Below are 56,077 nucleotides of genomic sequence, written 5' to 3' on the forward strand. Positions count from 1 at the left end.
CCAGCGCCGGCACCGGGTCCATCCTCGGCGCATAGCCGTTGGGCATGCCGGGCGGCAGCAGCGCCGGCACCGGGCCGGCCGGGGTGGCCACTTCGGTCCAGCGATGGCGAGCCTTCAGCTGCGCATGCTCCCACAGGTCGTGCATGGTGTTCATGTGGGCATTGGCGATCTGCGCCTCTTCCAGCCGCTCGATCACCTGCTCGGCAGTCAGGCCGGCAAACACGCCGACGATCAGCGCATACAGTTCCTTGCGGGATGCGCTGCGCAATGCATTGGTCCTGAAGCGCGCATCGGTGGCGAGCCCGGGCTGCTGCAGCACTTTGCTGCAGAACACCGTCCATTCGCGCTCGTTCTGCAGGCCCAGCATCACCACCTTGCCGTCGCCCGCCGGGAACGGGCCGTACGGATAGATGGTCGCATGCGAGGCGGCGGCGCGCGGCGGCGGCTCGGCGCCATCCATCGCGTAGTACAGCGGATAGCTCATCCATTCGGCCATGCTCTCCAGCATCGACACGTCGATGTTGCAGCCCTGCCCGGTCTTGCCGCGCTGGATCAGCGCGGCAAGGATATTGGTATAGGCATACATGCCGGCGGCGATGTCGGCCACCGAGCAGCCGGCCTTGGCCGGCTCGTCCGGCGAACCGGTGATGGACAAAAAGCCCGATTCGCTCTGGATCAGCAGGTCATAGGCCTTCTTGTCGCGATACGGGCCATCGGCGCCATAGCCGGAGATGTCGCAGACGATCAGGCCCGGATACTCTGCCTTCAGCGCCTCGTACGACAGGCCCAGCCGCGCGGCGGCGCCGGGCGCCAGGTTCTGCACCAGCACATCGGCCTTCTCCAGCAGCTGGCGCAGGATGGGCACAGCCTCCTCGTGCTTCACATCCAGCGTCAGGCTTTCCTTGGAGCGGTTGGTCCAGACGAAATGCGAGGCCAGGCCGCGCACCCGCTCGTCGTAGGCGCGCGCGAAGTCGCCCACGCCGGGGCGCTCGATCTTGATCACGCGAGCGCCGAGGTCGGCCAGCTGGCGGGTGCAGAACGGCGCGGCGATCGCGTGTTCCAGGGTAATGACGGTGATGCCATCAAGGGGTCGCATGGCGCTTCCTCAGAACGAGCGTGGCAGTCCGAGCATGTGCTCGGCCACGTAGGACAGGATCAGGTTGGTCGAGATCGGCGCGACCTGGTACAGCCGGGTCTCGCGGAACTTGCGCTCGACATCGTATTCGGCGGCGAAGCCGAAGCCGCCATGGAACTGCAGGCAGGCATTGGCCGCTTCCCACGAGGCATCGGCCGCCAGCATCTTGGCCATGTTGGCTTCGGCGCCGCAGGGCTGGTGCGCATCGAACAGCTCGCAGGCCTTGTAGCGCATCAGGTTGGCCGCCTCGATGTTGACGAAGGCCTTGGCGATCGGGAACTGCACGCCCTGGTTCTGGCCGATCGGGCGGCCGAACACCTCGCGCTCGGAAACATATTTGGTGACCTTGTCGATGAACCAGTAGCCGTCGCCTATGCATTCGGCGGCGATCAGGGTGCGCTCGGCATTGAGGCCATCGAGGATGTACTTGAAGCCCTTGCCCTCCTCGCCGATCAGGTTTTCCGCCGGAATCTCCAGGTTCTCGAAGAACAGCTCATTGGTCTCGTGGTTGACCATGTTGGGAATCGGCCGCACGGTCAGCCCCTTTCCCACCGCCTCGCGCAGGTCCACCACGAAGATCGACATGCCTTCGGACTTCTTCTTCACCTCGGCCAGCGGCGTGGTGCGCGCCAGCAGGATCATCAGGTCGGAATGCTGCACCCGCGAGATCCAGACCTTCTGGCCGTTGACCACGTATTTGTCGCCCTTCCTGACCGCGGTGGTCTTGAGCTTGGTGGTGTCGGTGCCGGTGGAGGGCTCGGTCACGGCCATCGACTGCAGCCGCAGCTCGCCGCTGGCGATCTTTGGAAGGTAGAACTGTTTCTGCTCCGCCGAGCCATGGCGCAGCAGCGTGCCCATGTTGTACATCTGGCCGTGGCAGGCGCCGGAATTGCCGCCGGAGCGGTTGATCTCTTCCATGATCACCGAGGCTTCGGTCAAGCCCAGGCCGGAGCCGCCGTATTCCTGCGGTATCAGCGCGGCCAGCCAGCCGGCCTTGGTCAGCGCATTGACGAAGGCTTCCGGATAGCCGCGCTCCTCGTCGATCTTGCGGAAATACTCGGCAGGGAATTCCGCGCACAGCGCGCGCACCGCGTCTCGGATGTCCTGGTAGGGGTCGTTATGTTTGTGCATGGTGAATTCCTGTTGTCGTTATCGGTGCCGATGGCGATGGGCAATGGGGCTGCGGCGGAGGCGGTGCATTGCGCTGCGCGTAATGCACCCTACGGTCCTACGATGCTTGCTGGGCTTATGCGCTGATTACCGCTTCGGCCTGCATGGCCAGTTCGCCGCGCTGGTTCTTTGCCCATAGCTTTACCCTGCCGTCCGCGCCGGGCTGGCCGCATACCGTGAAAGGCTCGATGTCAAACAGCGGGCCCACTGCCCTGAAACTGAACTCCTTTACCACCGCTTCCGGCATATTGCGGCGCAGCAGGTCCAGCAGCAGCGTGGCAATCAGCGGGCCATGCACGATCAGGCCCGGGTAGCCTTCGACGCCGGTCACATAGCTGCGGTCGTAGTGGATGCGGTGGCCGTTGAAGGTCAGCGCGGAATAGCGGAACAGCAGCACCGGGTCGGGTACGATCTCGCGCGTCCAGGCGGCCTCCTGCGGCGCGGGCTTGCCGGCCGGCGCGGCGGCGCCGGGCTGCGGCAGGTCGCGGTAGACGATGTCATGCTCCTCCGTGACCGCAATGCGCCCGTCCTGCGCGATCTCATGGCGCACCGTGACGAAGGCCAGCTGTCCGCTGGCGCCGGCCTTGGCCTGCACGTCGAGGATGCGCGAGGTGCGGGTCGCCGCCTCGCCGATGGCCAGCGGCGCGGTAAAGGTCAGGCGGCCGCCGGCCCACATGCGGCGCGGCAGCGGCACCGGCGGCAGGAAGCCGCCGCGCCGAGGATGGCCGTCGGCGCCGACTTCGGAGGCCGGCGCCACGGTCCAGAAATAGATCCAGTGCCACAGCGGCGGCAGCTCGGCGGCCGGCGCGGCCTGGTCCAGCGTGGCGGCCAGCGCCGCGGCCATGGCCGGCTGGATCAGGTCTTCCTTCACCTCGGTCCTGCCCACCCATTGCTGCAGCAGGGGCAGGTCGAATGCATGGTCTGTCATCGCGTTTCCTGTCATGTCGGAATGGCGGCCAGTGTGCTGTCTGATGCCGTCTTGCGCAATCTGCAATTTTCTAAGGGGGGCTATCATTTTCGTGAAGCATCGCCGCGCGCCGTACAATACCGGCCTGCCTCACCTGGAAGCCATCATGCTGTTCGACCTGACCGACCTGCGTTTGTTCATCCACATTGCCGAACACAAGAGCCTGACCCGCGCGGCCGAACGCAGCCACATGTCGCTGGCCGCGGCCAGCAACCGCATCAAGGAACTGGAATCGCGCTTCGGCATGCGCCTGCTCTACCGCGAGAACAAGGGCGTGCAGCTGTCGCCGGCCGGCGAGACGCTGCTGGCCCATGCGCAGCAGTTCATGCAGCAGGTGGAGCGGTTGAAGAGCGACATGCAGCAGTACAACAATGGCATCAAGGGCCACATCCGCATCTTCGCCAACACCACCGCCGTCACCGAGTTCATGCCGGAAGTGCTGGGCGCCTTCCTCGCCCGCCATCCGCAGGTCAACGTGGCGCTTGAGGAAAGGCTGAACCAGGACATCGTGCGCGGCATACAGGAGGGCACGGCAGACATCGGCATCGCCGCCGGACCGGTGCAGGGCCAGGGCCTGGAGATCATCAATTTCTCCACCGACAGGCTGGTGCTGGCAACCGCGCCCGACCATCCGCTTGCCGATGCCGGCAGCGTGGCTTTTGCCGACACCCTGGCCTATCCCCACATCGGCCTGCATGAAGGCAGCACGCTATGGCATTTCCTGAACCGCATCGTGTCCGAGGCTGGCCAGCGGCTGGAACTGCGCATCCAGGTGCGCGGCTTCGAGGCGATGTGCCGCATGGTCGAAGCCCGGGTCGGCATCGGCATCCTGCCGCAGTCGGCGGCGCTGAGGCACAGCCGCACCATGAAGCTGTCGCTGCTGGAGTTGACAGAGCCGTGGGCGCTGCGCGAGCGCAGCGTGGTGGTGCAGACGCTGGAACGCCTGCCGCACTATGCCCGTGAACTGGTGGACGTGATCCGCGGCATCGGCCCGGACGGGAAGGAGTGACCATGCTGCATGCGCCGCCGATACCGGAAGGCGAAGTCGAGATCACCGCGGTGCGGGCACAGGGCGCCGGCGGACAGAACGTCAACAAGGTGTCGAGCGCAATCCACCTGCGCTTCGACATCCGCGCCTCGTCGCTGCCGGAAGCCATCAAGGAAAGGCTGCTGGCATCGAACGACCAGCGCATCACCCGCGACGGCGTGCTGGTGCTCAAGGCGCAGGCCTATCGCAGCCAGGAACAGAACCGCGAGGATGCGCTGCGGCGGCTGCAGGAGATCGTCGAGGCGGTGGCGGTGCCGCAGCGGGTGCGGCGGCCAACCCGGCCGACCCGCAGCTCGCAAAGGAAACGGCTGGAAACCAAGTCCAGCCGCAGCCAGGTCAAGGCGCTGCGCAGCAAGGTGCTGGACTAGCCGCCGTAGCCTGGATTGAGCGCAGTGAAACCCGGGATCCGCCACCACTCCCCCGGCGCAATCGCAACACGCCGGCACGCCAGTCAGACGGATAAACCGCTTCAGGATTTGCAAGGTGCAATACCCGAAGGGCATTGCACCGTGGGAGGTTGAATGATGGACGAAGATCGCGCCTTGCCGTGGCCGATGGTCCGGCGGAATGCCCCTTCGGGGTATTCCGCCCTGCGCTAGCTGCCGGGGTGAAAGGCGGCCCGGGTTTCGCTGTGCTCAACCCAGGCTACGGTTGCTGATGATGACGCATGCAGCCTGGGACGCCAGGCCGCACGCCCTGCCCGCCGGTCAGAAGCTCAGCTTCTCGCCGGGGCTGATCGGAAACACCTTGGCCTGGCCCTGCCCCAGCGCGCTGATGTACTCGGCCGTGGTGCCCTTCAATTGCGGCGTGGTGCCGTAATGGATCGGAATGGCGAAGCGCGGCTTGATCATTTCCTTCGTCGCATATGCAGCGTCCTTGGGCGACATCACGAAGTGCCCGCCGATCGGGATCATCACCACGTCCGGCTTGTAATAGGAGCCGATGAGCGCCATGTCGCCGAACAGGCCGGTGTCGCCCACGTGGTAGATCTTGAAGCCGTTTTCCAGCTCGATGATGAAGCCGGCCGGCTCGCCGCCGACATGCACCTCGTCCTTGCCGGTTGCGGCGTTCTTGTGGGCCAGTTCCGAACTGTGCTCGGCGTGGACCTGGGTGATCTTGATGTCGGCCCCGATCGGCGTCACCGTGCCGCTCTTGCCGAACCGTACCGCCTGGCTTGCGGGCAAAATGCCCAGCGCCGCCACCGACTGCATCAGCCCGGCCGGGCCATAGACCGGCGCATTGGTCAGCTTGGCCAGCGCCGGCGCATCGGCGAAATGGTCGAAGTGGCCATGGGTGACCAGGATCAGGTCGACCTTGCCCATCGCCTCCAGCGACTTGAACTGCTCCGGCGTCTTCGGATTGCTGGTGACCCAGGGATCGATCACGATCACCTTGCCGCCCGGCGTGGTGATGCGGGTCGTGGCCTGGCCCAGCCACTGGATCTCGGTCTTGCCCTCGGCCTTGCCCTCCGCCTTGTCCTGCGCATGCAGATGGGGAGCGGCTGCCAGCAGAGTGGCAAGCGCGGCGGCGACGTGGAATGCGGTCTGTCTCATGGATTTTCCTTGTATGGCAAGTCACAGAAAAACGGCGCCTTCAATGAAGGCGCCGCATGGCGATGCCGGCCCTCAGGCCAGCGCTTCCTTTGCCGCTTCCTCCGGCGTGAGGCCGTCGTAGAACTGGTCGGTGAACCACTCGATCTGTTCCTCGATATGCTCCTGCGCCTCTTCCACCGTGGCGCCGCCCTTCACCAGAAACCCTTCCACTTCGATGCACCAGTGGATCAGCGCCAGGGTTTCCTCGTCGAGTTCCTCTTTCTTGGCCATAGCGTCACCTTTCATCAAGTCGGCACGCCTGTCTTATAGCACGCCCTGCGTCTTGCAGCAGGGGAACCTGCTTCCGGCGCGGCTCTGCGCAAAAGCGTGGCGATGGTGCAGCGCACTCGCCGCTGCCGGCGCCGTTGCCGCTCAGCCTGCGTAAGCGCGCAGGCCCTGCGCCGCAGCCGCCGGCGGCTGCATCGCCGCGGCACGGTTGCGCGCCGCGGCTTCCGGATCGATCGCCAGCCATGCGCCGCGCAGGTCGCCCAGCAGGCGCTGCGCCTCCTCGATGTCTTCCGTGCGGTTTTCCAGGTTGGCGCGCAGCAGGCGGCCGGATATGTATTCGTACAGCGAATCCAGGCTGCCCGCGATGGCGCCGCCAGCCGACTTGTCCAGGCTGGCGCGCAGGCCCTCCTCGATGATGCGGATCGCCTTGGAAATGGCACGGCCCTTGGCCGCGATGTTGTTGGCGCGCATTTCCACCAGCGCGATATTGAGCGAAGCGAGCGCGCCGTCGAACAGCATCACGATCAGCTTGTGCGGGCTGGCCGCGGCCACGCCGGTTTCCAGGCCGACACTTGCATAGGCGTTGGCGCCCTTGTTCATCGAACCAAACATTGCTTTCTCCTTGAAGTCCCTGTCCCTGCGCCACAACCGTATGGCCAGCCTGGCAGGACGCCCGGCTGTTTGCAATTTCACTTTCCTTAACGGCGGTCTTGCCTGAATCATTAGAGTTTGCAGGCGGCGAAACGACAAAATTTTTGCTGGGAACAGCATAGGGGACCGGAGCATCGGCATTTGAGGCCAGGCCTGCCCAGCTTGAAACGACGGCAGGTAGTTATTAATAGATACGGGCGCCGGTGCCGTCAGGATTACCTTTTCAGGCTTCCAGCCATATAGAAGTTTCATGAAGCCGCCTGACGCAATGCCTTCGGCCAGTAGAGGCATAGCAGTTCAAACAACAAAAAATAAAAAATTTCCTAAAGCTTTTAAAAAGGTGTCCGTAAAGCATTCATACCTCCCGGCAACCGCCACTTCAAAGGACCGAGGGGCGGGGCTGAAAGGCCGATTGCTTAACCACACGAGTCATTTAGGAGAATTAACATGGCTGTCATTAACACCAACACCGCTTCCCTTAACGCCCAGCGCAACCTGAATTCGTCGGCTTCCGGCCTTGCCACCTCCCTGCAACGCCTGTCGTCCGGCCTGCGCATCAACAGCGCGAAAGACGATGCCGCCGGTTTGGCAATTTCCGAGCGCATGACGTCGCAGATTCGCGGCTCCAACCAGGCTGCACGCAATGCCAACGACGGCATCTCGATGGCACAGACCGCTGAAGGCGATCTGGGCCAGATCGGCAACAACCTGCAGCGTATGCGTGAACTGGCCGTGCAATCTTCCAATGCCACCAACAGCGCCTCCGACCGCGCTGCCCTGCAGACTGAAGTCAAGCAACTCAAGGACGAAATCGACCGTGTCTCGCAAAGCTCATCGTTCAACGGCGTGAAGCTGCTCGACGGTTCGTTCAAGTCGGCATCCTTCCAGGTCGGCGCCAACAATACGTCCAACGACCGCATCACCGTCGACAAGATCGGGAGCGCCGGCACTACCGCACTGGGCACCTCCAGCGCCAAGAGCACTGCCGTGACGGCCCCCCTGGCGGATGGTGATCTCACCCTGAACGGCAAGAACGTTGGCGCCACTGTGGCAGGCACTGAAAAAGGCCAGTCAGACACCAGCGCATTCGCTCTCGCCGCTGCGATCAACTCCGTATCGGCTGACTCTGGCGTTACCGCCACTGCCGATGTGAACGAAGTGACCGAAGCAGCCGGCCCTACTGCCACCGGCGACATTACTGCTGCCGAGAGCTTTAAGATCAACGGCGTTGATATTGGTGCCATCAAGGGCGGCACCGATGCACGCAGCCAGGGCAAGGCCGTAGCAGACGCGATCAACAAGGTCAGCTCTCAAACTGGCGTGACTGCCTCTGCAGGTGCTGACGGCGCGCTGAAACTCACGGCGCAGGATGGCCGCGATATCAATGTGGAAGACGGTACCGGCGGGCCGATGGATGCCACCAAAACCGGCCTGACCATTAACAACACCCACGGCACGGTGAGCCTGTCCGCCTCGCAGGAAGCTGGCATCTCGATCGGCGGCGCCAATCCGGGCAACGCAGGCTTCACCGCCGGCCAGCTGGTACAGGACAACAGCGTGGCAACGGTAGACATCTCCACCGCTGACGGCGCCAAAAAGGCACTGGAAGCCCTGGACGGCGCATTACAGCAAGTGAATACCTCGCGTTCGAATCTGGGCGCGCTGCAGAACCGCTTCAGCTCGGTCGTATCGAGCCTGCAGACCACGACGGAAAACCTGTCCGCCTCCCGCAGCCGCATCCAGGACACCGACTTCGCCGCAGAAACCGCAAACCTGACCCGCGGCCAGATCCTGCAGCAGGCAGGCACCGCGATGCTGGCGCAGGCGAACTCGCTGCCGAACGGCGTGCTGTCGCTGCTGAGAGGCTGATTCCCGGTTCGCAGCCGTAAGGGACGCAAGCTTTCCTTCAAACAGAGCGGAAAACAGGCGACTGTTTTCCGCTTTGTCTTTACCAGAAAGGATGCATCATGAATATCAACGCCTTGGGCCAGGCCGCCTTGCCGGCATCGCCGCCTTCGCGGGACGCGGTGCTCGCCCGGCAGGTAGACGCCTTTGAGAGGACCGCCGCTGCGGCACGCCAGGCAGATGCCGCCGATTCCGTGTCCGCGCTATCCGCCAAGGAAGACGCCGCAGCGCAAGGCAAGCAATTGCAGGGCGCGGTCGATGCCATCAATGATTTCCTGAAGCCGATCTCCAGCAGCATCGAGTTCAGCATCGATGAAGATTCAGGCAAGACCATCGTCAAGCTGATGGACAAGGAAACCAACACGGTACTGCGGCAGTATCCGACCAAGGAAGCGCTGGCCATTGCCAGGGACATCGACAAGCTGCAGGGCTTGCTGATGAAGACGGAAGCGTAAGACAGCGGAGGACACATGGGACTTTCATCACCGGGCATCGGCTCCAACCTCGACATCAACAGCATCGTCTCGCAGCTGATGGCGACGGAGAGCCGGCCGCTGACGATGCTGCAAAAGCAGGAGGCCAAGCTGCAGTCCACGCTGTCGGCCTTCGGCCAGGTGCAGAGCGCGCTCGCCACCTTCCAGGGCGCCGTTACCAGCCTGTCCGATGTGAAGCAGTTCCAGGCAGTGAAAGCCACGCCTTCGGATGCAGCAGTGATGACCGCCAGTGCCACCGCTTCCGCCACCCCCGGCACCTATTCGATCGAGGTCAGCAAGCTCGCCCAGGCGCAGAAGCTTGCCACCGCGGGGCAGGCTTCCACCACGGCAGCAATAGGAAGCGGCACGCTGACATTCGAATTCGGCACCAGCATCGCAAGCAGCACCGATGCGAACGGTATTGTCTTGCCCGGCAAGTTCGTCCCGAATGGCAACGGCGGCAAGACGATCACGATAGACCCGACCAGCAATTCCCTGGCCGGCATCCGCGATGCGATCAACAAGGCCGACATCGGCGTATCGGCCACCATCGTGAATGATGGCGGCACGGCGCCCAACCGGCTGGTCCTGACGTCCAGCAGCACCGGCGAAGCCAGCAGCATGAAGATCTCGGTCAGCGGCGACAGCAATCTGCAGGCGCTGCTGACGCATGACCCAGCCAACGCATCAACCGACCGGATGACGCAGACCGTCAAGGCCCAGAATGCCGAGTTCGCGGTCGACGGCCTGGCCGTGTCCAAGGCCTCCAACCACATAACGGACCTGATCGAAGGCGTTACGCTGGACCTGACCAAGACCAATGCCGGTTCACCGGCCAAACTTGCCATTGCGCAGGACACCGGCGCCGTTGTCGCCTCGGTCACAAAATTCGTCACGGCTTTCAACGCCATCAACAAGACGCTGACCGATGCGACCGGCTACAACGCCACGACCAAGACGGCGGGCTTGCTGAATGGCGACTCGACGATCCGCGGCATGCAGTCACAGCTGCGCGGCGTGCTTGCTTCCGCCGTGGCGGGCGGTTACGGCAAGTTTGACAAGCTCTCCGACATCGGCGTGGCCATGCAAAAAGACGGCACACTCGCGCTGGACACCGCCAAGCTCAACAAAGTCCTCGGGACCAATTTCAACGACGTCGCGGGACTCTTCGCAGCGGCTGGCCGAACGACCGATAGCCTTACCGGCTATGCAGGCGCGAGCGCGAAGACGCAGGCAGGATCTTATGCAGTGAAGGTGACGGCGCTGGCAACGCATGGCAGCGCTGCCGCTGCCACCGGTTTCGCCACGCCGCTGGATTTTTCCGCCGCCGGCAGCAATACCTTCGATGTCAGCGTGGACGGCGTGAGCAGCAGCATTACGCTGAACCCGGTCAAATACTCTTCGGCAAAGGACCTGGCCCTTGAGCTGCAGTCCAAAATCAATGGCAGCAGCGCATTTGCCGCAACGCCTGTCACGGTGAGCGCCGATGCAAATGGCGCCCTGTCCATCCTGTCGTCCAGCTACGGCCCTTCGTCCAAAGTCACCTTCAGCGGCGTCAATGCCGATCGATTATTGGGTACTGCTCGAAAGGAAACTGTGGGGCTGGACGTGGCTGGCACCATCGATGGCGCAGCGGCCACCGGCAAGGGAATATCGCTGACGGCGTCCGACAGCGGCGCTGCCAGCGGCATCCGCGTCGATGTGACGGGTGGCGCCATCGGCGACCGTGGCACGGTGAACTATTCCAAGGGCTACGCCAGCCAGTTCAATGACCTCATCAGCACTTTTCTCGGTACTGGCGGCCGGCTGACGGCACGCACCGAGGGCATCAACAAATCGATTGCAAGCGTCAAGAAGGATGAAGACCGCTGGACCGACCGCCTGACGACAAGAGAAGCGGATCTGCGCAAGCAATTCACCGCGCTCGACACCAAGCTCAGCTCCCTGACCAGCACCAGCACTTACCTGACGCAGCAGCTGGCGCAGATTGCCGCGATGTCGCGAAGCAGCTGAGGAATGATGGATCATGCATCGCAATGACGTACTGGCATGCTATGAAGAACTGGCGGGCCTCGCGGCCGAGGCGCTAACCTCGGCTCAGGCGCGCGACTGGGAAGCCTTCGCACGCCAGCAGGAACTTGAAGCGGCCGCCCTAGCCTCGCTGAAGCGGCATCAGGCGCTGCCGCCATATTCGGCAGAAATCGTGAACCGACTGGAAGCCCTGATCCGGCTGATCCTGGACAGGCAGCAGAAAATTGAAGCGCTGCTCCTGCCGTGGCGCGAAGAACTCGCCATGCAGTTGCAAAGTGCCAGCTCCTCCCGGATGCTGGCCCGCACCTATGGCGCACAGGATGGCGGTTAATGCCAGCCACTGCCATACCCGATCCTGATTAAGGGAAGTGCCGATACTGCAAGCGCTGAAGGCAGCCGGTGATAAAGTCAGGCTTTTGAACAAGGAAGATGCACACCATGTGGCGATCATCCTTCAGCTTCAGCCACTCAGGCCTGTCAACATTCCCATGAACTGGATACTCCTCATCATCGCCGGCCTGTTCGAAGTGGCCTGGGCCATCGGCCTCAAATACACCGAAGGCTTCACCCGTCTCTGGCCCAGCGTCGGCACCGCCGCCGCGATGCTGGTCAGCATAGGACTGCTTGGCATCGCGATGCGCGCGCTGCCGGTAGGCACCGCTTACGCCGTCTGGGTGGGCGTGGGCGCGGTCGGCACCGTGATACTCGGGATCGTGCTGTTCGGCGAGTCGGCCAGCCCGGCGCGGCTGGTCAGCGTGGCGCTGATCGTGGCCGGCATCATCGGCCTGAAGCTGGCTGGAGAATAAGGCCGTTGCCATTCAAGCGCCATTGAGCGCGCCGTGCGGCGCTACGCAAGCACAAAAACTGCGAAGTCCGTAGGGTGCAATACCCCGAAGGGGCATTGCACCGATGGTTGACCAAGCAAGTCGGCTGCGAGACCATCCCGGTTCGCGACCCATGGCGCAATGCCCTTCGGGTATTGCGCCCACGCGAGCGGCAGTCTCTTCACGTCAAAAGCCACTGTCATGGCTGGCCATTCCGCCACACAAATAAAACAACGAGCAAAAAAAAACCGCTGCCATCGACAGCGGTTTCTGGTCAGCGCCAAAAGCAATCAGCGCTGATACACCGCATCCACCACGCACAGCGCCGTCATGTTGACGATGCGTCGCACGGTCGCCGACGGCGTCAGGATGTGTACCGGCTTTGCGCAACCCAGCAGAACCGGCCCGATCGCGATGCCGTTGCCGGCCGTGGTCTTGAGCAGGTTGTAGGCAATGTTGGCGGCGTCGATATTGGGCATCACCAGCAGGTTGGCTTCGCCGCTCAGGCTGCTGTCGGGCATGGTGCGCTTCAACAGCGCCGGATTCAGCGCGGTGTCGCCATGCATCTCGCCATCGACTTCCAGTTGCGGGTCGAGTTCGCGCAGCAGCGCCAGCGCCTGGCGCATCTTCCTTGCCGACTCGCTGTTGCTGGTGCCGAAGTTGGAATGCGACAGCAGCGCCACCCGCGGCATCAGGCCAAAGCGGCGCATTTCCTCGGCGGCCAGCAGCGTGATCTCGGCAATCTGCTCGGCGCTCGGGTTCTCGTTGACATGGGTGTCGACGATCATGATCTGGCGGTCCTGCAGCAGCAGCGCATTCATCGCCGCATAGACATTGACGCCTTCACGCTTGCCCAGCACATGATCGATGTAGCGCAGATGCACGTCGGTGGTGCCGTAGGTGCCGCAGATCATGCCGTCGGCATCGCCCTTGTGGACCATCATGGCGCCGATCAGGGTATGACGGCGGCGCATTTCCAGCTTGGCGTACTGCTGGCTGATGCCCTTCCTGATCGTCATCTGCAGATAGGTCTCCCAGTAGCTGCGGAAACGCTCGTCATATTCCGGATTGATGACTTCGAAGTCCACGCCGGGACGCAGGCGCAGGCCGAACTTCTCGATGCGCTGCGCCAGCACGGCCGGACGGCCAACCAGGATAGGCTTGGCCAGGGTCTCGTCGACCACCACCTGCACCGCGCGCAGGACTTTCTCTTCCTCGCCCTCGGCATAGACGATGCGCTTCAACTCCGCAGGCGCCTTCTTGGCCACCGCGAAGATCGGCTTCATGAAAGTGCCGCTGCGGTAGACGAATTGCTGCAGGCGCTCGGTATAGGCCTGCACGTCCTGGATGGGACGCGCGGCAACGCCGCCCGCCTCGGCCGCCTTGGCCACCGCCAGCGCGATGCGCTCCATCAGGCGCGGATCGAAAGGCTTGGGAATGATGTATTCCGGGCCGAAGGACAGGTTGGTGATGCCGTAGGTGGTGGCGACGATGTCGGACTGCTCTTCCTGGGCCAGGCCGGCAATCGCATGCACCGAGGCGATTTCCATGTCGCGGGTGATGGTGGTGGCGCCGCAATCGAGCGCGCCGCGGAAGATGTAGGGGAAGCACAGCACGTTGTTGACCTGGTTCGGATAGTCCGAACGGCCGGTGGCGATCACGGCGTCGCTGCGCACGGCCTTCACGTCTTCCGGCGTGATTTCCGGATTCGGGTTGGCCAGCGCCAGGATCAGCGGACGCGGCGCCATCTTCATGACCATGTCCTGCTTCAGCACGCCGCCGGCCGACAGGCCGAGGAAGATGTCGGCATCGGCGATCACGTCGTTCAGGCTGCGGGCATCGGTTGGCTGCGCAAAGCGTGCCTTGTCCGGGTCCATCAGTTCGACACGGCCGGAATACACCACGCCGGCCAGGTCGGTAACCCAGATGTTCTCAAGCGGGAAGCCGAGGTCGACCAGCAGGTCCAGGCAGGCCAGCGCGGCCGCACCGGCGCCGCTGACCACCATCTTGCATTCCTTCATATTCTTGCCGACCACCTTCAGGCCGTTCAGGATGGCGGCGCCGACGATGATGGCGGTGCCATGCTGGTCGTCGTGGAAGACCGGGATCTTCATCTTTTCGCGCAGCTTGCGCTCGATGTAGAAGCACTCCGGCGCCTTGATGTCTTCCAGGTTGACGCCGCCGAAGGTCGGCTCCAGCGCGGCAATGATGTCGCACAGCTTGTCGGGGTCGGTTTCGTTGACTTCGATGTCGAAGACATCGATGCCGGCGAATTTCTTGAACAGCACGCCCTTGCCTTCCATTACCGGCTTGGATGCCAGCGCGCCGATATTGCCCAGGCCGAGGACGGCGGTACCGTTGGAAATGACGGCAACCAGGTTGCCCCGCGCGGTGTAGCGGAAAGCGTTGGCCGGGTCGACCACGATTTCCTCGCAGGCGGCCGCAACGCCAGGTGAATAGGCCAGCGACAGGTCGCGCTGGTTGGTCAGTTGCTTGGTGGGAGTAACGCTGATTTTTCCGGGCGTCGGAAATTCATGGTATTCAAGCGCCGCCTGGCGCAATTGCTGGCGAATTTCTTCTTTCTGGTCATTCGGCGTATCCATTGCAACCTTCCTATGAATTCTTACGGAAAGTTGACGATTTTAGCAGACGCTTGATATTGAACTAATAGGTATTTTCACGAATCAAGACTTGGTTAACAGCGTTCAATATATTTCCACAAAGAATATTATTGAAAGCTATCCCTTCGATAACTACAATCAATTTCGCGGATCGATTTATTTTGGCTATGATTCTCTCCATTCTGATTTGCCAAATTAATTTTCTAAGGGAGTACATCATGGCCGATAACAATTCCGTTACCGTGCAAAACCTCGAAGCCGCTTTCGCCGGCGAGTCGATGGCGCATATCAAGTATCGTTATTTCGCCAAGCTGGCGCGTGCCGCCGGCGCCGAAGATGTCGCGAAAGCCTTCGAGGCCACCGCCGAGCAGGAAGTCATGCATGCCTTCGGCCATCTCGACCTGCTCTACCCGAAGGCGAAGATGACCCCGGCGAAGGCGCTGGAAATCGCGATCGAGGGCGAGACCTACGAATACACCGAGATGTATCCGAAGTTCCGCCACCTGGCCGTGGAAGAAGGCAACCAGGCCGCCGTGGCGGAATTCGACGAGCAGATTGCCGAATCCAGGGAACATGCCGAGAACTTCCGTCGCACCCTGGAAATGGCGGCCAAGCGCTTCGCCGCGCTGGCCAAGGTCGAGGAGCGCCACGCGAACCACTATCGCGATGTGCTGAACGCGCTCGACAAGGCCGCCTGACCGCACACCACATTAATCTTGAGAAAGGGAATCCAATGAAAACTTATCAATGCGTCGTTTGCGGCTTTGTCTACGATGAAAGCATCGGCATGCCGGAAGAAGGCATCCCCGCCGGCACCCGCTGGAACGACATTCCCGATAACTGGGAATGCCCGGACTGCGGCGTTTCCAAGGCCGACTTCGAAATGGTGGAAATCTGAGGACAGCCGGTCGTGGGTAGGCGGCTGCCTTCGATGCAACCGCCACTTTGACGCAGCCGCTATACTGGCGCTCCGGAATAGGCAGGGTGGCAGTTGCCGAACCCGCGTTCTCGCTGCGAAACAATAAGATACTGAAGCGCGCCATCCCGGTTAACGGCATGGCGCGCATTTTTTGCAAGGATGCTTCATGAAACCCATCATCATCATTGGCGCCGGCATGGCTGGCTACACCGCCGCCCGCGAATTGCGCAAGCTCGACAAGGAAGTGCCGATCACCATCATCACCGCGGACGATGGCGGCTTCTATTCCAAGCCCATGCTGTCCAATGCCTATGCCCAGAAAAAGCTGCCGGCCCAGCTGGTGACGCAGAGCGCGACCCAGCTCGCAACGCAGATAGGCGCCACCATCCTCACCTCCACCACGGTGAGCGGCATCGACACCGCCGCGAAGACCCTCGCCACCAGCAACGGCGTTCTCGACTATGACAAGCTGATCTTTGCCATCGGCGCCCAACCGATTCGTCTGCCGCTGCAGGGCGATGCCGCCGAGCAGGTTATGTCGGTCAATCATGTGGAAGACTACGCCCGCTTCCGCGAACTGCTGGATGCGACCGAAGCCGGACGCCAGGCGCGGGTGATGATCCTGGGCGCCGGCCTGATCGGCTGCGAATTCGCGGATGACCTGGCCGGCGGCGGCCATGCCGTCACCCTGATCGACCCCAATCCGCTGCCCCTGGCGGCGCTGGCAGCGCCAGCATTGTCCGAAGGCTTGCAGGCAGCGCTGCTCGACCGCGGCGTGAGGCTGTGCCTGGGCACCACGGCGACCCGGATCGATCGCGGCGAAAAAGGCGTCACAGCCACCTTGGCCAATGGGGAGACGGTGGAAGCCGACATCGTGCTGTCCGCAGTCGGCCTGCGGCCCAGCACCGCGCTGGCCCAGGCTGCCGGCCTGAAGGTCAATCGCGGCATCGTGGTCGATGCCTATGGGCAGGCCAGCGCGCCGGATGTCTATGCCCTGGGCGATTGCGCCGAGTACACGGAAGCCGACGGCGCCACTCGCATCCTGCCGTATATCGCGCCCCTGCTCAACGCCGGCCGCGCCATTGCCAAAACGCTGACCGGCACCCCGAGCGCGATCGATCTCAAGCCGGCGGCTGTCATCGTCAAGACGCCCTGCTACCCGCTGGCACTGGTGCCGCCGCCGCAGAAGGCGCTGCAGGACGGCAGATGGCATACCACCGAGGAAAGCGGCCGCACCGTATGCCGCTTCATCGATGCGCAAGGACTGGTTGCGGGATTCGGACTGTCGCATCATGAGGCCGCGAGCCGCCAGGTATTGATGGCAGAACTCGGCAAGACGCCGGCGATTGATAACGCTGGCTGACAGTCGGCGTCAACGCCATCAGCCCACCAAGGTCGACAGGACCACAGTCGCATGCAAGAACGTGGCCCTGACCTCATGCTGCAGAGCCTACAGCATCTACAGCATGGCCTTGCCTGCTATGCCCTGAACGCTTTTCGATGATTTGCACAGTGCCGCAATGCCGTCCCCTCGGGACTTCGGAGCGGCCTCCGCCTGACGTGTCAGTCGATTCCGGGCCTTTTGCCGCCGGCAATGCAATGCTCCTGCCTGTGATGGCACCGCCGCTTCGCGTTATACCAATTCCAATCCATAGCGTCCCAGATGAACCCGATGGATTTTTCGTCTGGCAAGACGGGTGAGGAGTCAATCGGCCAGCTGTTGACGACGGACGATCCCAACGCAGCCAGGCGGAAAAAGACGCGGTTTCATGGGACGTCATGGATTGGATTGGGTTGGGTATCAGCCTTACTTTGCCAAAGCTCATCCCGCCATGCCCCGCCTGGACTACTTGGCCGGCACGTTTCGGCCTTGCTTCATAGCCTGGCCGGAACCGGCTCAAGTACAATCCGGCATGCTTTCCGAATTCAGCCTCATTTCCCGTTACTTCACCCGCGCGCCGTCTGCAGACAGCGGCGTCGATCTCGGCGTGGGCGACGACTGCGCGCTGCTGGCGCCCGCGCCAGGCATGCAGTTGGCCATTTCTTCCGACATGCTGGTGGAAGGCCGCCATTTTTTCCCGGACGCCGATGCGAGACTGCTTGGACACAAGAGCCTGGCGGTCAACTTGTCGGATCTGGCCGCCATGGGCGCAAAGCCAGTCGGCTTCACCCTGGCACTGGCCCTGCCCGCCCTGGATGAATCCTGGCTGGCCGAGTACTCGGCCGGCCTGCTTGCACTAGCCGACGAACATGGCTGCCAGCTGATCGGCGGCGACACCACCAAGGGCCCGCTTACCCTTTGCATCACCGTATTCGGCCATGTTCCTCCCGGCCTCGCGCTGCGCCGTGACCAGGCCCGGGAAGGCGACGACATCTGGATATCGGGCACCCTGGGGGAAGCACGCCTGGCCCTTGCCGGCTACCGCAAGGAGTGCAGCCTGTCGGACGCCGACCTTGCAGCAGCCGGCCTGCGCATGCATGCGCCCACGCCGCGCATTGCGCTTGGTCTCGCGCTGCGGGGCATCGCCCATGCCGCCATCGATATTTCCGATGGTCTTGTCGGCGACCTCGGCCATATCCTGCAACGTTCGGGCGTTGGCGCGACCGTGAACGTGGATGCGGTTCCCGCCGGCCCTGTGCTACGCACGCAGGCGAGCGCCATTCGCCGCAATTACACCATGGCGGGCGGGGACGACTATGAACTGTGCTTTACCGCGCCGCCGGCTGCGCGCTCTGCAGTCAATGCCGCCGCTCGGCGCGCTGAGTGCGAAGTCACACGAGTAGGCGCCATTGAGGCCATGCCAGGGCTGCGGCTTACTGATCACTCAGGCAAGCCGCTGTCCCTGCAGGTCCGGTCCTTCGACCATTTTTCCACGCCATGAATATAACGGTGCGCCCGACACTCAAAGTAAAGTCCACTGCCGCGCTGGCGCAATTCATGCTCGCCCATCCCGCGCATTGGCTGGCGCAGGGATTCGGCAGCGGCTTGTCGCCGGTGATGCCTGGCACAGCCGGCACTCTGATGGGCTGGGCTTTGTTCGCCGTGCCGACCGGTCTCTGGCCTGCCATCTTTACACCGCTATTCTGGGGAGTTGCCATACTCGCGGGTTTCATGATCGGCATCTGGGCTTGCGACCGGACTGGGCGCGACATGGGTGTGGCCGATCACGGCAGCATGGTGTGGGATGAAATCATTGCATTCTGGCTGGTTCTGCTTTTCCTGATGCCAGCTGATTTTGCTACCCAGTGCGCCGCTTTCCTGTGGTTCCGTCTCTTCGACATGGTCAAGCCGCCGCCTATCCGTTTCTTCGACAGGCATGTCAAGGGCGGCTTTGGCGTAATGTGGGATGACATCGTGGCAGCGTTTTACACATTGCTGCTGTTTGCTTTTTGGCGTGCTGCTTGAATTAGGGCTGCCTGTATCTATTGCTCCAGTGCTTGCAGAAACAGTCATTGCAATGCAGATAGATGACGTCTCGATCCCGGGCGCGCATATGCCCGATGACCGGAAGGTCTGGTGGTCGGAGCACGTTCCATGCCGCGTAACCCGTACGACGGACACACGCTGCACGAAGCGCTGGAGCAGGAAGCGATTCTGCCGGACGTCGAGCCGGAAATGGTGTTTGTGGATCGCGCCTAGAAGGGTGTCGAGGTTGACCAGGTGCAGATCTGGCGTTCCGGGCAAACGCGTGCGGTGACACGCGGGCTCAAAGCCATGATTCGGCGCCGCAGTGTCATAGAGCCGACGATCTGGTATATGAAAAGCGATGGCAAGCTAGGCCGTAACTGGTTAAAAGGCTCGCTTGGCGATGCCTTCACTTCAATGCCGTGCCATGCGCGGTGCTGTGCGGTGCATAAACCTGCGCCTGATCATCAGTATCAAACGTGCTTGCCAGTCCCGCCCCGCCACATTTATTGAACTTCAAAATTCCTCAAGGCCGATTAAACGAACTCTTCATTTTTCAAATCAGTTACCAGCATCTTCCCCGGGGAGTGGGTGATACAGAAAGGCAGCTTGCTTAACTCAGCAATATACTGCGGCGTGACACCGCATGCCCAAAACACAGGCAACTCATCATCCATCAAGGGCACCGGGTCGCCAAAATCGGGTTTGGACAAATCGGCAATCCCCAGCCCCTGTGGAAAACCAATATGGACAGGCGCACCATGGACGCGAGGATAGCGGGCAGTGATCTGGACCGCACGCGACACATCCACAGCTCTTATCGGACGCATGCTTACGACCATATTTCCCTGCATGCATCCCGCTGAATGACATGCCAGATTGGTTTTATACATCGCAACATTTTTCTTCTGCTCGACGTGGCGCAGTGCTATGCCTTCACGCATCAGCGCATTTTCAAATGAAAAGCTGCATCCCAGCATAAAGCCGACCAGATCATCTCGCCAGTAGCATTGGATATCTTCCGGTTTTTCAGTAAGCACGCCATTCCTGTACACACAATAGCCAGGTACATCCGTTCGCAAGTCAGCACCTTTTGCGCAGGCAGGCGCAAAACAGCCTGGCTCCAACACTTCAACCAGTGGGCACGGCTTGGGATTGCGCTGGCAAAACAGAAGAAAATCAAACGCATACTCGGCAGGCAAAATCATCAGATTTGTTTGAACGTAACCATCTGCCAGACCTGCGGTTTGCCCCGCAAACGCGCCTGCGCGACATAATGCACGTATTTCCGCAGGCGCGGCACTCTGAATAGAAATGTTCATAATCCGAGATACGCCTTCTTGATATCGGGGTCGTTCAGCAATTCGGTCCCGGTGCCTTCCATGACAATCCGACCAGTCTGGATAACATAACCATAATGCGCAATTGCGAGCGCCTTATGCAAACTCTGCTCCACCAGTAATATGGAAACGCCTTGGGAATTAATCAGCTGGATGGTGTCGAGCACCTTGGTGACAAACTTGGGCGCAATACCCCATGACGGCTCATCCAGCAGCAGCATCTCCGGTTTCGCCATGAGCCCACGACTGATTGCAAGCATTTGTTGTTCGCCTCCGCTCATTGTGCCGGCCAGTTGCTTGCGTCGCTGCTTAAGAATCGGAAACAGGTTATACATCGTATCGATGGATTCTACGATTTCCTCTTTATTGCTACGGCTGTAAGCGCCCAATTCCAGATTGCGCTCAACGGTCAATCTCGCAAAAATGCGCCGACCTTCTGGAACGAGCGACAACCCGAGTCCTACACGCTTGTGCGCAGGAACTTTTGCGATATCTGCGCCCTTGAAAAAAATCGAGCCCTGATCAACCGCATTCAAGCCAGCCACTGCTCTCAGCGTTGTTGATTTTCCGTTTCCATTGCCGCCTACAAGCGCAACGATACTGCCCGCGCGTACATCAAGATCCACCTTGGAAACAGCAAGAACCCCGTCGTAACTCACCTTCAAATTCCGAAGCTGGAGCATTATTCATCTCCCAGATAAGCCGCGATTACCACGGGATCGTTCGAAACAACTTCCGGCGGACCTTCGGCGATTTTTCGTCCATAATCAAGAACAACGATTTTGTCAGCAATCGGCATGATCCCCTCAAGAACGTGCTCGACAATCAGACAAGATATCCCCTTGTCGCGGATCTTCTTTACTGTATCAACCATCTCCTTTACTTCGGATGGATTAAGGCCGGCCATGACTTCGTCCATTAGCAAAAGCCGTGGCTTAATTGCCAAGGAACGGGCTACGGCTAGTCGGCGCTGTTCGCTGATAGTCATGCTAGCGGCAGGCTTATCGGCAAATTTTGCAAGGCTAACCAATTCGAGCAATTTCCAGCCATATTCACGGGCCGCTGGGATACTCCTGTTTACCAATACCGCACCGACCATCACATTCTCCAGTGCGCTCATGCTGTGGAAGGTACGTGCTACCTGGAAGGTACGGCCTATTCCGATGCGAGCACATTGGTCCGGCCGCAACCCACTAACCTCCTTGCCGTCGAGCCAGATTTTCCCGAAAGTAGGATGAGCATAGCCGGCAATGCAATTGAACATTGTCGTTTTTCCAGCACCGTTTGGGCCTATTAATCCAACAATTTGTCCAGCATCCAAATCGAAGGAAATGTCCTCATTGGCGCAGATCCCACCGAAACGCTTGGATACTTTTTCTACCCTAAGAAGAGTCATGCCCTTCTCCCTTCCAACCGCATCTGGCGAATCGCAGTGCGCCTGGACAAGTACCCTCGAATCCAGCCGATAACCCCGGCTGGATAATAGACGGCAATAACTACGATCAGGGCAGCATAAATAACCAGATCAGTGCCTTTTCCCGATCCGCCAAATAGCATGCGCGTACCTTCTTCAATAAGGGTAAGAACTGCCGCGCCAATAACAGGCCCCAGTAACGTACCAACACCGCCGAGAATGGATACCAGTGCCATTTTTATGGAGAGGCCTGTATGCAGAACTGAGCCAGGATCAATATAAAGCTCTTTATGTGCATATAGGCTGCCACCCAATGCCGTAAAAAAACTACTGATGGCAAAGGCAATTTGTTTATAAAGACTTAGATTGACACCCAAACTTTGGGCCGCATCAGGCTCATCTTTTATTGCCCTAAGATAATATCCGAGATAACTTTTCTCGATTGCGTAATTAACTGCCAGTGTGATCAATAATAAGCCAAGAGCGAGATAGTAATATGGCTCTTTATCTGCAAAAATAAGAAATTTCCAGCCTCCTTCCATAGGAAGATTAAGACCGACCGCGGCCCCTGCGAAATCCCAGTTAGTGAAAACAATCTGAATAATTTCAGCAACGGCTATAGTAGCCATCGCAAAATAGTGTCCTTTCAGACGAAAACATGACCAGCCAACAGTCAAGCTAATACAGGCAGCAAGAAGTCCACCGGCGGGAATGGAAAACCAAGGATTAATACCGAATTTTGTGAACAAAAGAGTCGAAGTATAGGCACCCAGACCGTAGAATGCCACTTGCCCCAATGAAATTTGCCCAGCGTATCCACCAATAATATTCCATGCCACACCGAGCTGCGCAGCCATGAGTACGAGGATTACAAAGTTTTGATGCGATGGGGATTTTTCAAAAAAAGGAAAAAAAATGACAGCACTAAGCAAAAATACGAGTAGAAGGCGTGTAGGCCATTTATAGCCTGCTGATCCATAAGCAGCACTGACGGCTGGTTGTTGATTCAAATGATTCATAATCCTCCCTAAGGCCTTTATTAACGGTCTAAGCTTTTCCCATCAGACCTTGTGGTCGGAACATCAACACTGCAAGGAACAGACATAGCACTATCCCCATTTTGTACTGAGGACCAAGAAAAAACCCGCCCATTACCTCGATTACTCCAACCAAAATACCAGCGAACAAGGCACCTACGACGCTCCCAAATCCACCAAGATTCACCACCACAAAGGCAGTCAAAATGAAATTAGCGCCGATTTCAGGAAAGATTGGAAAAAAAGTGGATAGTAATCCGCCAGCGACTCCGGCACAGGCCGCACCCACTCCCCACGCCAGGGTAAACATGCGCTGTGAATCTATTCCCATTAAACGTGCGGCTTCTTTGTCTGCTGCAGTAGCCTCCAAAGCTGCGCCGGTTCTTGTCTTTGTTAAAAACAAGTAGATTCCAAGGGTTACCAAAATAGCACCCACCCCTGCGGTAAGCTGGGGCAGCCCGATCTGAATTCCTGACAGGGAAACAGTCCCACTGACGACAGAATTTCCAACGGTCCTGAAATCAGGTTTCCATAAGAACTGAGCCAAACCTCTAAACAGGATCATCAAGCCAAATGTAGTAAAGATTTGAGCGAGCATGGGAGCATCTATAATTTTTTTGATGACTACCCGATAGACCATTGCTCCGACGCCAAAAAGAAGTACAGCCGTAAGAGGAAGGGTATAAATTGGATCCAGGTGATAAATCGCGTAGAGCCAGAAACTGGAGTACATACCCAGCATCAAGAACTCGCCATGTGAAAAATTCACGATATCCATAACACCGAAAATCAGCGTCAATCCTATTGCAATCAATGCATAAATCAGGCCAATCAACAATCCCGAGGCGAAAGTCTGGATGATAATTTCTGACGTCATTTACACTCCTGGCAAAAAGCAATAACCGCTTTTAGTATAAGCTGTGCCTTGGAATTCATTAATTGAACGCCAAGGCATTACTATTGATATAAAAATTCAAAAAGTGGTCACTGCACCCACTTTGGCATGGGCCAGATCACTTCGCGCGTTGCCAGATTAAAAGGCCAGATCGTGTGGTATTTTCCATTGACAATTTGCACGAGGATTCCTGAACCCAATGTGTTCTGGCCTTGCTGGTCAAACTTTATGCCATTCCAAGGCATGATGGTATTTTTACCATCAATATTGGTTTCTGAAAGTGCTTTCCTGATTGCTTCTGGCTCCGTAGAACCTGCGCGATTTATAGCATCGGCAAGTGTTAGCAATCCGGTGAATGTGCGGGAAGAATTACCAGTGAAATTGACTTTGTAACGATTGCGAAACAGGTCATTAACTTGGCCGATAATTGGTTTGTTCTTCGCCAGGTCTAATGACCACACTTCCCGAGTGATAATATGATCGGCATCTTGCCCCAAAGTCCGAATGAATTCCGTATCGGTGAAGCCGGCATTATTAGCCAAAATCATATCAGGCGAAAAATTAAGTTCTTTGTAGGTTTTCATTGCCAGAATTGCGTCCCCCAAATAGGAAGATTGCATGACCACTTGCGGCTTGCCGGATTTCAAGGATTGAATTTCCGATGTAAGCTGGGTGCTTTTTGCAGGATAGGATATTGACTTTACGACAGTCACTCCACGCTCTTCTGCAAGTTTATTTTCGAGCTTCGAAGTTTCATTGCCCCATAATGTATTTTCGTTAAACAGCGCGACCTGCCCTACCTTTATTCCTTTTTTAGTCTCAATATCCTTGAAGAACTCAAAAAAGTTATGAACAAACAAATCATCGTGTGGAGTGATACGGTAGAACCATTTAAAGTTTCTTGTGGTCAGGGATGTTGATGATGAGTCTGGGTTCAGGTAAGGAACCTTATATCGCTCCGCGACCTGGCTTGATGTTGCGGTCACATTGCTGAAATATGCGCCAACCACTGCAGCAACTTTTTCTTGTGTTATCAGTCGCTCTGTTTCTGTAGCGCCTATTTGAGGATTGCCCTGATGATCCGCAAATACCAACTTGATTTTTGCGCCCTTAAGGTTAGGCAACCCCCCGCCGCTAGAGAAAGGCAGGTCAGGGATATCTTTGGCTCCGTTGTTGACGATGTCAGCAGCTAATTCGAGTGCACCTTTAAGTTCCGCGCCAGTCGATGCCGCTGCACCGGTAAGAGGATAAAGAACACCGATCTTGATTTCTTGCTGCGCCATGACCGTGCCACTGAGAGTAAATGCGGCCAGAAAAAAGGCTGTTATTTTCAACGTTTTCAATGGAAACTGCATTGGGCATCTCCTTTAAATATATGGAATGCGCTTCATGCAAGATGCATAAAGAGCAATATTTCAAACAAGGTTGCTTACATAACGACTGCCTAACCAATCCAGGCTGAATAACTGTGTTTGCGCCGCACCTATCTCGTGCGATCCTCAATCTGGTCTTTTTTGAGTAGATTCTTGCCCAAATCCATTTATTGTCTTGCCTGAGGTTTTGGCTTGGGATTCCAAAAATTACCAGTCAAAATGACGGACTTGGCATTCACTGGCAAAGTCGACTATTTAAAATGGCTACTGCGCGGCCAGAACGGCGACTGCCACCGCCATTGAAAGTTTTTAAGCTGTTACGCTGGCTTATTTAATCGATCTATCTGTCGTGTATTTCAGAAGAACCTGCAGCTCCGTAACACCGGCCTTCTTTAGCCATTCGCGTGCAACGATTTCACCTATGCGGTCAAGATAGCTTCGGATCATGAAATCCATGCCAAATACCTTTACGTGATTGGCGGCCAACTGCTTTTCGTAAATTTGATCGCTTTCCTGGCTTAACTGCCATCCCCTGGCCTCTGCCACACGCGCTGCATCCATCAATACTTTGCGGTCGGCATCGGCTATACGCGAAAGTATGTCTGCTCTAATAAAGACCATGTTTTTGGGAAGCCAGGCATTTACCTTGTAGTAATAGCTCATCATCCTCCAGGATTTGGTATCTACCCCTGTCCAGCTGGAGGTCAGCATTAGTTCCACCCGCTTTGCAGAAATGGCTTTGGCAAGATCCAGCACCTGCACCGTTACAGGCCTTGCACCGATCAGCTCTGCAATACGCTGTGTAGTAGGGTTGTAAACCCGCATTGCGCGTCCGCTGAAATCACGGATCGTATTGACCTCATCGGTCGAATAAAGATTTTGCGGAGGCCATGGAACCGCATACAAAACAGCTAACCCACGTTTTTCCAGCGCCTTCTCAACTGCCGGACGCGAGGCTTGCCACATACGCTTGGCATCCTCGTAGCCTGAAACAATGAAAGGAAGTGAATCCAACCCAAATAGCAGCTCTTCCTTTTCCAGGCTGGACATGATGACTTCACCTGCTTCTGCCCTGCCTTCACGAACCCCCGCAAAGATTTCTGCCGGCTTCAAAAGACGTCCACCCGAATGCACACGAATGTTGACACGTCCATCCGTTGCTACCTTCACATCCTCCGCAAACTGCTGGATGTTGCGCGTTTGGAAGTTGTCCGCGGCGTAAGCAGTCGCCAGGTCTATATCAATCGCCGGTACAGCCGCATGAATGGAACTGGCTTGCCCTGCGAGGAGGATGCAGACCAAGCTCGTCGCAACCCACACGATCACGCGGCGAAGATGCGGCAACAGGAATGCTGTCAGCTTGGGCATTGGTTAGAAAAGGTTAAATTTTATATTAACCATAAGTTACAGAAGCCTCGAATTATAGAAGTTTTTATCGATATTACAACCATGTTTTTAAAACAATTTAGTAACAATTCAGCGAAGCGACGGGCTCGACGAATGTGATGGCATCTCCGCACGCTGAGACTGCTGCTTGTGGCTCCTTACTCCTCAGGGTGGTAAAGTAAGCCGGGCTACAAGCCCGAGACGGAACCACCGTCCAAACGAATTTAACGAGAGGAGACGCCGTGAGAGATATCAATGAGTTGGCGACGCAGGTAGGCAGTGTGCTCAAGTCGCAAGGCCTCATCCTGGCTACGGCCGAGTCTTGTACCGGAGGTGGCGTTGCCCAAGCCATTACTGAAGTTGCTGGCTCGTCGGAATGGTTCGAATGCGGATTCATCACCTACTCGAATGCATCCAAGGCAGACATGCTGGACGTTCCGGAAGCGCTGATTGTCCGTTATGGCGCGGTAAGCGACGAAGTCGCTCAGGCAATGGCGGAAGGTGCCCTGGCTAACAGCGCTGCGACAATTACCTTGTCTACCACTGGCATTGCTGGTCCAGGGGGTGCAGTCCCTGGGAAACCGGTGGGGACCATCTGTTTTGCATGGGCAATGGCACACCGCACTTTCAGCGAAAGGCTGGTATTTCAGGGAGACCGGCATGCGGTGCGTCAACAGACCGTTGCGCATTCACTGGCAGGCCTCCTTCGTTTTCTTGAACAGTAAGACTAGGACGGTATGGTGCTCAACCTGCAATGCCGCGATGGCTGTTGATGGCGTCGCGCGTTTCGCAGGCCACCCTGCGTGCCGCTTCGATATGCGTTTCGGTGGCGCCTTGTGGTTGTGCGTACAGGATGGCACGTGACGAATTGATCATCATGCCGGTGCCGTCGACGCTGCGCCCGGCCGCGACAGTGGCGGCAATATCGCCGCCCTGCGCGCCTATGCCCGGCACCAGCAATGGCATATCGCCGACAATGGCTCTTACCTGCGCCAGCTCTTCCGGGAAGGTCGCGCCAACCACTAATCCGCACTGTCCGTTGCGATTCCATTTTTCGGCAACCAGTCGGGCCACATGCTGGTACAGCGGCACGCCGTCGACCTGCATGAATTGCAGGTCGGAGCCTCCCGGATTGGAAGTTCGGCACAGCACGATCACGCCCTTGTCCTTCCACTCCGTATAAGGCGCGATGGAGTCCGATCCCATATAGGGATTGACCGTTACTGCATCGGCGCCATAACGCTCATAGGCTTCCCGCGCATATTGCTCGGCGGTGGCGCCGATATCGCCACGCTTGGCGTCCAGCACGATGGGCAACTCGGGATAGGTGTTGCGGATATAGGCGCACAAGGCTTCCAGCTGGTCTTCGGCACGGAGCGCGGCGAAATAGGCGATTTGCGGCTTGAAGCAACAGGCAGCCGCGGCAGTGGCGTCGACAATGGCTTTGCAAAACGAAAAGATGCCATCCGGCTGGGACTGGAGATGCGGTGGAAACCGCGATACGTCGGGGTCCAGGCCTACACATAACAGGGATTGTTGGGTGCGCCATGCGGACGCCAGCTTTGCTGTGAAACTCACGGGGAAACCTTGTGGAAAGAGAGAAAATGTGTGTGATCAAGCTTTAATGCATCAGGCGAACATATTGTAACTTGCCATGTTATGTTTCAGGCATCGCTGCCTGCGTCTGCACCGGCCAGATTGCACCTTGCCGGCGCTGGCCGCAACTTCAGGGAAGACGCTGCGTATCAATCGCGAGCCAGCAGGCCGAACGGCGGATCAAACTCATACGGAAGGGAAAGATAATGAAAAAATGGTTATCGTGGATGACGCTTGGCTTGCTGAGCATACTGCTGTCGGGCTGCGGATATAACCAGTTCCAGGCCAGGGACGAAGCGGTCAAGGCCGCCTGGGGCGAAGTGGTCAACCAGTACCAGCGACGCGCGGACCTGGTGCCCAACCTGGTCAATACGGTCAAGGGCTATGCATCGCATGAAAGGGAAACGCTGGAAGCCGTCACCAAGGCGCGTGCCGCTGCCACCAGCATCCAGGTAACGCCGGAGGTGCTGAACGATCCGCAGGCATTCCAGCGTTTCCAGCAGGCCCAGGGCCAGTTGACGCAGGCCCTTTCACGTTTGCTGGCAGTGTCGGAAAACTATCCGCAGCTCAAGGCTGACGGCCTGTTCCGCGACCTGCAATCGCAGCTGGAAGGCACGGAAAACCGCATCACCGTGGCGCGTCAGCGTTACATCAAATCGGTGGAAGAGTACAACGTGCTGGCGCGGAGCTTTCCGACCAACCTGACCGCCATGATGTTCGGCTATCCGGTCCGGCCCTCCTTTACCGTGGACAATGAAAAGGCCATTTCCAATGCGCCTGCCGTCAATTTTGGCAAATAGCATCGTCTCGGCGCTGCGCTGCCTGCTCGCACTGCTGCTCCTGGCGGGCGCTCTGCATGCGGGCGCACAGGATTTCACGCCGGTTCCGCCACTGAAAAGCCGCGTCACCGACACCATCGGCATGTTGACGCCGGATCAGCGCAATGCACTGGAAAATGTGCTGAAGGACCACGAGGACCGTACCGGCAACCAGATCGCGGTCCTGCTGGTGGCATCGACCGCTCCTGAAGCAATCGAGCAGTACAGCATCCGTGTGGCCGACGCCTGGAAGCTCGGGCGCAAGGGTATCGATGACGGCGTGATACTGCTGGTCGCACGCGACAATCCGAGTTCCCTGCGCCGCCTGCGCATCGAGGCCGGCCGCGGTGTCCAGGGCTCGCTGACGGATGCGCAGTCCAAGCGCATCCTCCAGGACGTGATTGCGCCGCATTTCCGCCAAAACGACTTCTACGGCGGTCTTGCTGCCGGCGTGTCCGCCATTGCCGCCCTGATCGACAAGGAGAATTTGCCGGCGCCAACGGCTCGCCAGTCAGGCCAGCAAGAGGACAACCTGGGCTCTTGGCTGCCCTTCCTGTTTTTCGCGCTGTTCATCCTGCTGCCCATGTTCACGCGCCGCGGCCGTCGTCGCAGCCGGCTCGGCGGCAATGACTGGGGCCGCAATGCCGGCATCATCCTTGGCAGCGGCATTGGCAGCCGGGGCGGTTTCGGCGGCGGGGGATTCGGTGGCGGCGGATTTGGCGGAGGCGGTGGCGGCGGATTTTCGGGTGGCGGTGGCGGCTTTGACGGCGGCGGCGCCTCGGGGAACTGGTAATGAACAAGCTCAAACGATTCTGGCGGCACCTGACCACCACCCGCGCATCCGGCCAGCGCGCCTTCCCCAGGAAGGTTCTCGACGAGATCCAGAAAACCATCGCCCAGGGTGAAACCCTGCATCGCGCGGAAGTGCGCATGATCATTGAACCGGCACTTCCGCTTGGCGACATTCTCGATGGCATGCATCCCCGCGCCCGCGCCCGCGAGCTGTTCTCCGACTATCGCCTGTGGGACACCGAGGAGAACTCGGGCGTGCTGATCTATCTCGATCTGGCCGACCATCAGGTCGAAATCATCGCGGACCGCGGCGTCGGGCGACTGGTGCAGGCCGGCGAATGGCAGGCTATCTGCGAGACCATGATTCGACAGCTGCAGCGCGGCGCCTACCGCGATGGCGCCATCGCGGCATTGGAACAACTGAATGCGCTGCTCCACATGAAGCTGCCCGCAAACGGCCAGCGCCCGAACCAGCTTTCGGACAAGCCCATCATCCTGTAGCCGGGCTCAGCCGTTTTCGTAAATCCACTGCACCAGCTGGTCCAGCGCGGGGCCGGCCGCCGCTGCCTTGGCATGGTTCACCATGCAGACCACCGCATACCACTTGCCCGAGGCTGCCATCACATAGCCTGCGGACGCCCGCACGCCTTCCAGGCTGCCGGTCTTGATATGCGCCCGCCCGGCGACAGACTTTTCACGCAGGCGGTGGCGCATGGTGCCGTCATAGGCGGCCAGGGGCAAGGAGGCAATGAATTCCGGCATCACCGGCGAGTTGTACGCCGCCAGCAGCACACGCGCCATCGTCAGCGCCGCAATGCGCGTGCTGCGCGAGAGGCCGGAGCCATTGTCGAGCACCATCTCCTGCGCATCGATTCCGCGTTCCCGCATCCATGAACGCACTACCGCTTCGCCGTCTTCAGGCGTGGCCGGCACGCCCGGACTCTGGCTGGCCAGCGTCAGCAGCAATTGCCTGGCCATCACGTTATTGCTGAATTTATTGATGTCCTGGATCACCTGCGTCAGCGGCGCGGACTGCCACTGTGCCAGCAGGCGCGCCTGCTCGGGCAGCGCGCCGTCACGCACCTGCCCTTTCAACGAGCCGCCCAGCTCGCCCCACAGGCGACGGAACACGGCGCCGAAGTATGCGGAGCGGCTCATCTGGTAAGGATGCACATACAGGGTGTTCTCACCGCATGCATACGGATAACTGCCGGCGACAACGATGCCGTTATCGGAGATGTCCGGGGCCAGTCCGGCTCTCCAGTCGCCGCACTCGCCTTCCACCAGCGCGGGCCCCTGCACGGCAAGGCCCGCCACCGGCGGCTCGACGCTGACGCGGGCAGTTCCGCTCGACTGGTCGGGCGCCAGCCGCAAGGCGAAGGCATGATAGTTCAGCAGCAGCGCATCGGGCCCTGCGTTGTAGGGTTTTTGCGGCGCGCCGTCGAATAGCGCCGCATCGAATGCGCGTGCGGCAAACAGGCTGCGGTCCAGCACCAGGTCGCCATTGATCTGCCTGATTCCCTTCTCCCTGATCTGCCGCAGGAACAGCCACAGGCTTTCCATGGTCAGCCGCGGATCGCCGCCGCCGCGCAGGATCAGGTCGCCGTTGAGCACATCGCCGGACTGGCTGCCGCTTGCATAGGCGGCCGTTTTCCAGGTGTAGGTAGGCCCCAGCACCTGCAGCGCCGCCTGGGTGGTGACGAGCTTGATGGTCGAAGCGGGGCTGAAAGCCACCAGGGCATTGGTCGATACCAGCGTGCGCCCGGCGATGACTTCCTGTGCATAGGCCCCTACCGCGCTGGCGGGTATGCCGGCCTGCCGCAAGGCGCGGCTTACGCTGGCCGGCAATTCCTGCGCCCAGCAGATGGCGCTCGCGGCAAGGAGAAGGATACTGACTTGGAGTCTGAGGATAATTCGCATACGATCGATAGCTAATGAATATGACAATGCTGACATCACAGGCTGTGGCTGGCGCCCGCCTCATGTCTGGCATTCAACCCAAGGAATCAAGATGTCTAGATCTTCCACCAGCTCGGACAAGATGCTGGCCCTGGATAACCAGTTCTGCTTCGCACTTTACTCGGCCTCGCTGGCCATGACAAAGGCTTACAAGCCGCTTCTCGACAATCTTGGCCTGACCTATCCGCAATATCTGGCCATGCTGGTGCTGTGGCAGGAAGACGACCTGCTGGTCAAGGACATCGGTAAAAGGCTGTTTCTCGACTCCGGCACGCTGACCCCGCTGCTCAAGCGTCTTGAAGCAGCAGGACTGGTGGTCCGTACCCGCGATGATAAGGATGAACGCCAGGTCCGCATTACCCTGACCCCCGAAGGCCGGGCCCTCAAGCGCCGTGCGCGTGACATTCCTCGGCAGGTCATGTGTGCGAGCGGCCAGTCGGCGCAGGCGCTGAGCACGCTGCGCAATCAGCTTGCGCTGCTGAGGGGCAGCCTGGCAAATGCAAACGAAGCAAACGAGGCGAACGAATAGGCAGGCGTGGCCCCCATCCGATCCCGCCATCACACGAAAATCAATCGTGATTGTAGAAAAATTAAATTGCACACAACTTAATTCTGACTTATCGTGATGGCCATGGAGTCGCGCCGCGATCCGCCAACTTCCTTATAAGGACGAACATCATGCAGATACTCTACACAGCCCATGCCACAGCAACCGGCGGCCGCGACGGCCGCGCCGCCAGCGATGACAATCGCCTGGACGTGCCGTTGAACACCCCAAAGGAACTGGGCGGCGCCGGCGGCGCGGGCACCAACCCGGAACAGCTGTTCGCAGCAGGCTATGCAGCATGCTTCCTGTCGGCATTGAAGTTCGTGGCAGCCCATACCAAGGCCCAGCTTCCGGCCGATACAAACGTCAGCGCGGAAGTCGGCATCGGCCCGAATGACCGCGGCGGTTTCGGGCTGGCAGTCAGCCTGCAAGTCGCCCTGCCCGGCATGGAAGCTGGCGCAGCGCAGGCTCTGGTGAACAAGGCGCATGAAGTCTGCCCTTACTCCAACGCCACCCGCAACAACATCGACGTCGGCCTGCGCATCGCCTGACGACCGAAATCCTGTGCTGAATTGACGGCAGGCAGCCTCTTGCTTACCCTGTTGCCTCTTTCAAGCAGGAGGCAGCATGGTTCCGTTTTTGAATGCCGGGCAGATCAGTGCTGCCCTTCCCTACCCGACGCTCGTCGAATCACTGCGCCTTTCATTCCGCAAGGGCGCGGAAGCCCCGCGGCGTCATGTTCACCCGATCTCGCCTGACAGCGAAGCGGTACTGCTGCTGATGCCGGTATGGCAGCCCGAACGCCATACCGGCGTCAAGGTGGTCACGGTGGCGCCGCGCAATCCCCAGCGCGGCCTGCCGTCGGTGCATTCCATCTTCATGCTGCTCGACAGCGCCACCGGCGCCCCGATCTGCCTGATGGATGGCGAGGAACTCACCTTGCGCCGCACAGCGGCAGCCTCGGCGCTGGCGTCGGAATATCTCTCTCGTGCAGACAGCAGCCGCCTGCTGGCAGTAGGAACAGGCTCGCTGGCGCCTTACATGGCAACCGCGCACTGCGCGGTGCGTCCGATCAGCACAGTCACCGTATGGGGACGCTCGCCGGACAAGGCAACGCACGCCGCCGCCCTGCTGCGGCAACAGCTGGAAGCAAGCGGTATCCAGGCAGAGGTAGAGACCACGACCGACCTGGAAGCCGGCGTGAGAAGCGCCGACATCATCACCTGCGCCACCACCAGCACCACGCCCATCGTGCATGGCGATTGGGTCAGGCCCGGCACGCACGTCGACCTGGTCGGCGGCTTCCGTCCCAACATGCGCGAAGCCGATGACGCATTGATGTGCGGCGCGGCCGTGTTCGTCGATACCTGGAATGGCGCGCTCGCGGAGGCTGGCGACCTGGTGCAGCCGATGGAAGCCGGCAGGCTGGAACGTGCCTCCCTGCAGGCCGAGCTGGCTGACCTGTGCGCAGGACGACACCCCGGACGCAGCGACACGCGGCAGGTAACCCTGTTCAAGTCGGTGGGCGCTGCGCTGGAAGACCTGTGCGCCGCCGACCTGGCCTGGGACCACCACTGTCGCCAGGCCACTTCGCGGCCGCATGGCGGCGCGGCGTTTTAAATCACCTTGTCCAGCGTGATCGGCAGCTCGCGCACCCGCTTGCCGGTGGCATGAAACACGGCGTTGCCGATCGCCGCGGCAACGCCGACGATGCCGATCTCGCCCATGCCCTTGGCGCCCAGCGGGTTGACGATGTCGTCATGTTCCTCGACGAAGATCACGTCGATGTCATGGATGTCGGCGTTGACCGGAATGTGGTATTCGGCCAGGCTGTGGTTCATGAACCGGCCCAGCGCATGGTCGGCCATCGTTTCCTCATGCAGCGCCATGCCGATGCCCCAGACCACGCCGCCGATGATCTGGCTGCGCGCGGCTTTCGGATTGATCACGCGCCCGCCGGCGATGGCGCTGACCACCCTCGTTACCGCTACAGTGCCAAAGTCCTCGTCCACCTCGACCTCGGCGAACACCGCGGAATGGGTATGCATGGTGTATTTCTTTTGCTTGCTTTCCGGCTTCTGATCCACTGAATGCTCGATGCTGTGCAATCCCTTGCTGCGCATGATGTCGGCGATTGCCAGCGACGCCGCCGGCTGCCCGATGCGCTGCACCCGGCCCTCGGTCCATTCGACGTCTTCCGCGCTGGCGCCTGCAAGAGGCGAATCCGGCATCGCGCGAGCGATTGAAAACAATTCGTCCCTGATGGCTTCGCATGCCGTCTTGACCGCCGAACCGACGGAAGAAACGGTCCATGAACCGCCTTCCAGCGGCGCTTGCGGCAATGAGGAGTCGCCCAGCGTGAAGTTCACGTCCTCGATCGCCAGACCCAGCACATCGGCTGCGATGATGGTCATCGCGGTGTAAGTGCCGGTGCCTATGTCGGCGGTGGCGGACGACACCAGCAGCTTGCCTTCGACCGACAGCACCGCCTTGGCGCTGGCCGGCTGCTGCATCGCATCCCAGAAGCCGGTCGCCATGCCCCAGCCCACCAGCGTCTTGCCGCGCCGCGTCGAGCGTGGCGCCGGATTGCGCTTGTCCCAGCCGAACTTTGCCGCGCCCTGCTCATAACAGGCCTTCAATTCCTTGCTGGAGAAAGGCTTGCCGGTATTCTGGTCGTTCTCGGCATAGTTCAGGAGGCGCAGCGCCAGCGGATCGACGCCGGCGGCATGAGCCAGTTCATCCATCGCCGACTCCAGCACATAGACGCCAAGCGTGGCGCCGGGCGCGCGCATGTCGAGGGGCGTATAGACATCCAGCGCCGCGACCTTGTAATCGAGAGTGACGTTGTCGCACTGGTAGGCCGAACCGGACCAGTTCACCACCACCTCGATATAGTCCTCAAAGCGCGATGTTTCCGATACGGTCTGATGCTTGATAGCCAGCAGCTTGCCGCTCTTGTCGGCGCCCAGCGCGATCTGGTGCCGCGTGGCCGGACGATGACCGAAGCTGAACATCTGCTGGCGCGTCAATACCACGCGCACCGAGCGCTTCAGTTCCTGTGCCGCCATCACCGCCAGGAACAGCTGATACTGCGGCCGCAAGCCGGAGCCGAAGGCGCCGCCAACAAACGGCGAACGCACCCGCACCTGTTCCTGCTTCAGGCCGAAGACACCGGTCACATACTGCTGCGTGTTGAGCACGCCCTGCGTCTTGTCGTAGATCGTCAGGTTGCCGTCCACATCGCGCAGCACCGTGGTGGCGTGCATTTCCATCGGATTATGGTGTTCAACCGGCGTGGCATAGTCGGCCAGCACATTGATCTCGGCCTTCTTCAGGGCCGCATCGGCATCGCCGCGCGGCTTGGGCGGCGGCTCGAAGCCACCCTTGCCCTGCTTGGGCGCATAGGCTGCGTCACGCTCGGCGTCCAGGTCGGTCTGGTGCTGGTCAGCCTTGTAGCGGATGTCGATCAGCGCCGATGCGTGGCGCGCCGCCTCGAAGCTGCTTGCCACAACCAGCGCGACCGGCTGCCCGCTGAAGATGATGCTGGCATCGTAGAGCGGCCGGAACGGCGAACCGGAAGGCGAGTCGTCGTCCTGGTAGCTGCGGTCGAACCACGGCAGGCTGGGCCGGTTTTCATGGGTCAGCACATGGATCACGCCTGGCACCGCCAGCGCGCGCGCGGTATCGATGCTGCTGATGCTGCCGCGCGCGATGCCGCTGGAGACCACGACGCCATACAGCAAGTCCTCGGCCGGAAATTCGGCGGCATAGCGCGCCTGGCCGGTGACTTTCAATCTGCCGTCGACACGGCTGGTCGCCGTGCCGATGCGGCCCTGTTGTCTGCTCTGCACTGTACTCATGATTGTTCTTCCATGGCGACGGCACGGCTCAATGCACGGACGATGGTGCGCTTGGCCAGACCGATTTTGAAGGCATTGTGGGCAAGCGGCTGCGCCGGCTGCAGCAGCGCGTCGGCGAAAGCGGTAAAGGACGCTTCGTTCGCCGGCTTCCCGATCAGCAGTTGCTCGGCCTGGCGGTCGCGCCACGGCTTGTGGGCAACGCCGCCCAGCGCCACAGCCGCGCTGCTGATCGTCCCGCCATCCAGCGCCAGGCCGGCTGCCACCGATACCAGCGCGAAGGCATACGAGGCGCGGTCGCGGATCTTGATGTAGCTGTAATGGCCGCTGTAACCCTCTGCCGGCAATTCGACCGCGGTAATGATTTCATCCGGCGCCAGGCTGGTATCGATATCGGGCGTATCCCCTGGCAGTTGGTGAAAGTGGTCGAATTGAATTGCGCGGTCGCCCGCCGGCCCGCTGACATGCACGGTGGCGTCGAGCGCGGCCAGGGCCACGCACATGTCGGAGGGGTGCACCGCAACGCATTGCTCGCTTGCGCCGAGGATGGCGTGGATCCGGTTGACGCCTTCGCGCGCCGGACAGCCCGATCCCGGTTCGCGCTTGTTGCACGGCGTCGCGGCGTCGTAGAAGTAGTAGCAGCGGGTGCGCTGCAGCAGATTGCCGCCGGTAGAGGCCATGTTGCGCAGCTGCGGCGAGGCGCCCGCGAGTATCGCCTGGGACAGCAAGGGGTAGCGGCTGCTGACTTCGCTGTGATAGGCCAGGTCCGCATTCGACACCAGTGCACCGATGCGCAATCCGCCCCCCTTGCCAGCCTCCACAGCTGCCAGCGGCAGATGGGTGATGTCGATCAGGCGTGTCGGACGGGCGACGTCTTCCTTCATCAGGTCCAGCAGGTTGGTGCCGCCGGCGATGAAGCGGGCCTGGCTGTCTCCGGCAAGCAGGGCAAGGGCATCGGCCACGCTGGAAGCGCGCGACAATTCGAATTGGTTCATGGCCGGTCGCCTTTCCCGTCCGTTGGCAGCGCCTGGCGCACGGCGGCGACGATGTTGGGATAGCAGCCGCAGCGACACAGGTTGCCGCTCATCAGTTCGCGGATGTCATCATCGCTTTGTGCCCGGCCCTCCCTGATCAGCCCGACCGCCGAGCAGATCTGCCCCGGGGTGCAATAGCCGCACTGGAAGGCGTCCTGGTCGATGAATGCCTGCTGCACCGGATGCAGCGCCTCGCCCTGCGCCAGCCCTTCCACGGTGGTGATCTCGCAGCCATCCTTCATCGCCGCCAGCGTCAGGCAGGCGTTGACTCGCTTTCCATCGACCAGCACCGTGCAGGCGCCGCATTGGCCGTGATCGCAGCCTTTCTTGGTGCCGGTAAGCTGCAGTTCCTCACGCAGCAGGTCCAGCAACGTGGTCCAGGGTGCCGTCCGGATTTCATGCGGGACGCCATTGAGGGTCAGGCTGATTGTGCAGGATTGCGCACAGGGCGCCTTCTGCGCCGACCTGGCGCGGTCATCGGGACTATTCATGGTGCTGGGCTCCGGAAAGGAAAGGGTGCGCTGTCCGCCATTGCCGGGAGACAGGGCAATAAAGCATTTCATGCTAGTCGCTGCCCCGGCTGGGTACAGGTCGGAAAACAGCTTGAAAGGCTGTAGGAATCCCGGCAGTTATGCGTTGGAATTGATGAAATCGGGCTGTATCCAGTTGGCACGCCCGCCGCTTCGCCCCCCCAATCTTCCAATTTCGACAATTGCCGGTCTTGAAAAGGGGTGTATCCGCCCCTATACTTAGCACTCGCCGACGGAGAGTGCTAATAATTTCCTCGGACCGTCGAATCCCCGCGGTTGAAGGCAGCGGAAAAACGCTGAAATCAGCCGTTTTATATTAATTATTGACAACATTTTAGGAGTTTGTATGGCACTTCGTCCTTTGCACGATCGCGTCATCGTCAAGCGCCTCGACCAGGAAACCAAAACTGCGTCCGGCATCGTTCTCCCTGAAACCGCGGCCGAGAAGCCGGATCAGGGCGAGGTTCTGGCTGTGGGTAACGGCAAGATCCTCGAAGGCGGCCAAGTGCGTCCCCTGGACGTCAAGATTGGCGACCGTGTGCTGTTTGGCAAGTATTCCGGCCAGACCGTGAAAATCAACGGCGAAGAACTGCTGGTCATGCGCGAGGAAGACATCCTCGCCATCGTTCAGCAGTAATGCGGACCGCCATGCGCCGCGCAAGCCGCAGGCCATGGCGACAGCGGCAGCCGGCACCGGCCGGCGCCCCCCCTGCAATCCTATCCAAGAATACTCAAGGAGTAATGAACATGGCTGCTAAAGAAGTCGTATTTGGCGACAGCGCTCGCCACAAGATGGTCGAAGGCGTCAACATCCTGGCCAACGCGGTCAAGGTGACCCTGGGCCCGAAAGGCCGCAACGTGGTTCTGGAGCGTTCCTTCGGCTCCCCGACCGTGACCAAGGACGGCGTGTCGGTCGCGAAAGAGATCGAACTGAAAGACAAGCTCATGAACATGGGCGCCCAGATGGTCAAGGAAGTGGCTTCCCGCACCAGCGACAACGCTGGCGACGGCACCACCACCGCAACCGTTCTGGCCCAGGCCATCGTGCGCGAAGGCATGAAGTATGTTGCCGCCGGCATGAACCCGATGGACCTGAAGCGCGGCATCGACAAGGCTGTCACCGCCCTGGTCGAAGAAGTGCGCCAACTGGCACGTCCCTGCACCACTACCCGTGAAATCGCCCAGGTTGGCTCGATCTCCGCCAACAGCGACAGCTCCATCGGCGACCGCATCGCTGAAGCCATGGAAAAAGTCGGCAAGGAAGGCGTGATCACCGTGGAAGACGGCAAATCGCTGAACGACGAGCTGGACATCGTGGAAGGCATGCAGTTCGACCGCGGCTACCTGTCCCCGTACTTCATCAACAACCCGGACAAGCAAAGCGTCATCCTGGAAAACCCGTTCATCCTGCTGTTCGACAAGAAAATCTCGAACATCCGCGACCTGCTGCCGGTGCTGGAGCAAGTCGCCAAGGCTGGCCGTCCGCTGCTGATCATCGCCGAAGACATCGAAGGCGAAGCGCTGGCAACCCTGGTGGTGAACAACATCCGCGGCATCCTGAAGACCTGCGCAGTCAAGGCCCCTGGCTTCGGCGACCGTCGCAAGGCCATGCTGGAAGACATCGCCATCCTGACCGGCGGCCAGGTCATCGCTGAAGAAGTCGGCCTGACCCTGGAAAAGGTCACGCTGAACGACCTCGGCCAGGCCAAGCGCATCGAAGTGGGCAAGGAAAACACCACCGTCATCGACGGCGCAGGCCAGAGCGCTGCGATCGAAGCCCGCGTCAAGCAGGTTCGCGTGCAGATCGAGGAAGCGACTTCCGACTACGACCGTGAAAAGCTGCAGGAGCGCGTTGCCAAGCTGGCAGGCGGTGTTGCAGTGATCAAGGTTGGCGCCGCCACCGAAGTCGAGATGAAGGAGAAGAAGGCACGCGTGGAAGATGCGCTGCACGCCACCCGCGCCGCTGTGGAAGAAGGCATCGTTCCTGGCGGCGGCGTGGCCCTGCTGCGCGCTCGCGCCAACCTGAACATCAAGGGCGACAACAGCGACCAGGACGCAGGCATCAAGATCGTTCTGCGCGCCATCGAAGAGCCGCTGCGCATGATCGTCCAGAACGCCGGCGAGGAAGCATCGGTGGTGGTTGCCAAGGTGCTGGAAGGCACGGGCAACTTCGGCTACAACGCCGCCAACGACACCTACGGTGACCTGGTCGAGCAAGGCGTGCTGGATCCGGCCAAGGTGACCCGCACCGCACTGCAAAACGCGGCATCGATCGCCAGCCTGATGCTGACCACCGACTGCACCGTGACCGAACTGGCTGAAGACAAGCCGGCCGGCGGCCCGGGCATGGGCGGTATGGGTGGCATGGGCGGCATGGGTGGCATGGACGGCATGATGTAATTGCTGTCTAACAGCAGCACCGTGAAATGAGAAAGGGCAGCCAGTTATCTGGCTGCCCTTTTAATTTGCCTGGGCAATCTGCTTGAGCTAGCAGTTACTTCAAGCAGTTTGCAATGCTTGCGTGATTTGAACTCGGTGAGCAGAAACGTTTGCTTTTATAACATTAGTCCTGTATCTGCGAATGTAATATTGCTTGCTTCAAGACCCAAGTTTGAAGTTCTTAACCCACGCACCTTACACATATTCTGTTATTGCTTCGTTCCACTGAAATTGATCACCGGAAGCACCGACGTTCCGATGCCCTCTCCTTACATCACGCGTTTCCAAGTCATCGATTTCCTGCTTTAAAAAGGAGGCATGGAAATCCTGACCTCCACTATCTTCATCTTCCGATTCTGTTTCTTTTGTTGTATCGGTATCAATCTCATCCGCATTTTCCTTTGCGGGAGCTGCGCCGCCAGCATTGTTCATTTTCCTTACCACCAAGCCAGCAACACTAAGAACCAGCACGCTGGCCAGCGATATGGTAGCAAGAATGGCAGAAGCAAGAATGAAGCCGGGCTGGGCTAACAATGAAGCTGTTACAAGAGCGGCTAAAACAATACTGATAACGGATACAACGACGTTCAGCACCCCTTTAGCAATCCTTATAGCACTTACCTTCAGCTGGTTTTCCAACTTGCTTAGCTGTTCTGCCATCTCCTTTTTTTTAGATTGATCTGTTTCTTGATTCAGTTCTTTCCTTAACGACTCCAGTTTCGCTTTCTGACTTCTGTACTCCACTATCCCCTGCCCCACCTCAAACAGGTTTGCGACGAGGCTGATTGAACTAGTAATGATAGAGAAAACGGGGATGGGTAAGGGGATGGCCAGGCTCGGAACGAATTTTGATATTGCTGAAACTGCAGACAGTACCGCCCCGCTGAATAATAAAAATTCTTTTCCGAAAGACATCCAATTAGCCGAAATTTGTGATTTCCATTCCTGCAAAATTTTTTTTATTTCTTGCAAACTTTCACTGAAAACCTGAGAAGCATTTTTACTGCGTACTTTTTTTGTTGCTTCGCCAATTCCAGTTTTCAGCTCCTCGATTTCAGCCTTCACCTCCTCAATTTCCGTCTTCAGCTTCTGGGCTATTTCCCCGGTTTTTGGAGAATCAAGAATCGCATTATGACCTGCGAGCAACATCGCAATAAAGCTTGTTGCAAGGTATACCGATGCCATTACTACCGTAATGATTGCAAAAATGGAAAGTTCGAAAAAATTATTTGAAAACTTTGCCCCTTCCACTGCGATCGGAATCGCCGCACGTATTCCAGTTGAGACGATGCAAAGCCCTGAGAAAATCGTTCGAGCCACTTCATCCGTGGAGGAATTGAAAACCGAGGCAAATTTGCTGCAAACCGTATTCAGGGTAGGCACCAGCATTGTGAATAAACTCGCACCAGCCAATGCAGTAGCCATACCTGCGACAATGCTAGTCGACTCAGGGTTTTTGTCATCACTGCCCAGCGCGGACAGGTCATTGAAGAAATTCTGGTAGCAGGTTTTGACGCGGTCAAAAAATCCCTTTTGTTTTTCTTCGTCCATATCTCCGATGCCGGCACTTTTATATAGATTTTCGGCTTCCGCTGCATATTCTTCGAAGTCTAATTCACTGGGATTTTTATCAAGAAGGGGATTTATATCTGAGTCGTCATCCGAATGCCTACCACTAGCGGCCGGAGTTTCCTGGCAATGAGACAGGACGTCCTGTTTTTCATATCCATCATCGTCCGAAAATTTATAAGTTACGCGTTGGGCCATTCAGCAACCTCCTTCAAGCAAACCCACCACCAAGCATTGGGCCTGCATTCTGGCCAATGTTACTTATTGCATGATTTCCGTTACGCCAGGATTCCACCAGTGGCGCCAGCATCTCGTCGAGATAACGGGAAAAATCTGGTTTTCTTGCATAGCATTCAAATTTCCCCAAAGAAAGGTGAATCACAAGAATGGCATTGCCATTTTCAGGATGCAGCGCCATGAAAGGGAGAAGATTCGATTTATTTCCGCAATTCGATTCAAGCATCAAGCGCCATATATTGCCACGCGCCTTTTCCTCTATTGCGCCGAGATCAATCACCATGCGACATAAATCGGCTGGCTCAAAAAACTGGAACCAGACCCTGGCATTGTTTGAAACAATTGGTTTGCCAAAAAAAATGCTGTCAGCATCCCAATCAGGCGACGATGCACAGGCAGTTTCAAGAATGCGGCGGTAATCCTGCAGTCCCATCACGATCCCCCAAGCTATCGACACATGACTCTCAAGTGCTTTCGCTGCCTTGGTCATGGTCCAAATTGAGTATCAGGAGCTGATTTCTTCGTTCCTAGAAGAATGTTACAAATCGAAATGAGCGAAATTGCAATTGGCGCGAGCACTACAAATGGAAACGCCCGCATTACACGGGCGAATGAAATGATGGTTTGCGGGGAGAACTGCTATTCGGCTAGCTGGCGTGAGGGCGTAGTGAACTATCTTCGTCGTCATCCTGCTGAACTTCTCCCAGCGAAGGCGGCGGCTGATAAGAAGCCAGCAATTCCACCCGGCTCTGCGGCGTCTCCAGGCTCACCCTACCCAGCGCGCCGCTGCGGTAATCCTGCAGCAAGGTATGCGCCGCCTTTTCCAAATCCGGCTCACCGCCTTTCAGGCGATAAGCCCGGCGCCTGGCAATTCCTTCGATCACGCTAACGCCATCGATGCCCTCGGTCGGAAAGCCATACCGCGCGCTCACCAGCGCCGGGTAACGCGCCAGCAGCATCTCGGCGAGAAACGTGGCCACCTCCTCCTCGATCAGCGCATTGCTGCCGATCGCATGGCTGGCAGCCAGCATCAGGCCGTCGCTTGGGTGCTCGATTTTCGGCCACATCATGCCAGGCGTGTCAATCAGCACGATGTTGTTGCCCAGATAAAGCCGCTGCTGGGTCTTGGTGACAGCCGGCTCGTCGCCCACCTTGGCGACGCGTTTCTTCAGCAGCGCATTCATCAGCGTCGATTTGCCGACATTGGGTATGCCCATGATCATGATGCGCAGCGGTTTCAGCGCGGTGCCGCGGTTGGGCACCAGCTTGATGCACAGTTGCGGGATTTTCGCGACGTCGGACGGCTTCTTGCAGCTCAGGGCCACCGCATTGACGTCCTTCTGCTGGTTGTAATGCTTGATCCAGGCGCTGGTGGCGGCCGGGTCGGCCAGGTCGGCCTTGTTCAGGATCTTCAGGCAGGGCCGCTGCCGGAACAGGCGCAGCCTTTCGATCATGGGATTGCTGCTGGCCTGGGGAATGCGCCCGTCCAGCACTTCGATCACCATGTCAACCTTCTCCATGGATTCTTCCGCCTTCTTGCGGGCGGCGTTCATGTGACCGGGGAACCATTGAATAGACATAGGGCGCTTCTCTGAAAATGAAGGCCGTATTCTACCCGCAGCGACTCCGCCGGCCGCGCCTACTCGAGTTCGGCGAGCGCCTTCAGGTGCGCCACCACGCTGCGCCCCAGCGCCGACAGGTTGTAGCCGCCTTCCAGGCAGCTAACGATGCGGCCTTCTGCATGCTCCTTCGCCACCGCCATGATCTGGCGGGTAATCCAAGCGTAATCGGCCTCCACCAAGCCCATCTGCCCCATGTCGTCTTCCCGATGGGCGTCGAAGCCGGCGGAAATGAAGATCATCTGCGGCCGGAAGGCGCGCAGCGCCGGCAGCCACAGTTCGGTAACCAGCTGCCTGACCTTTTCGCCGCCGGTGTAGGCCGCGACCGGCACATTGACCATGTTGGGATTGAATTGCGACTCGCCGCCGACACCGCTGTACGGATAGAAGGGATGCTGGAAAAAGCTCGCCATCATCACCCGCGGCTCGTAGACGAAGGCTTCCTCGGTGCCGTTGCCGTGATGGACGTCGAAGTCGACGATCGCCACCCGTTCCAGCCGATGCACTTCCAGCGCATGTCGGACGGCAATGGCGACATTGTTGAACAGGCAGAAGCCCATGGGCTCGGACGGCCTGGCATGGTGGCCGGGCGGACGCACCGCGCAGAAGGCATTGTCCAGGTCGCCCGCGATCACCGCGTCGGTGGCCGCGATCGCGGCGCCGGCGGCGCGCAGGGCCGCTTTCCAGCTGTGCGCATTGAGCAGGGTGTCGCCGTCGATCGGGTAATAGGCGTCGGCGGGACTGCCGGGCGGCGGCACGTTGTCCCTTACCCTGGCGATGGCGTCCTGGTCATGCACCCGCGCGATTGCCCCGACGTCCGCCAGCGGCGCTTCGCGATGGTCGATGAAGCTGTCGATACGGCTGGCGATGAGCTGGTCTTCGATCGCCTGCAACCTGGCTGGAGACTCGGGATGCCAGCCGCCCATTTCATGGGCCAGGCAGTCGGTGTGGCAGTAGATGGCAGTGGTCATGTTGAGGAACGCTGCACGCGCGTTCTCGCATAGAATGCCCGTAGTTTAACGAAAAACCGGTTTTTTGCATGCCATTTTATTCACTGCTGCTGGAACAAGTGGTTTATTCAAAGCAATAACACAGGGCGTTGCCATACTACAATAAGGTCCTGCATCCCGTTTCCATTTCGCCCCACCTCCCAACAGGAACACTATGTATTCCAGAATTCATGCCGTTGCCGCGCAGGTCGGAGAAGTCATCGTTGGCAAGGAGATGCAGATACGGCAGGCGCTGGTGTGCCTGCTGGCGGGTGGGCACCTGCTGATCGAGGATGTGCCAGGCGTGGGCAAGACCACGCTGGCGCATGCGCTGGCGACGTCGCTGGGGCTGAAGTTCAACCGGGTGCAATTCACCAGCGATCTGCTGCCGGCCGACGTGGTGGGCATCTCCGTGTTCGACCGCGAGAAAAACGGTTTTTCCTTTCACCCCGGCCCGGTATTCACCCAGGTGCTGCTGGCCGATGAAATCAACCGCGCCACGCCCAAGACCCAGTCGGCCCTGCTGGAGGCGATGGAAGAACGCCAGGTCTCGGCCGACGGCGTGACGCGCGAGCTGCCCGACCCGTTCTTTGTCATCGCCACCCAGAATCCCACCCACCAGATCGGCACCTTCCAGTTGCCCGAGTCGCAACTGGATCGCTTCCTGATGTGCCTGTCGCTCGGCTATCCGGATGCGACGGCGGAGCGGGCGCTGCTGATGGGCGAGGACCGGCGCGCGATGGTCAAGGCCATGCGTCCCGCGATGACGCCGGGCGAACTGGCCGATGCCCGTGCCGGGCTGCGCGATGTGCATGCTTCCGCGGCGCTGGTGAATTATGTGCAATCGCTGGTGCAGGCGTCGCGCCAGGGCGGCCTGTTCGCCGAGGGGCTCAGTCCACGCGCCGCCATCGCACTGCTGCAGGCGGCGCGCGCCTGGGCGGCGCTGGAAGGCCGCAACCATGTGCTGCCCGAGGACGTGCAGGCAGTGCTGCTGCCGGTTGCCGCGCACCGGCTGCGGCCGCTGCGCTCGGCCGGCGGCAGCGCGGCGTCCAGCCGCGACCTCGTGCTGCAGCTGATGAAAACCGTTCCCGTCTGACCGTTCGCATGCGCATGACGATGACGCAAACCTTGCGCGGCGCCACCGAGCGCTGGCTGTTCAGGCTGCACGGCGCCGAACGCGGCGAAGTCGTGCTGAACCAGCGCCGGGTCTTCATCCTGCCGACCAGGGCCGGCCTGTCGTTTGCCGTGCTGCTGATGCTGCTGTTCATCGGATCGCTGAACTACAACCTGGCCATGGGCTATGGCCTGACTTTTCTGCTGCTCAGTTGTGCGTTGATCGCGATGCATCTGAGCTTTCGCAACCTGGCCTATCTGCATCTGAACCCCGGCCGCGCCAGCCCGGTATTCGCCGGCGAAGAAGCCCAGTTCGAATTGCACCTGTCCAACCGTCGCCCCTACTGGCGTCATGCGATCTGGATCGGCTTTACCGGCGACGGCCTGCCGGCCCGCGAACAGCCCTGCGACATTCCGGCCAAAGGCGACTGCGTGGTTGCGCTGCAGGCGCCTGCCACGCATCGCGGCTGGCTGGCCGCGCCGCGCATCCGGCTGCACACCAGCTTTCCGCTCGGGCTGCTGCGCGCCTGGAGCTACTGGCAGCCGGAACAGAAGGTGCTGGTCTATCCGCGCCCGGAAGACCATGCGCCGCCGCTGCCAATTGCCGAAGCGCTGTTGAACGAGGGTCACGGCACTGGCGGCGAGGATGATTTCGCCGGCGTGCGCGCCTACCAGACCGGCGATTCGATGAAGCGGCTGGCCTGGCGCCAGATTGCCCGCCTGGGCAATGACGGCACGCTGGTCAGCAAGCATTTCGAGGGAGGCGCCGCCAGCGAGATGCGCATTGATTTTGCCGCCCTGCCCGTTGCCATGGATACCGAAGCCAGGCTTTCCCGCATGGCGCGCTGGGTGCTGGAAGCCGAGGCGCGCGGCCTGCCCTATGCATTTCGCCTGGGAGCGGCAAGCCATCCGTGCGCGCTGGGCGGCGCGCACCGGGAAAGCTGCCTGCGCGCGCTCGCGCTGTACGGGCAGGAATCATGAACCGCGGCGCTGTGCGTACCGCCACATGGCACGAACGCCTGAGGCGCGGCCTGCCGCGCGAGAAGTCCGATACCCTGCTGCTGCTCGGCGCCTGCGCGCTGGTGATGATGCCGCATGCCTGGCACCTGCCGGCCTGGGCCAGCCTGGCGGCGGCTGCGCTGCTGCTCTGGCGCGGCTGGATCACCTTTCACGGCAACCGCATGCCGCCGCGCCTCCTGCTGCTGCCGGTGGTGGCGCTGCTGATGCTGGGCGTGTATGGCAGTTACGGCACCTATCTCGGGCGCGAGGCCGGCGTGTGCATGCTGGTGCTGCTGCTGGCGCTGAAGCTGCTTGAAATGCGGGCGCGGCGCGACCTGTTCGTGGTCACCTTCCTCAGCTTTTTCGTGCTGCTGACCACCTTCTTCTATTCGCAGACCATTGCCAGCGCACTGCTGGCCAGCGCCGGCGTGATTGCGATCCTGATGGCGCTGATGTCCTTCCAGTACACGGGCGTTCATCCGCCTCTGCGCAAACGCCTGGTGGCCGCATCACAGCTGTTTCTGCTGGCCGCGCCGCTGGCCGTGGTGCTGTTCGTGTTTTTCCCGCGCATACAGGGGCCGCTCTGGGGCATGCCGCAGGATGCGGTGCGCAACGGCACCGGCCTGTCCGACAGCATGGAGCCGGGCAGCATTTCCGAACTGACGCTGTCGCCGGAAATCGCCTTTCGCGTGCGCTTCGACGATGCCGCACCGCCACCGTCCGCGCTGTACTGGCGCGGTCCGGTGCTGGGCCGGTACGACGGACGCCGCTGGACGCCGCTGGCGAGCGCATCGCCTTCTTCGCGCCAGGTGCTTGGCCGCGGCAAGCCGGTGCGTTACCAGGTCACCCTGGAGGCCAGTGGCCGGCGTTCGCTGTTCGCGCTCGATCTGCCGACCGGCCCGCCGCAACTGGAGAACAATCCGGTGCAGATCCAGCCGGACTTCCAGCTGCTGGCCAGCCAGCCGATCAGCCAGCGCCTGCGCTACGACGCCGTCTCGTCGCTGAACTACCGGCTGCAGGCCAATGAATCGGCGGTGACGCTGCGCGACTGGATGGATCTGCCGCCAGGCTACAACCCGCAAACCCATGAATTCGCCACCCGGCTGCGGGCACGGTCGGCCAACGACATGGAACTGGTCAACGCGGTGCTGCAGATGTTTCGGGAGGAGAATTTCCGCTATACCCTGCGCCCGCCCATGCTGGGCCGGCATGCGGTGGATGAATTCCTGTTTGCCACCCGGGCCGGATTCTGCGAGCACTATGCCGGCGCCTTCGTGGTGCTGATGCGTATCCTCGACATCCCGGCGCGGGTCGTCACGGGTTACCAGGGCGGGGAACTGAACAAGGTCGATGGCTATCTGACTGTTCGTCAATCGGATGCGCATGCCTGGGCCGAAGTCTGGCTGGCCGGCCGCGGCTGGGTCCGCGTGGATCCCACCGCCGCCGTGGCGCCGGACCGGGTCGAACGCAATCTGTCGGCGGCGCTGGCGCCAGGTGAATTCGGCAACTTCTGGTCCCTGCAAGGGCCGCAGGGTCCCTGGGGGACGGTTCTGCGCAAGCTGCGCGACAACCGGGACGCGATCGACAATGCCTGGAACCAGTGGGTGCTGAACTACACACCTGCGAAGCAGCGCGGTTTCCTGCAATCGCTGGGCATTGACAACCCCGACTGGAGCACCCTGGCGATCCTGGTGCTGACCCTGGGCGCCGCGGTGACCGCGCTGGTTGCACTGCCCCTTATCCGTCACCGTGAAAAGACCGACCCGGCCGACATGCTGTACCGCAGGCTGTGCGAGGAACTGGCGCGCCAGGGCTTGCCGCGCGCAGCGCACGAAGGCCCGCTGGCATACCGCAAACGCCTGCAGCAGAGCGGATTGTCACCGGAGCGTCGGCTTGCCGTGCTGGGTTTTCTTGAACTTTACGAGACAATACGTTACGGCTCTCCAGCCACGGTCGACGCGCTGCGTCGCACCGGCTATGGCACACCGATCCAACAACTCAAGAACTTACTGATCCAATCCCGATGACTTGCACCCGGCTTTTTCTTTCCCTGTTTCTTGCTTCCACTTTTCTCAGCGGCTGCCACACCATGGCTGCCGAACCCGCGCAGCGCGCAGCCAAGGCGCGCAAGCCGACCGTCGAAGCGGACGACGCCGGCGAGTTCGCCAGCTTTGCCCAGTGGCGCGAAGTCAGCGCCTTCATTGACGACATGGTCGCCCGGCATGGCTACTCCCGCGCCGAACTGGAAGGCACGCTGTCCAGGGTGCGCTTCGTCGACAGCGCGATCCAGCTGATGAAGCCGGCCCCTGCCAGCAAGCCGAAGAACTGGACGGCCTACCGCGCCCGCTTCGTCGAGCCGGTGCGCATCAATGCCGGGGTCAGTTTCTGGAACGAGCATGCCGACGCGCTGCAGCGTGCGGAAGAACAGTTCGGCGTGCCGGCCGAGATCATCGTCGGCATCCTCGGCGTCGAAACCGTCTATGGCCGCAACACCGGCAATTTTCGCGTGATGGACGCCATCACCACCCTGGCCTTTGCCTATCCGGACACGCCGACCCGGCAAGCCCGCATGGACTATTTCCGCGGCGAGCTTGCCAACACCCTGCTGTTTGCGCGTGACAGCGGCATCGATCCGTTTTCTCTGCGCGGCTCCTATGCCGGCGCCGTAGGCTGGCCGCAGTTCATGCCCGGCAGCATCCGGAGGTACGCGGTCGACTTCGATGGCGACGGCAAGATAGACCTGCGCAATTCGCCCGTCGACGCCATCGGCAGCATTGCCAACTTCCTGGTCCAGCATGGCTGGAAACGCGGCGAACCGACCGTGTTCCCTGCGATGCTCGACCAGTCGTCGGGAAGCGGCTGGGAAATGTTCCTCAATCAGGGACTGCAGGCCAAGTTCCGCCTCGATGAGATTCGCGCGGCGGGCGTCCAGACGCCGGCGGAGCCGCCCAGCGACATGCTGTTTGGCCTGGTCGACCTGCAAAACGGCGCCGCGCCTACCGAATACTGGCTGGGCGCCAACAATTTCTTTGCCATTACCCAGTACAACCGCAGCTTCTTTTACGCAATGTCAGTTATCGAACTGGGTCGGGCGGTCCGTACCGCGCGCGGTATCTGAACAGCATCGGCAATTGCGACACAAAACAAGTTGCCTCAAGAGAAATTCCTGGATATACGTGCGAATTTTTTATTTCTGAAGCGACAAGCAGCACTGCAATGAGCGTCAATATGGCAAACGCAAGGGCTTTCGCAAGCTTCCTTGCGCTTTGGTGCAATGCGCCGCGCTCCAGCAATTACAATACCGGCGTTGCCCGATCCTGGATCGACCGCAACATGTTCATGTCGTCATTTCAAGGTGGAGAGTGTTATGCAGGGTGATACAGCAATCATCGATGTCCTGAACAGTTTGCTGACCGGCGAACTCACCGCGGTCGACCAGTACCTGATCCATGGCGAGATCTACCGGCATCTCGGCCTGAACCGTCTGGCCGACATGAGCCTGCACGAGTCCGACCATGAACGCCAGCATGCGCGCGCGCTGATCCAGCGCATCCTGTTCCTCAACGGCACGCCCGACCTCAGCAAGCGCGACCCGCTCAATGTCGGCCGCACCGTGCCCGACATGCTGCAGGCCGATCTCGACCTGGAATACCATGTCGCCGACGCACTGAGAAAGGCCATCGGCGCCTGCGAGAGCGTGAGGGACTACGTGACCCGCGACATGCTTCTGGTGCAGCTCGAAGACACCGAGATGGATCATGCCTACTGGCTGGAACAGCATATGGAACTGATCAGGCTGGTCGGCCTGCAGAATTACCAGCAGAGCCAGATGGATGCGTCCTCCCCCACTTAAACAGGAGAAAAGAATATGAAAGGCAATCCCCAGGTCCTGAGCACGCTCAACCAGGTCCTCAAGAACGAACTCACCGCCATCAACCAGTACTTCCTGCATGCGCGCATGTTCCGCAACTGGGGGCTGGAGCGGCTGGACAAGTATGAATACAAGCAGTCGATCCGGGTGATGAAGGAAGCCGACAAGCTCATCGAGCGCATCCTGTTCCTCGATGGCCTGCCCAACCTGCAGGACCTGGGCAAGCTGCTGATCGGCGAGGACCCGGCCGAATGCCTGAATTGCGACCTGCAATACGAGCGCAGCTTCCATCCGGTGCTGACCCAGGCGATCGCCCTGTGCGAGTCCACCCAGGACTACGTTACCCGCGACCTGCTGGAGGAACTGCTCGAGCACAATGAATATTCGATCGACTGGCTGGAAACCCAGGAACGCCTGATGCAGGACATCGGGCTGCAGAACTACCTGCAATCGCAGATGGGCGAAAAGGAAGACTGATACCGATACCGGTGCTGCCTTCGGCGACATATGGTTGTTGTCGGCAAGCGAAATGCCTGGAGTGCAGCAAGCCCGCCCCGCCATGGATTCCCATGGCGGGGCGGATTCACAAGAGCGATCAGAAATCGATCGTGGCCGACACCGTCAGGATGCGCGGCGCGCCCAGCACCAGGTGACCCGGGCCCGCAGGGTGCTGCCCGCCACCGCACCGCGCGTCAGGGCTTCCACGCGGTTTGCGCACAGCGACAGATTCTGCATCGGCCTGGCCACCAGGCCGGCGACCGGCGTTACCGCGCTCTTGTCATAGCTGCCGTCCTGCGAGCCGGTGGCGTAGCCGAGCTGCGGTGCTTGATGATCTGGTGGCGGGAGCCAACGGTGACCAGCACTCTGGTATGCGACGCCGGCGAATACATCTACCTCGGACAAGGGCCTGAAGCAGGTCGCGGGCGATTGCTGCCTCGACGCTTGCAGGCCTGCTCGGCGATGGCGCCTGGGATCTGCTGGCTGTCATCGCGCTCGCTGTTCCGGCGCTGGCCTGCATCTGGCTCGGCACCGGTCGGCGCAGTTAGCCGGGCGCCTTGAGCAGCGTGAAGTCGACCTGCAGCGGCTCGCTGCCGTTGCTGATCCAGATCTGGCCATCCTGCACCGTGCATTGCAACTGCATGCTGCGGCTGGCCATGGCCTCCAGAGCCAGGCTGGTTTCGCTGGCAAGGTTGTAGACCGACAGATTGCGCGCCCGCTCCACGCGGTTACCCATCTGGCTCCACCAGATCGCGCTGGTGCTGCTGTAGCTATAGACCACGACCTGGGTGGCGCGGCCGCAGGCCTTGAGCATGCGACGTTCATCGGGCTGGCCAACGTCGATCCAGAGATCGATCGCGCCGGTCAGATCCTTCTGCCACAGATCCGGCTCATCCACATCGGACAATCCCTTTGCAAAAACCAGCGATTCACTGGCGTGCCGCACAAAGGCAAGCAGCCTGACCATCAGGCGTTCATCGGTTTCAGACGGATGTCGTGCCAATGTCAGGCTGTGATCCTGGTAGTAATGCCGATCCATATCTGCAATCTGCAGGTCGGCTTTATAAATCGTTGACTTCAAGGCCATAATTCGGGTCCAAACATTTTCCAAGGAGCGCAAGGATAGCCGATCAGCGCAATGCGAAAGCATGCATGGCTCTTCTTGCATGAAAAAAACATGACGACCACTCATTCCAGCTCGCATCAAGAGGTGATCAGTGCGGTTTCAACCTGGCTGGAACGCGCCGTGATCGGACTCAACCTGTGTCCCTTTGCCAAGGCAGTCCATCACCGCGGCCAGGTCCGCTACGTCGTCAGCGAAGCAACTGAACCGGAGCAACTGGTTCGGGACTTGACGGAGGCACTGCAGCACCTGCATGACTGCGACCCGGCCGTCACCGACACCACCTTGCTGATCCATCCATGGATATTGCAGGATTTTATTGAATACAATGAATTTCTTGGCATTGCCGAACTGATTCTGTCCAGCATGGGGCTGGAGGGAGAAATCCAGATCGCCAGCTTCCACCCCGACTACCAGTTTGCCGACACCCACAGGGACGACATCACGAACTTCACCAACCGCTCGCCCTATCCCATCCTGCACTTGCTGCGTGAAGACAGTATTGCGAGCGCTGTCGCGGCCTATCCAGATACGGATGACATTTATAGGAGAAACATCGCTACGCTGGAAAAGCTCGGCCTGAGTGGTTGGGAAGCCTTATTCAATGAAGCCGAACAAGAGCGGAAAGAATGACTGTATTTGTGCGCTGATAGGCTAGATATTTCTCATATTTATCAATAGCTTGCAATTGCCCTTGCAATTGCAAAATACTTAGCCACTTTTCGTGACAAGGATGAAAGCCTTGGATAAAATCCCGGCCAGAGCCCATCCTGACTCATCAGTAAGCCAAGCATATGGTTTCTTTATGGAAAATTATTTCTTTTTTTCTATTTTTTTGAGAAACTTGGCGTTTGCACGAAATTATCCGTTGGCATATTGCACTAACGAATTGTCATTTTATTAAATAATGTCGCTTTGTGGACCAGAAAGACATCCGGCGTCACTAACGCCTTTCCCGTCCTTGACCTAGTACCATGGAAGTCATCCCGACCATGAATAATCCCCATGAACAACCAGCCAACCTGCTCAGTGAGCCAGCCGGTTACGATCCAAACAACCTGCTGGACTCGCTGATTGAAAGGCTGAACCTGAAAAATGACGCTGCGCTTTCCCGGGCTCTCGAAGTTGCGCCGCCCGTCATCAGCAAGATCCGGCATCGCCGCCTGCCGGTGGGCGCATCACTCCTGATCCGCATGCATGAAGTCAGCGATCTTACCATTCGTGAACTGCGCATCCTGATGGGCGATCGCCGTGAGAAATTCCGCATCAGCGACAAACAATTCAAACCCAAGAGCGCGGCTTCCGATGCCGCTTCGGAAGACTGACGCTACGTTCAAAGACGAGAGCCTGTCATGGATCTTGGGATAAGGCTGGGAGTTGCCAGAGCCGGCCAGATGCAGGAGGGCCACAGGGAATTCGGATCGCATGCGATCCGCCCGTGGACCGGAATTGGCTTACCAGCCAATGCACGATGCAAGCGCGACGGCCTCTTGCCGTAACAGGGCCACGGCAAGGAGCCGCAGCGCCCCAGTTGGCTGGTTATGGCGGCTTTCCGCCCCCCCTCCAGAAGTCCATAACAGGCTCAAGGCTCCAGCCTCAGGCAGGAAACACCCCGGTAGAGAGGTACCTATCGCCACGGTCGCAGACGATGAACACGATCGTGGCGTTTTCCACTGTTTGAGAAATGCGCAAGGCCACCTCGCAAGCGCCGGCAGCTGAAATTCCGCAGAAAATCCCTTCTTCAATCGCCATGCGACGCGCCATGTGCTCCGCTGCAGCCTGGCTGACATTTTCTACCTGGTCGACCCTTGAACGGTCGAAGATTTTCGGCAGGTAGGCTTCCGGCCACTTCCGGATTCCGGGAATCTGCGAACCTTCCTCGGGCTGGGCACCGATGATCCGGACTTCCGGGTTCATTTCCTTCAGATAGTGCGATACACCCATGATGGTGCCGGTAGTGCCCATGGCACTGACAAAATGGGTGATCTCCCCCTTGGTATCACGCCAGATTTCCGGGCCAGTGGTTTCATAATGCGAACGCGGATTATCCGGATTCGCGAATTGATCGAGAATGATTCCCTGTCCTTCCTTTTGCATCTGCTCTGCAAGGTCGCGAGCGTATTCCATACCGCCGGTCTTGGGCGTCAGGATGATCTGCGCGCCATACGCCGCCATGCTCTGACGCCGCTCGAGGCTGAGATTCTCGGGCATCAGAAGCACCATCTTGTAACCGCGCATCGAGGCCGCCATGGCCAGCGCGATGCCGGTATTGCCGCTGGTCGCTTCAATCAGCGTGTCGCCAGGCTTGATCTCGCCGCGCGCCTCGGCGCCCTTGATCATCGCGAGTGCTGGCCTGTCCTTCACGGAACCTGCGGGGTTATTGCCCTCCAGCTTGCCCAGAATGACATTGTTGCGCCGGGCAGCCTCTTCTCCTGGTATGCGCTTCAACTGGACCAGGGGGGTATTGCCTACGGTGTCTTCGATGGTGGGATAGTGCATGGTGGTGTGCATCCACGTTAAATAAAAACAGCATTTTAATCGGAGACGCCAGCGACCGCAGGAAGCCTGTGTGAAACGGAAAGAATACTTGCCCATGAAAAAGCCCCGCATTCGCGGGGCTTGCACACCAAACCATTCATTGCTTCGGTCAGGATTTCTTTGCCTCTTCCTTCTTGACCGCCTTGCCGGCCGGCGCTGCCGCACTCTTTCCAACAGCCTGACCGTTGACGCGCAGCCCGGCTTCCGAAAGTTTTTGCGCCTTTTTCTCCTTCACGCCCTTGACCCGTTTCTCAACATCGGACCAGTCTTTGAAATCACCCTTCTTGCGCTCTTCCACAATGGCCTTGGAGAGCGACGGGCCGATACCCTTGACACCATCGAGCGCTGCTTGATCGGCCTTGTTGATTTCCACATCGGCCGCGAATGCGGCGCTCATGGAGGACAGGCAGAAGACGAGAGACAACAGGATTTTCTTGAACATAACGATTCCCCGAAAGCACTTCATACGACCAATGTGATTCGGACATGATCCATGTCTGCCCGCCTTAACGGCTAAAGCTGTTTGCGGTTGACAGCGCCGCAGTCAGAATCCGAACAATTCTTCCCGGGTGACGGTTGCCGTACCCAACTTGCCCACCACGATACCGCCTGCCCGGTTAGCGATCTCCACAGCATCCTCCAGCGGCACCTGAGCACCCAGCATGCTGGCCAGGGTGGCAATGACGGTATCGCCCGCGCCGGACACGTCATACACCTCGCGCGCCATGGCGGGGAAATGCCTGACGCTGGCGGCCGTGTAGAGCGTCATGCCCTCTTCCGATCGGGTTACCAGCAGGGCCTCCAGGGCAAGTTCTTCCCGCAGGTTCTGCGCCTTGACGGTCAGTTGTTCCTCGCTCTTCCAGCTGCCCACGATGTGCTGCAATTCGGCCCGGTTGGGCGTAAGCAGCGAAGCGCCGGCATATGGCGAGAAATCATCCCCCTTGGGGTCGACCAGCACCTTTTTTCCCTGGCTGCGCGCCGCCTTGATCATGGCCGCCACATTGACCAGGGCGCCCTTGGCATAGTCGGACAGCACCACGATGTCGTACTCGGGCAAGAGTGCGTTGAACTTGCTGAGCTTGTCGCGCAGAACGATGTCGCTCGGCGCCTCTTCGAAGTCGATGCGCAGCAACTGCTGCTGGCGACCGATGACACGCAGCTTGATGATGGTGGAGATTGCCGGGTCGTGATTCAGATAGCTTGCCGTGCCTGTCTCTTTCAGCATTCGCTCCACAATCGCACTGGCCTCGTCGTCGCCAACCACGCCCATCAGGCCAGTCTGCGCGCCGAGCGCACTGGCATTGCGCGCCACATTGGCTGCACCACCCAGACGCTCCTCCCGCCGCTGCACACGCACTACCGGCACCGGCGCCTCGGGCGAGATGCGGCTGACTTCACCAAACCAGTAACGGTCCAGCATGATGTCGCCGGCAATGAGCAGGCGGGCGGAATGGAGGGCGGCCGGGGCAGGTACGTGTTCCGGCGGAGTGATCGATGAAGGGTTCATGGAATTGTCGGTTTCAGTTCATTACAT

At 59.7% G+C, this 56,077-nt stretch carries 58 protein-coding genes and 1 pseudogene (2 of these 59 only partly in view); 30 read left to right on the forward strand and 29 right to left on the reverse strand.

Features of this window, described 5'->3' with window-relative positions; all coding sequences use genetic code 11:
* The 3 genes from IGW04_RS09410 to IGW04_RS09420 form a co-directional block, all read right to left on the reverse strand.
* Positions 1-1,096: the 5' portion of a CaiB/BaiF CoA transferase family protein gene (locus IGW04_RS09410; RefSeq protein WP_194712819.1), read on the reverse strand. It extends 83 nt beyond the left edge of the window; 1,096 of the gene's 1,179 nt are visible here — the first part of the coding sequence; it begins with the start codon at positions 1,094-1,096; the stop codon falls past the left edge of the window.
* Positions 1,097-1,105: 9 nt separating this feature from the next.
* Positions 1,106-2,266, reverse strand: coding sequence for an acyl-CoA dehydrogenase family protein (locus IGW04_RS09415; protein WP_194712820.1), 1,161 nt, complete (start codon positions 2,264-2,266; stop codon positions 1,106-1,108).
* A gap of 115 nt (positions 2,267-2,381) precedes the next feature.
* Positions 2,382-3,233 carry an FAS1-like dehydratase domain-containing protein gene (locus tag IGW04_RS09420; protein ID WP_194712821.1) on the reverse strand — a complete coding sequence of 284 codons (852 nt, stop codon included), beginning with the start codon at positions 3,231-3,233 and terminating at the stop codon, positions 2,382-2,384.
* Positions 3,234-3,378: 145 nt separating this feature from the next.
* On the opposite strand from IGW04_RS09420, the gene IGW04_RS09425 reads away from it, so the two are divergent.
* Positions 3,379-4,281, forward strand: a complete 903-nt coding sequence (locus IGW04_RS09425; RefSeq protein WP_194712890.1) for a LysR family transcriptional regulator — start codon at positions 3,379-3,381, stop codon at positions 4,279-4,281.
* Between the two features lie 2 nt (positions 4,282-4,283).
* Positions 4,284-4,688 carry an alternative ribosome rescue aminoacyl-tRNA hydrolase ArfB gene (arfB, locus tag IGW04_RS09430; protein WP_194712822.1) on the forward strand — a complete coding sequence of 135 codons (405 nt, stop codon included), beginning with the start codon at positions 4,284-4,286 and terminating at the stop codon, positions 4,686-4,688.
* A gap of 339 nt (positions 4,689-5,027) precedes the next feature.
* Here the strand turns inward: arfB and IGW04_RS09435 are convergent, their stop codons facing one another.
* The 3 genes from IGW04_RS09435 to fliS all read right to left on the reverse strand — a co-directional run bounded on the left by IGW04_RS09435 (position 5,028) and on the right by fliS (position 6,752).
* Entirely contained in the window at positions 5,028-5,873 is an 846-nt protein-coding gene (locus IGW04_RS09435) for a metal-dependent hydrolase (RefSeq protein ID WP_194712823.1), read from the reverse strand.
* A gap of 72 nt (positions 5,874-5,945) precedes the next feature.
* Positions 5,946-6,143, reverse strand: a complete 198-nt coding sequence (locus IGW04_RS09440) for a hypothetical protein (RefSeq protein WP_194712824.1) — start codon at positions 6,141-6,143, stop codon at positions 5,946-5,948.
* Positions 6,144-6,284: 141 nt separating this feature from the next.
* Entirely contained in the window at positions 6,285-6,752 is a 468-nt protein-coding gene (gene fliS / locus IGW04_RS09445) for a flagellar export chaperone FliS (RefSeq protein ID WP_194712825.1), read from the reverse strand.
* A 486-nt stretch (positions 6,753-7,238) separates the two neighbouring features.
* On the opposite strand from fliS, the gene IGW04_RS09450 reads away from it, so the two are divergent.
* From IGW04_RS09450 to sugE, 5 genes are all read left to right on the forward strand, one after another.
* Positions 7,239-8,660, forward strand: coding sequence for a flagellin (locus IGW04_RS09450; RefSeq protein ID WP_194712826.1), 1,422 nt, complete (start codon positions 7,239-7,241; stop codon positions 8,658-8,660).
* 98 nt (positions 8,661-8,758) lie between these two features.
* Entirely contained in the window at positions 8,759-9,151 is a 393-nt protein-coding gene (locus IGW04_RS09455; protein ID WP_194712827.1) for a flagellar protein FlaG, read from the forward strand.
* Between the two features lie 15 nt (positions 9,152-9,166).
* Positions 9,167-11,182 carry a flagellar filament capping protein FliD gene (gene fliD, locus IGW04_RS09460; RefSeq protein WP_194712828.1) on the forward strand — a complete coding sequence of 672 codons (2,016 nt, stop codon included), beginning with the start codon at positions 9,167-9,169 and terminating at the stop codon, positions 11,180-11,182.
* Positions 11,183-11,195: 13 nt separating this feature from the next.
* Entirely contained in the window at positions 11,196-11,531 is a 336-nt protein-coding gene (locus IGW04_RS09465) for a flagellar protein FliT (protein WP_194712829.1), read from the forward strand.
* Between the two features lie 157 nt (positions 11,532-11,688).
* Complete coding sequence (gene sugE / locus IGW04_RS09470) at positions 11,689-12,006, forward strand: quaternary ammonium compound efflux SMR transporter SugE (RefSeq protein WP_194712830.1); 318 nt, start codon at positions 11,689-11,691, stop codon at positions 12,004-12,006.
* 308 nt (positions 12,007-12,314) lie between these two features.
* On the opposite strand, the gene IGW04_RS09475 is transcribed toward sugE, so the two are convergent.
* Positions 12,315-14,627, reverse strand: coding sequence for an NADP-dependent malic enzyme (locus tag IGW04_RS09475; RefSeq protein ID WP_194712831.1), 2,313 nt, complete (start codon positions 14,625-14,627; stop codon positions 12,315-12,317).
* Positions 14,628-14,863: 236 nt separating this feature from the next.
* Here IGW04_RS09475 and IGW04_RS09480 point away from each other — a divergent pair, with 236 nt between their 5' ends.
* The 6 genes and pseudogenes from IGW04_RS09480 to IGW04_RS09505 form a co-directional block, all read left to right on the forward strand.
* A complete protein-coding gene (locus tag IGW04_RS09480; protein WP_194712832.1) occupies positions 14,864-15,343 on the forward strand; it encodes a rubrerythrin family protein in 480 nt (159 codons plus the stop codon).
* A gap of 35 nt (positions 15,344-15,378) precedes the next feature.
* The gene (locus IGW04_RS09485) at positions 15,379-15,543 is read left to right on the forward strand and encodes a rubredoxin (RefSeq protein WP_194712833.1); all 165 of its coding nucleotides are present in this window, start codon (positions 15,379-15,381) and stop codon (positions 15,541-15,543) included.
* A gap of 187 nt (positions 15,544-15,730) precedes the next feature.
* Complete coding sequence (locus IGW04_RS09490; protein ID WP_194712834.1) at positions 15,731-16,927, forward strand: FAD-dependent oxidoreductase; 1,197 nt, start codon at positions 15,731-15,733, stop codon at positions 16,925-16,927.
* Positions 16,928-17,477: 550 nt separating this feature from the next.
* Entirely contained in the window at positions 17,478-18,446 is a 969-nt protein-coding gene (thiL, locus tag IGW04_RS09495) for a thiamine-phosphate kinase (protein WP_194712835.1), read from the forward strand.
* Complete coding sequence (locus tag IGW04_RS09500) at positions 18,443-18,970, forward strand: phosphatidylglycerophosphatase A family protein (protein ID WP_228526960.1); 528 nt, start codon at positions 18,443-18,445, stop codon at positions 18,968-18,970. Before thiL ends, IGW04_RS09500 begins: the two co-directional genes overlap by 4 nt.
* A gap of 102 nt (positions 18,971-19,072) precedes the next feature.
* Positions 19,073-19,483: pseudogene (locus IGW04_RS09505) on the forward strand (hypothetical protein); the annotation flags it as partial.
* 23 nt (positions 19,484-19,506) lie between these two features.
* Here the strand turns inward: IGW04_RS09505 and IGW04_RS09510 are convergent.
* The 7 genes from IGW04_RS09510 to IGW04_RS09540 all read right to left on the reverse strand — a co-directional run bounded on the left by IGW04_RS09510 (position 19,507) and on the right by IGW04_RS09540 (position 26,397).
* On the reverse strand, positions 19,507-20,292 hold the full coding sequence (locus tag IGW04_RS09510) for a putative hydro-lyase (protein ID WP_194712836.1): 786 nt from the start codon (positions 20,290-20,292) through the stop codon (positions 19,507-19,509).
* Entirely contained in the window at positions 20,289-20,993 is a 705-nt protein-coding gene (locus IGW04_RS09515) for an ABC transporter ATP-binding protein (RefSeq protein WP_194712837.1), read from the reverse strand. The genes IGW04_RS09510 and IGW04_RS09515 overlap by 4 nt, the downstream gene beginning before the upstream one ends.
* Complete coding sequence (locus tag IGW04_RS09520) at positions 20,993-21,706, reverse strand: ABC transporter ATP-binding protein (protein ID WP_194712838.1); 714 nt, start codon at positions 21,704-21,706, stop codon at positions 20,993-20,995. The genes IGW04_RS09515 and IGW04_RS09520 overlap by 1 nt, the downstream gene beginning before the upstream one ends.
* The gene (locus IGW04_RS09525; RefSeq protein ID WP_194712839.1) at positions 21,703-22,743 is read right to left on the reverse strand and encodes a branched-chain amino acid ABC transporter permease; all 1,041 of its coding nucleotides are present in this window, start codon (positions 22,741-22,743) and stop codon (positions 21,703-21,705) included. Before IGW04_RS09525 ends, IGW04_RS09520 begins: the two co-directional genes overlap by 4 nt.
* A gap of 28 nt (positions 22,744-22,771) precedes the next feature.
* A complete protein-coding gene (locus IGW04_RS09530; RefSeq protein WP_194712840.1) occupies positions 22,772-23,638 on the reverse strand; it encodes a branched-chain amino acid ABC transporter permease in 867 nt (288 codons plus the stop codon).
* 107 nt (positions 23,639-23,745) lie between these two features.
* Positions 23,746-25,011 carry an ABC transporter substrate-binding protein gene (locus IGW04_RS09535; protein WP_194712841.1) on the reverse strand — a complete coding sequence of 422 codons (1,266 nt, stop codon included), beginning with the start codon at positions 25,009-25,011 and terminating at the stop codon, positions 23,746-23,748.
* A 345-nt stretch (positions 25,012-25,356) separates the two neighbouring features.
* Entirely contained in the window at positions 25,357-26,397 is a 1,041-nt protein-coding gene (locus IGW04_RS09540; protein WP_194712842.1) for a TRAP transporter substrate-binding protein, read from the reverse strand.
* A gap of 260 nt (positions 26,398-26,657) precedes the next feature.
* Here IGW04_RS09540 and IGW04_RS09545 point away from each other — a divergent pair, with 260 nt between their 5' ends.
* Positions 26,658-27,140, forward strand: a complete 483-nt coding sequence (locus IGW04_RS09545) for a CinA family protein (protein WP_194712843.1) — start codon at positions 26,658-26,660, stop codon at positions 27,138-27,140.
* 19 nt (positions 27,141-27,159) lie between these two features.
* On the opposite strand, the gene pyrF is transcribed toward IGW04_RS09545, so the two are convergent.
* Positions 27,160-27,993: an orotidine-5'-phosphate decarboxylase gene (gene pyrF, locus IGW04_RS09550; protein WP_194712844.1), complete on the reverse strand. Its 834-nt coding sequence runs from the start codon at positions 27,991-27,993 to the stop codon at positions 27,160-27,162.
* A 224-nt stretch (positions 27,994-28,217) separates the two neighbouring features.
* Between pyrF and IGW04_RS09555 the strand changes: the two genes are divergently transcribed.
* From IGW04_RS09555 to IGW04_RS09565, 3 genes are read left to right on the forward strand one after another with little or no spacing between them, the layout of a single operon-like run.
* Positions 28,218-28,811, forward strand: coding sequence for a LemA family protein (locus IGW04_RS09555; protein ID WP_194712845.1), 594 nt, complete (start codon positions 28,218-28,220; stop codon positions 28,809-28,811).
* The gene (locus IGW04_RS09560) at positions 28,783-29,622 is read left to right on the forward strand and encodes a TPM domain-containing protein (protein WP_194712846.1); all 840 of its coding nucleotides are present in this window, start codon (positions 28,783-28,785) and stop codon (positions 29,620-29,622) included. The genes IGW04_RS09555 and IGW04_RS09560 overlap by 29 nt, the downstream gene beginning before the upstream one ends.
* On the forward strand, positions 29,622-30,122 hold the full coding sequence (locus IGW04_RS09565; protein WP_194712847.1) for a TPM domain-containing protein: 501 nt from the start codon (positions 29,622-29,624) through the stop codon (positions 30,120-30,122). Before IGW04_RS09560 ends, IGW04_RS09565 begins: the two co-directional genes overlap by 1 nt.
* A 6-nt stretch (positions 30,123-30,128) precedes the next feature.
* Here IGW04_RS09565 and dacB read toward each other — a convergent pair whose 3' ends face one another.
* Positions 30,129-31,469, reverse strand: coding sequence for a D-alanyl-D-alanine carboxypeptidase/D-alanyl-D-alanine endopeptidase (gene dacB / locus IGW04_RS09570; RefSeq protein ID WP_228526961.1), 1,341 nt, complete (start codon positions 31,467-31,469; stop codon positions 30,129-30,131).
* 163 nt (positions 31,470-31,632) lie between these two features.
* Here dacB and IGW04_RS09575 point away from each other — a divergent pair, with 163 nt between their 5' ends.
* The 3 genes from IGW04_RS09575 (at position 31,633) to lhpI (ending at position 33,747) form a co-directional block, all read left to right on the forward strand.
* Positions 31,633-32,109, forward strand: a complete 477-nt coding sequence (locus tag IGW04_RS09575) for a MarR family winged helix-turn-helix transcriptional regulator (protein ID WP_194712849.1) — start codon at positions 31,633-31,635, stop codon at positions 32,107-32,109.
* 149 nt (positions 32,110-32,258) lie between these two features.
* Positions 32,259-32,678, forward strand: a complete 420-nt coding sequence (locus tag IGW04_RS09580; RefSeq protein WP_194712850.1) for an organic hydroperoxide resistance protein — start codon at positions 32,259-32,261, stop codon at positions 32,676-32,678.
* Between the two features lie 76 nt (positions 32,679-32,754).
* Complete coding sequence (gene lhpI, locus IGW04_RS09585) at positions 32,755-33,747, forward strand: bifunctional Delta(1)-pyrroline-2-carboxylate/Delta(1)-piperideine-2-carboxylate reductase (RefSeq protein ID WP_194712851.1); 993 nt, start codon at positions 32,755-32,757, stop codon at positions 33,745-33,747.
* Here lhpI and IGW04_RS09590 read toward each other — a convergent pair.
* Genes IGW04_RS09590 through IGW04_RS09600 form a run of 3 tightly spaced genes read right to left on the reverse strand, consistent with a single transcriptional unit; the run spans position 33,744 to position 37,509 of the window.
* Positions 33,744-35,987 (reverse strand): xanthine dehydrogenase family protein molybdopterin-binding subunit, encoded by a 2,244-nt coding sequence (locus IGW04_RS09590; protein ID WP_194712852.1) that lies wholly within the window; start codon positions 35,985-35,987, stop codon positions 33,744-33,746. The genes lhpI and IGW04_RS09590 overlap by 4 nt on opposite strands.
* Positions 35,984-36,979 (reverse strand): FAD binding domain-containing protein, encoded by a 996-nt coding sequence (locus IGW04_RS09595; RefSeq protein ID WP_194712853.1) that lies wholly within the window; start codon positions 36,977-36,979, stop codon positions 35,984-35,986. Before IGW04_RS09595 ends, IGW04_RS09590 begins: the two co-directional genes overlap by 4 nt.
* Positions 36,976-37,509, reverse strand: a complete 534-nt coding sequence (locus tag IGW04_RS09600; protein ID WP_194712854.1) for a (2Fe-2S)-binding protein — start codon at positions 37,507-37,509, stop codon at positions 36,976-36,978. The genes IGW04_RS09595 and IGW04_RS09600 overlap by 4 nt, the downstream gene beginning before the upstream one ends.
* 385 nt (positions 37,510-37,894) lie before the next feature.
* Between IGW04_RS09600 and groES the strand changes: the two genes are divergently transcribed.
* Entirely contained in the window at positions 37,895-38,185 is a 291-nt protein-coding gene (gene groES / locus IGW04_RS09605; protein WP_194712855.1) for a co-chaperone GroES, read from the forward strand.
* A 110-nt stretch (positions 38,186-38,295) separates the two neighbouring features.
* On the forward strand, positions 38,296-39,948 hold the full coding sequence (gene groL / locus IGW04_RS09610) for a chaperonin GroEL (protein ID WP_194712856.1): 1,653 nt from the start codon (positions 38,296-38,298) through the stop codon (positions 39,946-39,948).
* 234 nt (positions 39,949-40,182) lie between these two features.
* On the opposite strand, the gene IGW04_RS09615 is transcribed toward groL, so the two are convergent.
* The 4 genes from IGW04_RS09615 to IGW04_RS09630 form a co-directional block, all read right to left on the reverse strand.
* On the reverse strand, positions 40,183-41,754 hold the full coding sequence (locus tag IGW04_RS09615; protein ID WP_194712857.1) for a hypothetical protein: 1,572 nt from the start codon (positions 41,752-41,754) through the stop codon (positions 40,183-40,185).
* A gap of 13 nt (positions 41,755-41,767) precedes the next feature.
* The gene (locus IGW04_RS09620; protein WP_194712858.1) at positions 41,768-42,283 is read right to left on the reverse strand and encodes a type III secretion system chaperone family protein; all 516 of its coding nucleotides are present in this window, start codon (positions 42,281-42,283) and stop codon (positions 41,768-41,770) included.
* A gap of 157 nt (positions 42,284-42,440) precedes the next feature.
* Positions 42,441-43,373, reverse strand: coding sequence for a ribosome biogenesis GTPase YlqF (gene ylqF, locus IGW04_RS09625; RefSeq protein ID WP_194712859.1), 933 nt, complete (start codon positions 43,371-43,373; stop codon positions 42,441-42,443).
* 59 nt (positions 43,374-43,432) lie between these two features.
* The gene (locus IGW04_RS09630; protein ID WP_194712860.1) at positions 43,433-44,383 is read right to left on the reverse strand and encodes a histone deacetylase family protein; all 951 of its coding nucleotides are present in this window, start codon (positions 44,381-44,383) and stop codon (positions 43,433-43,435) included.
* Positions 44,384-44,576: 193 nt separating this feature from the next.
* Between IGW04_RS09630 and IGW04_RS09635 the strand changes: the two genes are divergently transcribed.
* From IGW04_RS09635 to bfr (IGW04_RS09660), 6 genes are all read left to right on the forward strand, one after another.
* A complete protein-coding gene (locus IGW04_RS09635) occupies positions 44,577-45,497 on the forward strand; it encodes an AAA family ATPase (RefSeq protein WP_194712861.1) in 921 nt (306 codons plus the stop codon).
* Between the two features lie 20 nt (positions 45,498-45,517).
* Entirely contained in the window at positions 45,518-46,495 is a 978-nt protein-coding gene (locus tag IGW04_RS09640) for a DUF58 domain-containing protein (RefSeq protein ID WP_228526962.1), read from the forward strand.
* Positions 46,492-48,540 (forward strand): transglutaminase TgpA family protein, encoded by a 2,049-nt coding sequence (locus IGW04_RS09645; RefSeq protein ID WP_194712863.1) that lies wholly within the window; start codon positions 46,492-46,494, stop codon positions 48,538-48,540. The genes IGW04_RS09640 and IGW04_RS09645 overlap by 4 nt, the downstream gene beginning before the upstream one ends.
* Positions 48,541-48,602: 62 nt before the next feature.
* Positions 48,603-49,631, forward strand: coding sequence for a lytic murein transglycosylase B (gene mltB / locus IGW04_RS09650; RefSeq protein ID WP_228526963.1), 1,029 nt, complete (start codon positions 48,603-48,605; stop codon positions 49,629-49,631).
* A 249-nt stretch (positions 49,632-49,880) separates the two neighbouring features.
* The gene (bfr, locus tag IGW04_RS09655; protein WP_194712865.1) at positions 49,881-50,366 is read left to right on the forward strand and encodes a bacterioferritin; all 486 of its coding nucleotides are present in this window, start codon (positions 49,881-49,883) and stop codon (positions 50,364-50,366) included.
* Positions 50,367-50,381: 15 nt separating this feature from the next.
* The gene (gene bfr / locus IGW04_RS09660) at positions 50,382-50,861 is read left to right on the forward strand and encodes a bacterioferritin (protein ID WP_194712866.1); all 480 of its coding nucleotides are present in this window, start codon (positions 50,382-50,384) and stop codon (positions 50,859-50,861) included.
* Between the two features lie 144 nt (positions 50,862-51,005).
* On the opposite strand, the gene IGW04_RS09665 is transcribed toward bfr (IGW04_RS09660), so the two are convergent.
* Positions 51,006-51,287, reverse strand: a complete 282-nt coding sequence (locus IGW04_RS09665) for a hypothetical protein (RefSeq protein ID WP_194712867.1) — start codon at positions 51,285-51,287, stop codon at positions 51,006-51,008.
* A gap of 139 nt (positions 51,288-51,426) precedes the next feature.
* Positions 51,427-51,969: a YaeQ family protein gene (locus IGW04_RS09670; RefSeq protein WP_194712868.1), complete on the reverse strand. Its 543-nt coding sequence runs from the start codon at positions 51,967-51,969 to the stop codon at positions 51,427-51,429.
* A 90-nt stretch (positions 51,970-52,059) separates the two neighbouring features.
* Here IGW04_RS09670 and IGW04_RS09675 point away from each other — a divergent pair, with 90 nt between their 5' ends.
* Both IGW04_RS09675 and IGW04_RS09680 read left to right on the forward strand, forming a co-directional pair.
* The gene (locus IGW04_RS09675; RefSeq protein ID WP_194712869.1) at positions 52,060-52,638 is read left to right on the forward strand and encodes a DUF1415 domain-containing protein; all 579 of its coding nucleotides are present in this window, start codon (positions 52,060-52,062) and stop codon (positions 52,636-52,638) included.
* Positions 52,639-52,997: 359 nt separating this feature from the next.
* Complete coding sequence (locus tag IGW04_RS09680; protein ID WP_194712892.1) at positions 52,998-53,330, forward strand: hypothetical protein; 333 nt, start codon at positions 52,998-53,000, stop codon at positions 53,328-53,330.
* Between the two features lie 271 nt (positions 53,331-53,601).
* Here the strand turns inward: IGW04_RS09680 and cysM are convergent, their stop codons facing one another.
* The 4 genes from cysM to lapB form a co-directional block, all read right to left on the reverse strand.
* Positions 53,602-54,504, reverse strand: a complete 903-nt coding sequence (cysM, locus tag IGW04_RS09685; protein WP_194712870.1) for a cysteine synthase CysM — start codon at positions 54,502-54,504, stop codon at positions 53,602-53,604.
* A gap of 148 nt (positions 54,505-54,652) precedes the next feature.
* A complete protein-coding gene (locus IGW04_RS09690) occupies positions 54,653-54,985 on the reverse strand; it encodes a ComEA family DNA-binding protein (RefSeq protein WP_194712871.1) in 333 nt (110 codons plus the stop codon).
* Positions 54,986-55,087: 102 nt separating this feature from the next.
* The gene (gene rfaE1 / locus IGW04_RS09695) at positions 55,088-56,050 is read right to left on the reverse strand and encodes a D-glycero-beta-D-manno-heptose-7-phosphate kinase (protein ID WP_194712872.1); all 963 of its coding nucleotides are present in this window, start codon (positions 56,048-56,050) and stop codon (positions 55,088-55,090) included.
* Between the two features lie 13 nt (positions 56,051-56,063).
* On the reverse strand, positions 56,064-56,077 hold the final stretch of the coding sequence (gene lapB, locus IGW04_RS09700; protein WP_194712873.1) for a lipopolysaccharide assembly protein LapB. The gene runs 1,162 nt beyond the window's last position; the window shows 14 of its 1,176 coding nt (coding positions 1,163-1,176); the start codon falls outside the window, past its right edge; its stop codon occupies positions 56,064-56,066.

The sequence above is a fragment of the Noviherbaspirillum soli genome, from assembly GCF_015352955.1.
Taxonomy (GTDB): Bacteria; Pseudomonadota; Gammaproteobacteria; order Burkholderiales; family Burkholderiaceae_D; genus Noviherbaspirillum_A; species Noviherbaspirillum_A soli.

Coding starts and splice junctions, on each gene's coding strand:
- IGW04_RS09415 (WP_194712820.1), bottom strand. CDS start 2,266: ATGCACAAACATAACGACCCCTACCAGGACATCCGAGACGCGGTGCGC.
- IGW04_RS09420 (WP_194712821.1), bottom strand. CDS start 3,233: ATGACAGACCATGCATTCGACCTGCCCCTGCTGCAGCAATGGGTGGGC.
- IGW04_RS09425 (WP_194712890.1), top strand. CDS start 3,379: ATGCTGTTCGACCTGACCGACCTGCGTTTGTTCATCCACATTGCCGAA.
- arfB (WP_194712822.1), top strand. CDS start 4,284: ATGCTGCATGCGCCGCCGATACCGGAAGGCGAAGTCGAGATCACCGCG.
- IGW04_RS09435 (WP_194712823.1), bottom strand. CDS start 5,873: ATGAGACAGACCGCATTCCACGTCGCCGCCGCGCTTGCCACTCTGCTG.
- IGW04_RS09440 (WP_194712824.1), bottom strand. CDS start 6,143: ATGGCCAAGAAAGAGGAACTCGACGAGGAAACCCTGGCGCTGATCCAC.
- fliS (WP_194712825.1), bottom strand. CDS start 6,752: ATGTTTGGTTCGATGAACAAGGGCGCCAACGCCTATGCAAGTGTCGGC.
- IGW04_RS09450 (WP_194712826.1), top strand. CDS start 7,239: ATGGCTGTCATTAACACCAACACCGCTTCCCTTAACGCCCAGCGCAAC.
- IGW04_RS09455 (WP_194712827.1), top strand. CDS start 8,759: ATGAATATCAACGCCTTGGGCCAGGCCGCCTTGCCGGCATCGCCGCCT.
- fliD (WP_194712828.1), top strand. CDS start 9,167: ATGGGACTTTCATCACCGGGCATCGGCTCCAACCTCGACATCAACAGC.
- IGW04_RS09465 (WP_194712829.1), top strand. CDS start 11,196: ATGCATCGCAATGACGTACTGGCATGCTATGAAGAACTGGCGGGCCTC.
- sugE (WP_194712830.1), top strand. CDS start 11,689: ATGAACTGGATACTCCTCATCATCGCCGGCCTGTTCGAAGTGGCCTGG.
- IGW04_RS09475 (WP_194712831.1), bottom strand. CDS start 14,627: ATGGATACGCCGAATGACCAGAAAGAAGAAATTCGCCAGCAATTGCGC.
- IGW04_RS09480 (WP_194712832.1), top strand. CDS start 14,864: ATGGCCGATAACAATTCCGTTACCGTGCAAAACCTCGAAGCCGCTTTC.
- IGW04_RS09485 (WP_194712833.1), top strand. CDS start 15,379: ATGAAAACTTATCAATGCGTCGTTTGCGGCTTTGTCTACGATGAAAGC.
- IGW04_RS09490 (WP_194712834.1), top strand. CDS start 15,731: ATGAAACCCATCATCATCATTGGCGCCGGCATGGCTGGCTACACCGCC.
- thiL (WP_194712835.1), top strand. CDS start 17,478: ATGCTTTCCGAATTCAGCCTCATTTCCCGTTACTTCACCCGCGCGCCG.
- IGW04_RS09500 (WP_228526960.1), top strand. CDS start 18,443: ATGAATATAACGGTGCGCCCGACACTCAAAGTAAAGTCCACTGCCGCG.
- IGW04_RS09510 (WP_194712836.1), bottom strand. CDS start 20,292: ATGAACATTTCTATTCAGAGTGCCGCGCCTGCGGAAATACGTGCATTA.
- IGW04_RS09515 (WP_194712837.1), bottom strand. CDS start 20,993: ATGCTCCAGCTTCGGAATTTGAAGGTGAGTTACGACGGGGTTCTTGCT.
- IGW04_RS09520 (WP_194712838.1), bottom strand. CDS start 21,706: ATGACTCTTCTTAGGGTAGAAAAAGTATCCAAGCGTTTCGGTGGGATC.
- IGW04_RS09525 (WP_194712839.1), bottom strand. CDS start 22,743: ATGAATCATTTGAATCAACAACCAGCCGTCAGTGCTGCTTATGGATCA.
- IGW04_RS09530 (WP_194712840.1), bottom strand. CDS start 23,638: ATGACGTCAGAAATTATCATCCAGACTTTCGCCTCGGGATTGTTGATT.
- IGW04_RS09535 (WP_194712841.1), bottom strand. CDS start 25,011: ATGCAGTTTCCATTGAAAACGTTGAAAATAACAGCCTTTTTTCTGGCC.
- IGW04_RS09540 (WP_194712842.1), bottom strand. CDS start 26,397: ATGCCCAAGCTGACAGCATTCCTGTTGCCGCATCTTCGCCGCGTGATC.
- IGW04_RS09555 (WP_194712845.1), top strand. CDS start 28,218: ATGAAAAAATGGTTATCGTGGATGACGCTTGGCTTGCTGAGCATACTG.
- IGW04_RS09560 (WP_194712846.1), top strand. CDS start 28,783: ATGCGCCTGCCGTCAATTTTGGCAAATAGCATCGTCTCGGCGCTGCGC.
- IGW04_RS09565 (WP_194712847.1), top strand. CDS start 29,622: ATGAACAAGCTCAAACGATTCTGGCGGCACCTGACCACCACCCGCGCA.
- IGW04_RS09575 (WP_194712849.1), top strand. CDS start 31,633: ATGTCTAGATCTTCCACCAGCTCGGACAAGATGCTGGCCCTGGATAAC.
- IGW04_RS09580 (WP_194712850.1), top strand. CDS start 32,259: ATGCAGATACTCTACACAGCCCATGCCACAGCAACCGGCGGCCGCGAC.
- lhpI (WP_194712851.1), top strand. CDS start 32,755: ATGGTTCCGTTTTTGAATGCCGGGCAGATCAGTGCTGCCCTTCCCTAC.
- IGW04_RS09590 (WP_194712852.1), bottom strand. CDS start 35,987: ATGAGTACAGTGCAGAGCAGACAACAGGGCCGCATCGGCACGGCGACC.
- IGW04_RS09595 (WP_194712853.1), bottom strand. CDS start 36,979: ATGAACCAATTCGAATTGTCGCGCGCTTCCAGCGTGGCCGATGCCCTT.
- IGW04_RS09600 (WP_194712854.1), bottom strand. CDS start 37,509: ATGAATAGTCCCGATGACCGCGCCAGGTCGGCGCAGAAGGCGCCCTGT.
- groES (WP_194712855.1), top strand. CDS start 37,895: ATGGCACTTCGTCCTTTGCACGATCGCGTCATCGTCAAGCGCCTCGAC.
- groL (WP_194712856.1), top strand. CDS start 38,296: ATGGCTGCTAAAGAAGTCGTATTTGGCGACAGCGCTCGCCACAAGATG.
- IGW04_RS09615 (WP_194712857.1), bottom strand. CDS start 41,754: ATGGCCCAACGCGTAACTTATAAATTTTCGGACGATGATGGATATGAA.
- IGW04_RS09620 (WP_194712858.1), bottom strand. CDS start 42,283: ATGACCAAGGCAGCGAAAGCACTTGAGAGTCATGTGTCGATAGCTTGG.
- ylqF (WP_194712859.1), bottom strand. CDS start 43,373: ATGTCTATTCAATGGTTCCCCGGTCACATGAACGCCGCCCGCAAGAAG.
- IGW04_RS09630 (WP_194712860.1), bottom strand. CDS start 44,383: ATGACCACTGCCATCTACTGCCACACCGACTGCCTGGCCCATGAAATG.
- IGW04_RS09635 (WP_194712861.1), top strand. CDS start 44,577: ATGTATTCCAGAATTCATGCCGTTGCCGCGCAGGTCGGAGAAGTCATC.
- IGW04_RS09640 (WP_228526962.1), top strand. CDS start 45,518: ATGACGCAAACCTTGCGCGGCGCCACCGAGCGCTGGCTGTTCAGGCTG.
- IGW04_RS09645 (WP_194712863.1), top strand. CDS start 46,492: ATGAACCGCGGCGCTGTGCGTACCGCCACATGGCACGAACGCCTGAGG.
- mltB (WP_228526963.1), top strand. CDS start 48,603: ATGGCTGCCGAACCCGCGCAGCGCGCAGCCAAGGCGCGCAAGCCGACC.
- bfr (WP_194712865.1), top strand. CDS start 49,881: ATGCAGGGTGATACAGCAATCATCGATGTCCTGAACAGTTTGCTGACC.
- bfr (WP_194712866.1), top strand. CDS start 50,382: ATGAAAGGCAATCCCCAGGTCCTGAGCACGCTCAACCAGGTCCTCAAG.
- IGW04_RS09670 (WP_194712868.1), bottom strand. CDS start 51,969: ATGGCCTTGAAGTCAACGATTTATAAAGCCGACCTGCAGATTGCAGAT.
- IGW04_RS09675 (WP_194712869.1), top strand. CDS start 52,060: ATGACGACCACTCATTCCAGCTCGCATCAAGAGGTGATCAGTGCGGTT.
- IGW04_RS09680 (WP_194712892.1), top strand. CDS start 52,998: ATGAATAATCCCCATGAACAACCAGCCAACCTGCTCAGTGAGCCAGCC.
- cysM (WP_194712870.1), bottom strand. CDS start 54,504: ATGCACTATCCCACCATCGAAGACACCGTAGGCAATACCCCCCTGGTC.
- IGW04_RS09690 (WP_194712871.1), bottom strand. CDS start 54,985: ATGTTCAAGAAAATCCTGTTGTCTCTCGTCTTCTGCCTGTCCTCCATG.
- rfaE1 (WP_194712872.1), bottom strand. CDS start 56,050: ATGAACCCTTCATCGATCACTCCGCCGGAACACGTACCTGCCCCGGCC.